This window comes from Pseudanabaena sp. lw0831, from assembly GCF_016584665.1.
Taxonomy (GTDB): Bacteria; Cyanobacteriota; Cyanobacteriia; order Pseudanabaenales; family Pseudanabaenaceae; genus Pseudanabaena.
The window spans coordinates 1-57,671 of sequence record NZ_BBJB01000072.1 but is presented as its reverse complement, the minus strand read 5'-3'; the positions used below and the strand labels follow the sequence as shown (position 1 = coordinate 57,671).

At 42.9% G+C, this 57,671-nt stretch carries 54 protein-coding genes and 2 pseudogenes (1 of these 56 running past the window's edge); 30 read left to right on the top strand and 26 right to left on the bottom strand.

Features of this window, described 5'->3' with window-relative positions; all coding sequences use genetic code 11:
- The 9 genes from tuf to APA_RS15130 form a co-directional block, all read right to left on the bottom strand.
- Positions 1 to 189, bottom strand: partial view of an elongation factor Tu gene (gene tuf, locus APA_RS15170; protein ID WP_201323103.1) — the 5' portion only. Its footprint begins 1,077 nt before the window's first position; the window shows 189 of its 1,266 coding nt (coding positions 1-189); the start codon lies at positions 187 to 189; the stop codon falls past the left edge of the window.
- A 106-nt stretch (positions 190 to 295) separates the two neighbouring features.
- Entirely contained in the window at positions 296 to 2,377 is a 2,082-nt protein-coding gene (gene fusA, locus APA_RS15165) for an elongation factor G (protein WP_201323102.1), read from the bottom strand.
- Between the two features lie 84 nt (positions 2,378 to 2,461).
- Positions 2,462 to 2,932: a 30S ribosomal protein S7 gene (gene rpsG / locus APA_RS15160; RefSeq protein ID WP_094536346.1), complete on the bottom strand. Its 471-nt coding sequence runs from the start codon at positions 2,930 to 2,932 to the stop codon at positions 2,462 to 2,464.
- A 76-nt stretch (positions 2,933 to 3,008) separates the two neighbouring features.
- On the bottom strand, positions 3,009 to 3,422 hold the full coding sequence (rpsL, locus tag APA_RS15155; RefSeq protein ID WP_103668804.1) for a 30S ribosomal protein S12: 414 nt from the start codon (positions 3,420 to 3,422) through the stop codon (positions 3,009 to 3,011).
- Between the two features lie 192 nt (positions 3,423 to 3,614).
- Positions 3,615 to 4,364, bottom strand: a complete 750-nt coding sequence (tpiA, locus tag APA_RS15150) for a triose-phosphate isomerase (RefSeq protein ID WP_201323101.1) — start codon at positions 4,362 to 4,364, stop codon at positions 3,615 to 3,617.
- Between the two features lie 647 nt (positions 4,365 to 5,011).
- A complete protein-coding gene (locus APA_RS15145; RefSeq protein ID WP_201323100.1) occupies positions 5,012 to 6,247 on the bottom strand; it encodes an energy transducer TonB in 1,236 nt (411 codons plus the stop codon).
- A gap of 47 nt (positions 6,248 to 6,294) precedes the next feature.
- Entirely contained in the window at positions 6,295 to 6,723 is a 429-nt protein-coding gene (locus APA_RS15140; RefSeq protein ID WP_201323099.1) for a biopolymer transporter ExbD, read from the bottom strand.
- The gene (locus tag APA_RS15135) at positions 6,716 to 7,372 is read right to left on the bottom strand and encodes a MotA/TolQ/ExbB proton channel family protein (protein WP_201323098.1); all 657 of its coding nucleotides are present in this window, start codon (positions 7,370 to 7,372) and stop codon (positions 6,716 to 6,718) included. The genes APA_RS15140 and APA_RS15135 overlap by 8 nt, the downstream gene beginning before the upstream one ends.
- A gap of 297 nt (positions 7,373 to 7,669) precedes the next feature.
- Positions 7,670 to 9,733: a TonB-dependent siderophore receptor gene (locus tag APA_RS15130; RefSeq protein ID WP_201323097.1), complete on the bottom strand. Its 2,064-nt coding sequence runs from the start codon at positions 9,731 to 9,733 to the stop codon at positions 7,670 to 7,672.
- Positions 9,734 to 10,431: 698 nt separating this feature from the next.
- Between APA_RS15130 and APA_RS15125 the strand changes: the two genes are divergently transcribed.
- Positions 10,432 to 10,992: a hypothetical protein gene (locus tag APA_RS15125; protein WP_201323096.1), complete on the top strand. Its 561-nt coding sequence runs from the start codon at positions 10,432 to 10,434 to the stop codon at positions 10,990 to 10,992.
- Between the two features lie 140 nt (positions 10,993 to 11,132).
- Positions 11,133 to 13,718 (top strand): TonB-dependent siderophore receptor, encoded by a 2,586-nt coding sequence (locus tag APA_RS15120; RefSeq protein WP_201323095.1) that lies wholly within the window; start codon positions 11,133 to 11,135, stop codon positions 13,716 to 13,718.
- Positions 13,719 to 13,736: 18 nt separating this feature from the next.
- Here APA_RS15120 and APA_RS15115 read toward each other — a convergent pair whose 3' ends face one another.
- The 3 genes from APA_RS15115 to APA_RS15105 form a co-directional block, all read right to left on the bottom strand.
- Positions 13,737 to 13,937 (bottom strand): hypothetical protein, encoded by a 201-nt coding sequence (locus APA_RS15115; RefSeq protein ID WP_236579599.1) that lies wholly within the window; start codon positions 13,935 to 13,937, stop codon positions 13,737 to 13,739.
- Between the two features lie 8 nt (positions 13,938 to 13,945).
- The gene (locus tag APA_RS15110; RefSeq protein ID WP_201323094.1) at positions 13,946 to 14,272 is read right to left on the bottom strand and encodes a hypothetical protein; all 327 of its coding nucleotides are present in this window, start codon (positions 14,270 to 14,272) and stop codon (positions 13,946 to 13,948) included.
- A gap of 78 nt (positions 14,273 to 14,350) precedes the next feature.
- Positions 14,351 to 14,575 carry a type II toxin-antitoxin system Phd/YefM family antitoxin gene (locus APA_RS15105; protein WP_201323093.1) on the bottom strand — a complete coding sequence of 75 codons (225 nt, stop codon included), beginning with the start codon at positions 14,573 to 14,575 and terminating at the stop codon, positions 14,351 to 14,353.
- Positions 14,576 to 14,613: 38 nt separating this feature from the next.
- On the opposite strand from APA_RS15105, the gene APA_RS15100 reads away from it, so the two are divergent.
- Both APA_RS15100 and APA_RS15095 read left to right on the top strand, forming a co-directional pair.
- A complete protein-coding gene (locus APA_RS15100) occupies positions 14,614 to 15,174 on the top strand; it encodes a hypothetical protein (RefSeq protein WP_201323092.1) in 561 nt (186 codons plus the stop codon).
- Positions 15,174 to 16,298, top strand: a complete 1,125-nt coding sequence (locus tag APA_RS15095) for a PepSY domain-containing protein (RefSeq protein ID WP_201323091.1) — start codon at positions 15,174 to 15,176, stop codon at positions 16,296 to 16,298. Before APA_RS15100 ends, APA_RS15095 begins: the two co-directional genes overlap by 1 nt.
- A gap of 23 nt (positions 16,299 to 16,321) precedes the next feature.
- Here the strand turns inward: APA_RS15095 and APA_RS15090 are convergent, their stop codons facing one another.
- The gene (locus tag APA_RS15090) at positions 16,322 to 17,053 is read right to left on the bottom strand and encodes a Uma2 family endonuclease (RefSeq protein ID WP_201323090.1); all 732 of its coding nucleotides are present in this window, start codon (positions 17,051 to 17,053) and stop codon (positions 16,322 to 16,324) included.
- A gap of 233 nt (positions 17,054 to 17,286) precedes the next feature.
- Here APA_RS15090 and APA_RS15085 point away from each other — a divergent pair, with 233 nt between their 5' ends.
- From APA_RS15085 to APA_RS15075, 3 genes and pseudogenes are all read left to right on the top strand, one after another.
- On the top strand, positions 17,287 to 18,486 hold the full coding sequence (locus tag APA_RS15085) for a GNAT family N-acetyltransferase (protein ID WP_201323089.1): 1,200 nt from the start codon (positions 17,287 to 17,289) through the stop codon (positions 18,484 to 18,486).
- Positions 18,487 to 18,695: 209 nt separating this feature from the next.
- Positions 18,696 to 19,034 carry an IS630 transposase-related protein gene (locus tag APA_RS15080; protein WP_201320605.1) on the top strand — a complete coding sequence of 113 codons (339 nt, stop codon included), beginning with the start codon at positions 18,696 to 18,698 and terminating at the stop codon, positions 19,032 to 19,034.
- An 11-nt stretch (positions 19,035 to 19,045) separates the two neighbouring features.
- A pseudogene (locus APA_RS15075) lies at positions 19,046 to 19,642 on the top strand (IS630 family transposase); the annotation flags it as partial.
- Positions 19,643 to 19,666: 24 nt separating this feature from the next.
- Here APA_RS15075 and APA_RS15070 read toward each other — a convergent pair.
- A complete protein-coding gene (locus APA_RS15070) occupies positions 19,667 to 21,241 on the bottom strand; it encodes an efflux RND transporter periplasmic adaptor subunit (RefSeq protein ID WP_201323088.1) in 1,575 nt (524 codons plus the stop codon).
- Between the two features lie 296 nt (positions 21,242 to 21,537).
- On the opposite strand from APA_RS15070, the pseudogene APA_RS15065 reads away from it, so the two are divergent.
- Together APA_RS15065 and APA_RS15060 are read left to right on the top strand one after the other, a co-directional pair.
- Positions 21,538 to 22,746, top strand: a pseudogene (locus APA_RS15065) (heavy metal translocating P-type ATPase); the annotation flags it as partial.
- A gap of 68 nt (positions 22,747 to 22,814) precedes the next feature.
- Positions 22,815 to 23,516, top strand: a complete 702-nt coding sequence (locus APA_RS15060) for a DUF305 domain-containing protein (RefSeq protein ID WP_201323087.1) — start codon at positions 22,815 to 22,817, stop codon at positions 23,514 to 23,516.
- A 140-nt stretch (positions 23,517 to 23,656) separates the two neighbouring features.
- On the opposite strand, the gene APA_RS15055 is transcribed toward APA_RS15060, so the two are convergent.
- Entirely contained in the window at positions 23,657 to 24,130 is a 474-nt protein-coding gene (locus tag APA_RS15055) for a hypothetical protein (RefSeq protein ID WP_201323086.1), read from the bottom strand.
- Between the two features lie 218 nt (positions 24,131 to 24,348).
- On the opposite strand from APA_RS15055, the gene APA_RS15050 reads away from it, so the two are divergent.
- From APA_RS15050 to APA_RS15030, 5 genes are all read left to right on the top strand, one after another.
- Positions 24,349 to 25,122 carry a DUF305 domain-containing protein gene (locus tag APA_RS15050; RefSeq protein WP_201323085.1) on the top strand — a complete coding sequence of 258 codons (774 nt, stop codon included), beginning with the start codon at positions 24,349 to 24,351 and terminating at the stop codon, positions 25,120 to 25,122.
- Positions 25,123 to 25,256: 134 nt separating this feature from the next.
- The gene (locus tag APA_RS15045; RefSeq protein WP_201323084.1) at positions 25,257 to 25,451 is read left to right on the top strand and encodes a heavy-metal-associated domain-containing protein; all 195 of its coding nucleotides are present in this window, start codon (positions 25,257 to 25,259) and stop codon (positions 25,449 to 25,451) included.
- 17 nt (positions 25,452 to 25,468) lie between these two features.
- Positions 25,469 to 25,696 carry a hypothetical protein gene (locus tag APA_RS15040; protein WP_201323083.1) on the top strand — a complete coding sequence of 76 codons (228 nt, stop codon included), beginning with the start codon at positions 25,469 to 25,471 and terminating at the stop codon, positions 25,694 to 25,696.
- Positions 25,697 to 25,768: 72 nt separating this feature from the next.
- Positions 25,769 to 28,003: a heavy metal translocating P-type ATPase gene (locus APA_RS15035; protein ID WP_201323082.1), complete on the top strand. Its 2,235-nt coding sequence runs from the start codon at positions 25,769 to 25,771 to the stop codon at positions 28,001 to 28,003.
- A 74-nt stretch (positions 28,004 to 28,077) separates the two neighbouring features.
- The gene (locus APA_RS15030) at positions 28,078 to 28,584 is read left to right on the top strand and encodes a cupredoxin domain-containing protein (protein WP_201323081.1); all 507 of its coding nucleotides are present in this window, start codon (positions 28,078 to 28,080) and stop codon (positions 28,582 to 28,584) included.
- 27 nt (positions 28,585 to 28,611) lie between these two features.
- On the opposite strand, the gene radA is transcribed toward APA_RS15030, so the two are convergent.
- From radA to APA_RS15010, 4 genes are read right to left on the bottom strand one after another with little or no spacing between them, the layout of a single operon-like run.
- A complete protein-coding gene (gene radA / locus APA_RS15025) occupies positions 28,612 to 30,045 on the bottom strand; it encodes a DNA repair protein RadA (protein WP_201323080.1) in 1,434 nt (477 codons plus the stop codon).
- Positions 30,045 to 30,371 carry a type II toxin-antitoxin system RelE/ParE family toxin gene (locus APA_RS15020; protein ID WP_201323079.1) on the bottom strand — a complete coding sequence of 109 codons (327 nt, stop codon included), beginning with the start codon at positions 30,369 to 30,371 and terminating at the stop codon, positions 30,045 to 30,047. The genes radA and APA_RS15020 overlap by 1 nt, the downstream gene beginning before the upstream one ends.
- A complete protein-coding gene (locus APA_RS15015) occupies positions 30,355 to 30,645 on the bottom strand; it encodes a type II toxin-antitoxin system Phd/YefM family antitoxin (protein ID WP_201323078.1) in 291 nt (96 codons plus the stop codon). The genes APA_RS15020 and APA_RS15015 overlap by 17 nt, the downstream gene beginning before the upstream one ends.
- 35 nt (positions 30,646 to 30,680) lie before the next feature.
- The gene (locus tag APA_RS15010; protein WP_236579598.1) at positions 30,681 to 30,836 is read right to left on the bottom strand and encodes a hypothetical protein; all 156 of its coding nucleotides are present in this window, start codon (positions 30,834 to 30,836) and stop codon (positions 30,681 to 30,683) included.
- 472 nt (positions 30,837 to 31,308) lie between these two features.
- Between APA_RS15010 and APA_RS15005 the strand changes: the two genes are divergently transcribed.
- Positions 31,309 to 31,923 (top strand): hypothetical protein, encoded by a 615-nt coding sequence (locus tag APA_RS15005; RefSeq protein WP_201323077.1) that lies wholly within the window; start codon positions 31,309 to 31,311, stop codon positions 31,921 to 31,923.
- A 444-nt stretch (positions 31,924 to 32,367) separates the two neighbouring features.
- On the opposite strand, the gene APA_RS15000 is transcribed toward APA_RS15005, so the two are convergent.
- Complete coding sequence (locus tag APA_RS15000; protein WP_201323076.1) at positions 32,368 to 34,179, bottom strand: ShlB/FhaC/HecB family hemolysin secretion/activation protein; 1,812 nt, start codon at positions 34,177 to 34,179, stop codon at positions 32,368 to 32,370.
- Between the two features lie 226 nt (positions 34,180 to 34,405).
- Between APA_RS15000 and APA_RS14995 the strand changes: the two genes are divergently transcribed.
- The 7 genes from APA_RS14995 to recJ all read left to right on the top strand — a co-directional run bounded on the left by APA_RS14995 (position 34,406) and on the right by recJ (position 43,764).
- Entirely contained in the window at positions 34,406 to 37,606 is a 3,201-nt protein-coding gene (locus APA_RS14995) for a DUF4347 domain-containing protein (RefSeq protein WP_201323075.1), read from the top strand.
- A 71-nt stretch (positions 37,607 to 37,677) separates the two neighbouring features.
- Positions 37,678 to 38,895 (top strand): M20 family metallopeptidase, encoded by a 1,218-nt coding sequence (locus tag APA_RS14990; RefSeq protein WP_201323074.1) that lies wholly within the window; start codon positions 37,678 to 37,680, stop codon positions 38,893 to 38,895.
- A 115-nt stretch (positions 38,896 to 39,010) separates the two neighbouring features.
- Entirely contained in the window at positions 39,011 to 39,697 is a 687-nt protein-coding gene (locus tag APA_RS14985; protein ID WP_201323073.1) for a Uma2 family endonuclease, read from the top strand.
- Positions 39,698 to 39,709: 12 nt separating this feature from the next.
- A complete protein-coding gene (locus tag APA_RS14980; RefSeq protein ID WP_201323072.1) occupies positions 39,710 to 40,330 on the top strand; it encodes a Uma2 family endonuclease in 621 nt (206 codons plus the stop codon).
- Between the two features lie 11 nt (positions 40,331 to 40,341).
- Positions 40,342 to 40,794, top strand: a complete 453-nt coding sequence (locus APA_RS14975; RefSeq protein WP_201323071.1) for an NADAR family protein — start codon at positions 40,342 to 40,344, stop codon at positions 40,792 to 40,794.
- 187 nt (positions 40,795 to 40,981) lie between these two features.
- Positions 40,982 to 41,482, top strand: coding sequence for a GNAT family N-acetyltransferase (locus APA_RS14970; RefSeq protein WP_201323070.1), 501 nt, complete (start codon positions 40,982 to 40,984; stop codon positions 41,480 to 41,482).
- A complete protein-coding gene (recJ, locus tag APA_RS14965) occupies positions 41,473 to 43,764 on the top strand; it encodes a single-stranded-DNA-specific exonuclease RecJ (protein WP_201323069.1) in 2,292 nt (763 codons plus the stop codon). Before APA_RS14970 ends, recJ begins: the two co-directional genes overlap by 10 nt.
- An 81-nt stretch (positions 43,765 to 43,845) precedes the next feature.
- On the opposite strand, the gene dprA is transcribed toward recJ, so the two are convergent.
- The 4 genes from dprA to APA_RS14945 all read right to left on the bottom strand — a co-directional run bounded on the left by dprA (position 43,846) and on the right by APA_RS14945 (position 49,002).
- On the bottom strand, positions 43,846 to 44,955 hold the full coding sequence (gene dprA / locus APA_RS14960) for a DNA-processing protein DprA (RefSeq protein ID WP_201323068.1): 1,110 nt from the start codon (positions 44,953 to 44,955) through the stop codon (positions 43,846 to 43,848).
- A gap of 72 nt (positions 44,956 to 45,027) precedes the next feature.
- Complete coding sequence (locus tag APA_RS14955) at positions 45,028 to 45,588, bottom strand: nucleoside monophosphate kinase (RefSeq protein ID WP_201323067.1); 561 nt, start codon at positions 45,586 to 45,588, stop codon at positions 45,028 to 45,030.
- Positions 45,589 to 45,592: 4 nt separating this feature from the next.
- Complete coding sequence (locus tag APA_RS14950) at positions 45,593 to 46,843, bottom strand: SufS family cysteine desulfurase (protein ID WP_201323066.1); 1,251 nt, start codon at positions 46,841 to 46,843, stop codon at positions 45,593 to 45,595.
- A gap of 95 nt (positions 46,844 to 46,938) precedes the next feature.
- A complete protein-coding gene (locus tag APA_RS14945; protein WP_201323065.1) occupies positions 46,939 to 49,002 on the bottom strand; it encodes a serine/threonine-protein kinase in 2,064 nt (687 codons plus the stop codon).
- Positions 49,003 to 49,164: 162 nt separating this feature from the next.
- Here APA_RS14945 and APA_RS14940 point away from each other — a divergent pair, with 162 nt between their 5' ends.
- The 5 genes from APA_RS14940 (at position 49,165) to APA_RS14920 (ending at position 54,372) form a co-directional block, all read left to right on the top strand.
- Entirely contained in the window at positions 49,165 to 49,593 is a 429-nt protein-coding gene (locus tag APA_RS14940; protein ID WP_201323064.1) for a BlaI/MecI/CopY family transcriptional regulator, read from the top strand.
- Between the two features lie 4 nt (positions 49,594 to 49,597).
- Positions 49,598 to 50,482 carry a M56 family metallopeptidase gene (locus APA_RS14935; protein WP_236579597.1) on the top strand — a complete coding sequence of 295 codons (885 nt, stop codon included), beginning with the start codon at positions 49,598 to 49,600 and terminating at the stop codon, positions 50,480 to 50,482.
- Between the two features lie 382 nt (positions 50,483 to 50,864).
- A complete protein-coding gene (gene pyk, locus APA_RS14930) occupies positions 50,865 to 52,637 on the top strand; it encodes a pyruvate kinase (protein WP_201323063.1) in 1,773 nt (590 codons plus the stop codon).
- A gap of 51 nt (positions 52,638 to 52,688) precedes the next feature.
- Positions 52,689 to 53,843 carry an iron-containing alcohol dehydrogenase gene (locus APA_RS14925; protein ID WP_201323062.1) on the top strand — a complete coding sequence of 385 codons (1,155 nt, stop codon included), beginning with the start codon at positions 52,689 to 52,691 and terminating at the stop codon, positions 53,841 to 53,843.
- Between the two features lie 58 nt (positions 53,844 to 53,901).
- A complete protein-coding gene (locus APA_RS14920; protein WP_201323061.1) occupies positions 53,902 to 54,372 on the top strand; it encodes a low molecular weight protein-tyrosine-phosphatase in 471 nt (156 codons plus the stop codon).
- Positions 54,373 to 54,402: 30 nt separating this feature from the next.
- Here the strand turns inward: APA_RS14920 and APA_RS14915 are convergent, their stop codons facing one another.
- Both APA_RS14915 and rpmB read right to left on the bottom strand, forming a co-directional pair.
- Positions 54,403 to 55,272, bottom strand: coding sequence for a prephenate/arogenate dehydrogenase (locus APA_RS14915; RefSeq protein WP_201323060.1), 870 nt, complete (start codon positions 55,270 to 55,272; stop codon positions 54,403 to 54,405).
- Positions 55,273 to 55,319: 47 nt separating this feature from the next.
- Positions 55,320 to 55,556 carry a 50S ribosomal protein L28 gene (gene rpmB / locus APA_RS14910; RefSeq protein ID WP_201323059.1) on the bottom strand — a complete coding sequence of 79 codons (237 nt, stop codon included), beginning with the start codon at positions 55,554 to 55,556 and terminating at the stop codon, positions 55,320 to 55,322.
- Between the two features lie 375 nt (positions 55,557 to 55,931).
- Here rpmB and APA_RS14905 point away from each other — a divergent pair, with 375 nt between their 5' ends.
- The 3 genes from APA_RS14905 to dapB all read left to right on the top strand — a co-directional run bounded on the left by APA_RS14905 (position 55,932) and on the right by dapB (position 57,638).
- Positions 55,932 to 56,303, top strand: coding sequence for a cupin domain-containing protein (locus APA_RS14905; RefSeq protein ID WP_201323058.1), 372 nt, complete (start codon positions 55,932 to 55,934; stop codon positions 56,301 to 56,303).
- Positions 56,300 to 56,725 carry a hypothetical protein gene (locus APA_RS14900; RefSeq protein WP_201323057.1) on the top strand — a complete coding sequence of 142 codons (426 nt, stop codon included), beginning with the start codon at positions 56,300 to 56,302 and terminating at the stop codon, positions 56,723 to 56,725. Before APA_RS14905 ends, APA_RS14900 begins: the two co-directional genes overlap by 4 nt.
- A 91-nt stretch (positions 56,726 to 56,816) precedes the next feature.
- Positions 56,817 to 57,638, top strand: coding sequence for a 4-hydroxy-tetrahydrodipicolinate reductase (gene dapB / locus APA_RS14895; protein ID WP_201323056.1), 822 nt, complete (start codon positions 56,817 to 56,819; stop codon positions 57,636 to 57,638).
- The last annotated feature ends 33 nt before the right edge of the window (positions 57,639 to 57,671 follow it).

Genomic DNA, 57,671 nt, shown 5'->3' with positions numbered 1-57,671 from the left:
GATCGTAATACCGCGAGCCTTTTCTTCAGGAGCAGCATCAATTTGATCGTATGCCTTGGCTGTTGCTTGACCCGCAGCTGCCAAAGACATCGTAATTGCAGCAGTTAGGGTAGTCTTACCATGGTCAACGTGACCGATGGTACCGATATTGACGTGGGGTTTGTTTCTCTCGAATTTAGCGCGTGCCATTTTTTCGTAATTATCCTTAAATTTAGTAATTGTTACTCTAGTTAATAGAGTATTTTCGGTAATTATTACTCTAGTTTATAGAGTATTTGTAGAGTACTTTAAAGCACTACTCTTTTTTGCCCTTGTTTTTAGCAATGATGGCTTCAGCCACATTCCTAGGCACTTCTTCATAATGGCTAAATTCCATTGAGAAGCTTGCCCTACCTTGAGTTGACGAGCGAAGGTCAGTAGAGTAACCAAACATCTCAGACAAAGGAACTCTTGACTCAACACTTTTACCAGACGCGGTATCTTCCATACCTATAATATTGCCGCGACGACGACTAAGGTCACCAATTACGTCACCCATGTAGTCTTCAGGGGTTTCGACTTCAACCTTCATCATCGGTTCCAGCAACACTGGCTGAGCCTTCATAACTGCTTCCTTGATTGCCATTGAACCAGCAATTTTAAAAGCCATTTCTGAAGAGTCAACGTCATGGAATGAGCCATGTACGAGGGTAGCTCTAAGGTCGATCACAGGATAACCCGCAAGAATTCCCGATTCACAGGCTTCTTTCATACCTTGCTCAGAAGGTTTAATGAATTCCTTAGGAATCACACCACCTACGATTTTCGATACGAATTCAAATCCTGTACCTGGTTCGGTCGGCTCCAAATTGATCACAACGTGACCATATTGACCTTTACCACCGCTTTGACGGGCAAATTTGCCTTCTATATCGGTGACGGTTTTGCGGATAGTCTCGCGATAAGCAACTTGAGGTGCGCCTACGTTAGCTTCAACGCCAAACTCACGCTTCATGCGATCAACAAGAATTTCGAGGTGAAGCTCACCCATGCCAGAGATAATTGTTTGATTGGTCTCTGGATCGGTCATGACGCGGAAAGTAGGATCTTCTTCAGAGAGAGACTGCAAAGCCTTGGATAGTTTTTCCATATCCTGCTTCGTTTTTGGCTCAACCGCAACAGAGATAACTGGTTCTGGAATAAACAGAGTCTCAAGCACAATCGGCGAACTCTCATCACAAAGCGTGTCACCAGTAAAGGTGTCTTTGAGTCCCAATACTGCACCAAGATCTCCTGCCCTGAGTTCATCAACCTCTTGACGATCATCAGCTTTGAGGATGATCAGGCGAGAAATACGTTCTCTCTTGTTTTTGCTAGAGTTTAAAGCGTAGGAACCTTTTCTCAAGACACCAGAGTAGACGCGAACAAAGGTAAGACGACCGTAGGGATCAGCCATGATTTTGAAGGCAAGTGCTGACATGGGTGCATCATCCTTGGCTTCGCGGATGGCTTCTTCACCGCTAGATAGCAAGCCTGTAACTGGTTTGACATCACTAGGAGCAGGAAGGTAATCGATAACGGCATCTAGTAATAGCTGTACGCCTTTATTCTTGAAAGCCGAACCACAAACCATCGGTACGATCTTGCCTCTCAAAGTTCCTTTACGCAGCCCTGATTTGACCTCGTCTTCGGTGAGTTCTTCGCCGTCAAGATATTTTTCCATCAGAGCATCATCGGAATCGGCTACTGATTCAAGTAGATTTCCGCGCCACTCATTGGCTAGTTCGATTAAGTCAGCAGGAATATCTATTTCCTCGATATCCTTGCCTATTTCATCTTTATAGATATAAGCTTTCATTTTGACAAGATCGACAATACCTACCAGTTCTGCCTCACTACCGATGGGCAGTTGAATTGGGACGGCATTGGAGCCAAAACGAGTGCGTATTTGCGCCATTACTCGCAAAAAGTTCGCGCCCATGCGATCCATTTTGTTAACGAATACGAGGCGAGGTACCTTGTAGCGATCAGCTTGTCTCCATACAGTTTCTGACTGAGGTTGCACGCCACCCACAGCACAAAAAACAGCAACCACACCATCAAGTACACGCATAGAACGTTCTACTTCAATTGTGAAGTCTACGTGTCCAGGCGTATCAATGATATTAATGCGGTGATCTTGCCAGTTGGTGCTGATCGCAGCAGCCGTAATTGTGATGCCGCGTTCGCGTTCTTGCGCCATCCAATCTGTGGTTGCGTTGCCATCATGGACTTCACCTATTTTGTGAACAACGCCAGAGTAAAATAGAATGCGCTCTGTAGTTGTGGTTTTACCAGCATCAATATGCGCCGCAATACCTATATTGCGTACCTTATCTAAGGCAATAGAGCGTTCCACAATAGTTTCCTCGTGTTTGTCAGGAATTGAGAATTTATATTAAGAATAGTATAGCGAGGCAAGCTAAGGTTTAATAGCTTTAGATTAGTAACGATAGTGAGCGAACGCTTTGTTTGCTTCTGCCATTTTGTGGGTTTCTTCACGTTTACGGATGGTTTGACCAGTTTCATTGGCAGCATCCATCAACTCGTTAGCTAGTTTAGTAACCATACTACGTCCAGCACGACCACGAGAATATTGGACTAACCAGCGAAGTGCTAGGGCGACACCACGATCAGTACGGACTTCCATCGGCACTTGGTAGGTAGCACCACCAACACGACGAGCCTTGACTTCGACCAATGGCGTAGCATTGCGAATGGCTCGGTCAAACACTTCTAATGGTGGATTACCTGTACGTTCGCCAATGGTGTCAAGGGCTTTGTAAACAATGTGAGAAGCAACAGAATGCTTGCCGCGTGACATTACACGACGGATAAGCATACTAATAAGACGGCTGTTATAAACCGAATCGGGGGGAGTTATGCGCTTTGAAGCTTTCGTTCTACGGGACATTACGGTACTAAATTCACCTTATAAAATGAATTGCTAATTTTACTAAATGGTTACTAAAACCTTTTGCGAATGATTCTTACTTCTTCTTCTTGCCAGTACTTGCGGCAGCAGCTTGACCTGGCTTGGGTCGCTTCGCACCATACTTAGAGCGTCCTTGCTTACGATCCTTTACGCCTGAAGTATCGAGTGTGCCACGGATGATGTGATAACGCACACCTGGCAAATCTTTTACACGACCGCCTCTAATCATCACAACGGAGTGTTCTTGGAGGTTATGCCCAATACCAGGGATGTATGCGGTGACTTCAAATCCAGAAGTCAAGCGTACCCGTGCCACTTTTCTAAGTGCAGAGTTGGGCTTTTTGGGTGTTGTAGTGTAGACGCGCGTACATACTCCCCTGCGTTGCGGACAACTTTTTAGGGCAGGAGACTTTGTTTTGGTGTTTATAGTTTGGCGCTCACTGCGGATGAGCTGTTGGATCGTGGGCATAAGTGATGATTTGGTATATCTGCGGCTGTGTATTCTAATCAACAGCACATAATTATAACAAAGTACGTCTCACAAAGTCAATTGCAAAAACAATTGTAATGATTCTGATGAGCTTTGTTATGGTTATGTCGGCTGTGGCGATCGCTGACTTTAAGAGGGACAACTTGTAAACAAAAGGCAATACAGGCAAAACTAACGATAATTTACAATTCGGGCAAAGCCTGCTGGGTCAAGACTTGCTCCGCCAACCAGCACACCATCAATTTCAGGTTGCGCCATGATCTCGTCAATATTATCAGCTTTGACGGAACCACCATACTGAATTGTGACGTTAGGGTTTGTAAGCTTACCACGAATCAGTCCGATCACGCGATTAGCTTCGCTAGAGGCACAAGTGTCTCCAGTGCCGATCGCCCAAATTGGTTCATAGGCAACAATCAAATTATTCTGGTCAACATCAATAAGATCAGCGGCGAGCTGCGAAAAAATCCATGATTCAGTTTCATTAGCATCCCGTTGCTGCTTGCTTTCGCCAACACAAAGAATGGGTGTAATGCCATGAGCTTGGGCAGCTTTAAGCCGTTTATTCACGGTTTCATCGGTTTCACCGAAAAACTGACGACGTTCGCTATGTCCGATGATGACGTACTTTATGCCCATCTCTAGCAACATTGGCGCAGATATTTCACCTGTAAATGCGCCATTTTCTGCCCAATGGACATTTTGAGCGCCAATACTCAGGTTTGCTTGACCGATCGCTGGCACGACTGTTTGTAAGATCGCCAAATTTGTATAGGGGACGCAAATGAGGATTTGCTGATCGGCGATCGCCGCTTGGGAAGCGGTGGCTTTGAGGTGGGCAGGAAATTCCGAGAAAAATGTTTTGGCTTCAGACTGGGTTTTATACATTTTCCAGTTGCCAGCGATAACGATTTTACGCAATGCTCGTTTACCCCTGAGTTAAGATCATGAAAATAAAGAATTGTTGTCTATTTTACCGAAGAATGGATCATTAAAAGCAAAGGTAGTTGCGAAGCGATTGTCTTTGCTTTTGTCCCCAAAACTGAATGAGTCTAGCAGAAGGCTGCTAGACTCATGTTTTAAAGTAATTCAATTAAAGTTTCTACTAGAGGTTTACTGGAACGTGTTGGCATTGATTAACTGTACGCTGTAGCCCTTATCTTTTCAACTACATAAGTTTGTCTCATCTTGTCTTCATGCTAGGTCTAAACCCAAAGAATCATTGGACAAAAAGTTAAGAGACCCCAATAACAATACAGGCTATCGAAGTTATCAAAACTACACCGATCTTTAGAATAAGCACTGCCCCGTAAAGATCGAAAGAATCGTGGGGAGCAACTAAGCGTCAATCCGATTTGACTTTTAACTCTTTCTTTTTGCTTCTCCTTTTTGCTTTCAAAATTTAAGCTAGGTTTGCGTTTGGATTGAGTTGCTTTGTCTCTTGTGCCATGTATATACATTAACTCAGGGAGTGTTACACAATACTATTTGTTTACATAAATTCACAAGTTTCTTGCGATTTAAACCTTCAACTCAAGATTGCAGCAATTGCTAAAGTAAGTGGCTGATTATTTGCCACTTAACGGTGGAGGTGGTGGTAGTGCAGGTGTGGACTCTACTGGCGCTGGTGCAGCAGCAGGAGTATCGACAATTGGCGCGGGCGGTTGTATTACAGCGGCAGGAGTATCAACAATTGGCGCGGGCGGTTGTATTGCAGCGGCAGGAGTATCAACAATTGGCGCGGGCGGCTGTATTACAGCGGTCGGCGTATCAACTATTGGCGCTAATGTTGGTAAAGGCGATCGCGCTGGAGTCGGATTATTAACTGATGTTGTAGCTTTGGGGGCTGGTTGCGATCGCATTGCGTCGCGCTGAGTCCGTTCTTGTTCGGCGAGCTGTTCATTTTCTCTGCGGCGACGTTCTTCATTTTCGCGCTGAAATTGTGAACCTGACTCTTCAAAAGTGACCCGCACCTTGACATTAGTACGTCCTCCTTCAGGTATAGTTTGCGGATTAAATTGCCATTTACTCATCGCTTCGATGGTTTCGAGATCGGTTTGCTCATCACCGCTAGATTGGCGCAAGCGCACATTTGTGACTCTGCCATCGGAACCAATATCATAGGTGACTCTGGGCGTTCCTTCTTTACCTTGATATTGGGGCTTTGGACAACTGAGACATTCAAGTTTTAGGGGCTTAGCTTCATTAGGTGTAGTTATGGCAGGAGGTGATGTGCTGGTTTGAGTTCCTTTTCCATTTGGGTTGCCATTGACGACGCCACCAATTACTCCATCTTTTTTGCCATTAGGATTACCATTGATTTTGCCGCCAAGCACAAAGCCTGTCGGGATTTTAGAATTGCCAAAACCTGAACCAATTCCATTTTTGGCTATGATCGGGCCACCACCCTGCTGAATTTTTGTGTCGCTAAAACCTGTAGTAAGCAGAGGTTTAAAACTATCTGGAGCCGCCGCGTCTTTGCCTTCTTGTAGAGGTGTTGTAGTTTCAGGAGCAAGGGCGATCGCAGGCGGTGCAGCATCAACAGGTTGATTTGTTCCGATTTTGTCAATTGGCTCTGCTTCTTTAGCGACTTCTGTAACTTTCTCTTCGGGTGTTTTTGTCGTATCGACCACAACTTCCATTGTGTCATCTTCTTTGCTGACAGGTTTCCACAAAGTTGGCATTGGAGTGATCATGGCGGCTGCATGAATACAAGTTGAGCCAACAAAACCTATGAATAGTAGCGATGCTAAGGTGCGATTTTCTTTTTTAGATCGGATTTCATCAAGTTCAGATACATTCATAGGTCTATTTCCTAATTAGTGTTTTAATTTTTTAGATTGGGATCTCATTAGCTGCCTTTGGTGGCGATCGCCATCTTTACACGGGGGATCTGACGCAGTTGATCCATAATTTGAATGACATCGCCATGCTGGACGCTACGATCGACATTGAGAACTACTACAAGATCTTGATTTGGTTCTAATAACTGTTTAACGCGATCGCTAACTTCGGCGATTCCAATATTTTGTTTGTTTAGAAATACTTCTGTCTTATCATTGACGCTGATTGTGGCGCGAGCAGGTGTTTTTTGCATCGCTCCCGATTGAGCCTTTGGTAAGTCAACTGGTAGACCTTCAGTACGATTGAGAAATAATGAAGACATGACAAAGAAGGTAAGCAATGCGAATAGAACATCTAAAAGCGGCACAACATTTTTGATTTCCATAGCCTGATCTGACATGTCTTCGTCATGGCGACGGCGATTTCTTCTAGACATTGGCTATTACCTGTTGATGTGCTTGTTGTCGATGCGATCGCAAATGTTGTAACTCTAATTGAGCGCAGCATTCATCAAAATAGGCTACTTGCTGAGCATAAAGCGATCGAAAAATACTGGCTGTAATTAAAGCCATAACCGCTACAATCAATCCCACCGCAGTAGAAATCAAAGCTTCACTGATCCCACCTGTAACATTAAGCGCTTTCGAGCCGCCGACATCACCTAGGGTGAGCGAGCCAAAAGAAGCAATCAATCCTGTCACAGTTCCTAGTAAGCCGAGTAAAGGGGCAAGTCCTACAATAATTTCAAAGATATTGTTAAAACGCTTGAGCTTAGGAATTTCCGATTGTGTCCGCGCATCAAGAGCAAGGACAAACTCAGTGGGTGTCGAGTTGGGGATCGATATAGCTTCTAGATAAATGCGGGCGATCGGTAAATCGGCATGTTTTTGTAGAAAATCTTCAGCTTGAGCGGGATCTTCTTGGTAAATTTGCAGGGCTGTCCTGACGACTCGCTTTTGTTGTTTCCTAACCTGCGACCAAAAAATAGAACGCTCGATCGCTAAAGAAACAACTAAAAATGAGCAGAACAGGAGTGGAATAATCGTATATCCACCTGCGACTAGGGTATCAAACAGTTTAGACATATTGTGAAATTATGCTAGGCATTTTTTATAATACACTAATGCAAATATTTAGCAGTAATAATAACGTATATTTGTATTAATGTATTATGGTCATATTTCGTGTATGAGCTATACAGAGTTGGTTTCAGGTGCTTTTGCTAGGATGCTATAGTTCTCCAGATACTACTAAGAAATGAAAATTTATTAAAACCCAAAATTGGTGAGGCGGGTTTTGCCCGCTTCACCAATTTTGGGTTTTATTCCTAAACTTGTGAAAACTCTCAGTAGTTTCAATGCAAATCCTTAATTAAATTAAGTTTAAAAACTAGCTTGTAAGCCAATCCGATAGGTGAGCCCAGGTTGAAAAATGCGGTTAGTTTTTTCGTAGCTTTGATCAGTTAGATTTTCTAGACTTAGGGTCAAAGATAAATCTTTGTATAATGGAACCTTAGCATTAAAATCTAGGCTGAGATAAGCTGGTGAAAACTCAGTAGGGTTAACTCCTGTGGCGGCAAATACCGATCGGCGAGAGCCACTGTAATAGTTAAAGAATAGATTGGCTTGATAACCATTGGAGTTATAGTTAATACCCAACTTAGCGACAGAATAGGGAACTGTAGCTAACTGTAAGCCAACTTCAGAAGCATTTCTACTACTAGTAACTATGGCATCGGTGTAGGTATAGTTGAAGAATGATGAAAACTCAGGGGTGATTTGCAACTTTAAAGCCGCTTCGATACCATTGGTACTCACCTGTCCTACATTTTCCCAACGTCCTGCAATAATTCCGAGGCGATCGCTTAAACTGCTGCCAAAATAGGTTAATTGAGCAACGAAAGAATTGGAAAGATTAAAGTCAAATCCCGCCGTATACGCCACACCTTTTTCAGGGATCAAGTTAGGATTAGGAAGCCAGCTATGAACGCTATCAGGGACAAATAGCTGATCGAGTCCAGGATTGCGCTGGAGAACTGCAAAGCTGTTGCGGAAGATGATCTCAGGTGTGATATTCCATCTAGTCCCAACAGTGGGATTGAGATAACTACCAAAATCATTGGTAAAGTTTTGGCGCAAGCCTAGCTCTAGCTGAAAATTGTTATCAAGTTGCAAAGTGTTCAGGGCAAACAAAGCCACAAGTGTACGATCGCGACTGACCACACCAGTGTTCACGCTGAAAGCAGGATTGTTACTAAACACGTCTCCACGGATAGAACTACTACTGATATCCAATCCTGATGTGAGCTTATAAGTCGGTGAGATTTGCCATTGGCTTTCAACACGACCGCTTAGGGCTTTAGAGTCTAAGGAACCTGTCCGAAAGAACGCTCCTGACGGCCCGTAAGTATTGAAAAAGTCTTGATTGTACGAGATTGTGGTTTTGAGAATAGAGTCATTACCGTCGCCCAGTTTGGTAGTTAGAGTTGTGCCGATATTTAGCAAATCATGATCGAGTCGATCGCGTTGTAATGGAAATCCAAAATAGAGCAGTCCGCGCCGACTAGCGGTCTTGTAAGCATCAAGGCTAAAAGAATTGCGAGGATCAAGGGGAGCTTCGACACTGCCATAGAAGTTGTCAATGCGGGTGTCGCCATTAAACAACCTGCCATCAGCAGGATTGCGGTTAGCAGCACCCACTGGTACAGGATAGTTATTGTCAGTGCTAAAACGTTCATAACCTAAACGGAAGTTGACATCATTTAAAGTGCCGCCATAGCCAACTCGATAGCGCTGATAGCCATAGGAACCAATCTCTACCCCTGCGGTTGCCTTGAGGGGTTGCGGAGATTTTTTGGTAATTAGATTGATCACTCCACCAAAGGCTTCTGAACCATAAAGAGTTGCGCTAGTACCACCTGTAAGTTCTACCTGATCGATCGCATCGGCGGGAATACCGTTGAGATCAGTACCGCCGTGATAGGTATTAACGTTGCTACCAAAGGAGCGCCCATTGATTTGAAATATGGATTGATTGATCGAAAAGCCACGAAGAAATGTCCCTGTATGAATATCAGCACCAAAGCCATAATCATTAATCGCAAATCCTGGCAAGCTGCGTAATAGCTCGGCGGCAGTACTAGGGTTTTGTTGCTCGATTTCGGATTTTGGAATGATATAGGTGGGGGAAGAACTAGGTGCAAATGGCGATCGCGTGCCTGTAACTCGGATCTCGGTTTCATCGCTGTCATCTTCAACCGTGGTTTGAGTGATCGGTTGAGATGTTGCTGGCTGAGTAGAAGATACCGACCTTAAATCTGAACTGCGGTGCGAAACCTGCGATCGCATTTCCTCAACAGTTAATGGCTCTGCATTAGCCACATTAGTCAAACTCCAAAATGCCGATAAAAAACTAGATGCCAATAATAGCAACTTTAAAAGACTCATATTTACCACTCCTCACAAGTTAAATCAATTGACTTAACCTATATAGTGAATTCAGAAACAATTAGGACAATTCAAAAACCTCAACAAAGATATCTCTGAATACGTTCAGCCACTTCTTCTATAGGCTATATTTCTAAATACCATATAGGTTGATATCTCAATTGATTAACTGTCTAGTATTGGTTGCCTAATGAAAAATGTCAAAAGACACATTATCAAATAGAACGCTTCTTGTATGGATATGCAATGCATTGTTTAAGAGCGTGTTTGGGAAGTTAATACGCACAAAATTTTCAGTTAAAGTAAATATTTTTTCATTCAGAATTGGCTACTGGCTACATACAAGTCAACAAGAACTTAAATCATTAACGATATTAACTTGCAATAATATTACATATTATGCTAAATTTCTTCAAGTAGTTGATAGTATATCTCATTAAGTTATTCGATATTATCAAGGTTTTTTTGCTTAACCGTACATCCTAAGATCTTAACTAACTATGTACAATTTCGTTTAAATGAGCCTAGTATAAGGATTTCCGTGTTTGCTGTAACGATCATTTAGTGTTGGCAAAATCAAAGAAATTAGAATAAAGAGATTTTAAGTCTTATTCCAGTTTCTTTAGCTAATGTCATTGTTGGCTCAAATCCTTTTATCTTTATTGAGAATGATTTAATTTAAGTTTATGGCTATAAAAATGAAAAAAATCCGCTATTTGGCGATCGCAATATTTGTACTAGCCCTTGTCTGGACAGGCGCTTTGGCAGCTCAAACCAGTTCTTACAATACCCAAGTAAATAATGGAGTAGCTTATTTTCGCAACCGCGCTAACGATCAGCTCCCTTTGGTAGAAAATCTTGTGTCAGCCCTGAATAGTGGCGACTTAGAGCGAGCAAAGACGGCTTATGTCAATTCTCGACCTCCATATGAAGAGATAGAAGTTTATGCTGGCAGCTTTGAGAAAGAAGATACAGATATAGATGCCCGTCCTTATGCGATCGATGGTGGTGAGACTTCCCCTGAATACAAAGGATTTCATAAGTCAGTTCTTAGTAAAGATATTGTGGCTGAAGAAGAATCTGCTTATCGGGATTGTTTGAAAACAGTTGCCCCATTTTTCCGTTCGGGAGAAATAGCTGCTATGCCGAATAGCCAAGTCTTGATGACCGATCGCGGTGCGATCGTGCGTGCAAGTTACCGTTATCGCGATGTATTGCTCAAGTCTAAAGCTGCGCTAAAAATTCCCGATCCTGCATAGTTTTGCTAGGAGATAACCGCTTTATCTCGGATTTAAAACCTAACTTTGTGCAAGGTTCCGAGGCTTAGGTTCGCAAAAAAATGGGGCAAGCGCCAACTTGCCCCGAAATTATCAATATCAAATCGATACACAACATCATAATGAAATACGATCGCATTTTGTTCGCTGGGGCTACCTTTGCCATTGCTAGCATTGCTATTCCCGAATTTTTAAGCTCCGAGATTGGTTATGCCTCAGCCGAAAATCTAATTCAGGCTAGTAATCAAATAGACTCTGAATCTGTGGAGAAAGTTCAAACTGTTGAGAATTTGCAACAAGTCTCAACCAAAGCATCAGGATTACTTGCCCAAAATGCTACTAACTCGGTGAAAGTGACGGGTATAAAGGTAAGCCCCACGACTAATGGCATCGAAGTAATTCTCGAAACAGCCATTGGCAGCATCACACCACCCGCACCACAAACTTCAGGGAAATTAGTTTATTTTGATATTCCCAATGCCACGTTATCGCTGCCAGATGGCGATCGCTTTCTAGTTGAGAATCCAGCGAAAGGTATTGCCAATGTTTCTGTGAGTCAGGCAAATGCTAGTTATGTGCGCGTGATTGTTACAGGCGTTGATGCTGTACCTCAAGCAAGTGTAATTTCTCGTAATGCTAATCCCAATCCTGTCGCGCAAACACCTGACGATGGCGAAGAAGACATTGTAGTGACAGGTGATCGCGCTCCTAGTTATCGTGTTCCCAATGCCTCGGTCACTGGTACAAATACCCCCATTCTAGAAACACCATTTTCAGTGCAAGTGATTCCACGCGATATTATTCGCGATCAACAGATTACTCAAGTCAAAGATGCCCTTAATAATGTCAGTGGTGTTACCTTTGGCGGTGATGTCCAAGGCAGAAGTGGTAATACCTTCAGTATTCGTGGATTTACAGGCTCTCCAGTGATCCTAGACGGATTTAGAAGATTTGGCTCCTCTGGAGAAGCAGGTACTCAGCCAAATTTTGAAGTCGCTAATCTGGAACGCATCGAAGTTCTCAAGGGACCTGCTTCGATTTTGTATGGTGCGATCGAGCCAGGTGGACTGATAAATTTAGTGTCCAAGAAACCTTTAGCAACACCATTTTATGAAGTAGAACTACAAGCAGGTAGTAGAAACTTCATTCGTCCTCGATTCGATTTTTCTGGTCCTTTATCTGATGATGGCAAGGTGCTTTATCGAGTTAATGGGTTGTTCCAAAATCAGAATGTTTTCCAGAACTATACACAACCCGACCAGAAGTACTACATTGCCCCCACGATCGCTTGGAAAATCAACGACCAGACCGATCTAAATATTGCCTTTGAATATGCAAATAGCACCCGTCCTGCCACCTTTGGCATTCCTGCTGTTGGTAAAGGAGTTGCTGATATACCACGCGATCGCATCATTACTGAACCCAGCGACACGGTTACAAATACAACTGTAAATCTTGGCTATACCCTCGAACATCGCTTCGATCCCAATTGGAAACTGCGGAATGCTTTTCGCTATACATCCTATAACTATGACTTTGGCGTAGTAGCTTTGCCATTGGCTTTCATTGAAGCAACTGGGAATGTATTTCGTGTCCTTGCTTCTCAAGAATCCCAAAACAAAGATTACACTTTTCAAACCAATGTAACTGGTGAATTTGCTACGGGTGATGTCAAACATACGCTGCTTGCAGGTATAGACTATGTTTACAGAGACAGCCGCATTATATCAGCCGTAGACTTTACCCCTAGATTTCTTAATCTATTTAACCCTACCTACGGATTGGTAAAACCCAGTGAAAATACTTTGCCGAATTTTGGCGGCAGTACCACAACGGGTAATAGTTGGGGCTTCTATCTGCAAGATCAAATTTCCATCCTCAAGAATTTGAAACTACTGGCAGGTATCCGTTATGACGTACTCTCGCAAAGGACTGTAAATATTCCAGGATCATCAACAGATTCAGGTGAAAGTACGCTAAATGCCAGTGCTTTTACGCCTCGAATTGGATTATTGTATCAATTGACTGATACGCTCTCTCTCTATGGTAGTTACTCTCAATCGTTCACACCAAATACAGCAACCACAGCGTCAGGACAAGCATTAGAACCACAACGCGGTTGGGGCTACGAATTTGGCATTAAATCAGAGTTTTTAGATGGCAAGCTTTTTGCTACTCTTGCCTACTTTGATATTACCAAACAAAATATCGCTGTTACCGATCCTAACTTCCCTCTCTTTTCGATCGCTTCTGGTGAACAACGCAGTCGTGGTATCGAGTTTGATGTTTCAGGAGAGATTCTGCCTGGATGGAAGATCATTGCTTCCTATGCCAATATTAACGGCGAAGTCACGGCTGATAGCGATCCCACAATCATTGGCAATAAGTTGTTTGGACTACCTCAAAATAGTGCCAGTCTCTGGACTACATACGAAATCCAGCAAGGTGATTTGCAAGGACTTGGGTTTGGACTGGGCTTTAAATATGTTGGCGATCGCCAAGGTGATCTATCGAATAGCTTTGCTCTCGGTAGCTACTTCACCACCGATGCGGCAATTTTCTATAAGCGCGACAAATGGCGTTTTGCTCTTAATTTCAAAAACATTGGTGATGTCAAATATATCGAAAGTGCTTTTGGAACGAGGGGAGCCAGCAATAACTTTGGCGATCCATTCACCGTAGTTGGTTCTGTTTCTTTGCAGTTTTAAGCATTAATCCCATAGATTTCAATAAACCTTGGCAATAGGCGTATCCAAGGTTTGTTGAAATTCCTGCAACAACGATTCTAAAAACAGCAGATCGTTCGTCAAATCTGAAATCTCATCATCAGAGATCGCTTCGGTATCTAATTGGTTTTGATACGCAGCAATCCTAAATTCTAAAGCTTCCACCATAAATCGTATTGTCTTTGGAGATAAATTTATCATGATGTTTCTCAACTTACTTTATAAAACTGCTCACCAACCAATCTTAAAGCCTCTTGATAATCATCTAACGGCATGGAATAGATTGGCTCCCACAACCAGTGATTACCATAATCATTCACAACTCGAAGCTCATTTGGGATCTCAGAACCTTGATCGAGTTTCCACCAGTTTTTACCACTTCCACGCACAGAGAAAGTTGATATGCCACCTGAATTTGCTGCCACCCAAGTCTTACCTCTATCCTCATACATTTCAATATCTTTAACTCGGATATTCTCTAACCTAGCGGTAACAGCATTTCCCATACGGTATAAATCAACTGGCGTTTTCCTCACAGCATTTTTCCTAGCTCAAAATCAACTGCTCACTACTCTGAACATACCAAATAAAAACATGAGTATCAATAAAAATTCTTATTCCATATATTCCTTGAATTCTTCTAAAGGCTCATCAAAGTCATCCGACATCCAGATTAATCCTTTAGCACTACCAGGCTTACGGTTTGGTTTTACTGATTGTATTGGTGTGAGCCTGATGGCAGGGCGATCGCCGTTGAGCAAAATTACTTCTTCACCATTGATCGCCGCTTGAACCAAATCGCTAAGGTTAGCAGAAGCTTCGACTAAAGAAACTTGCATGGTTTTAACTCCAAACAATTAACACTATCTACATTATCATGAAAAATTATTCAATCACTTTCATCGCAGTTAGTATAGCGATCGCACCTCTAGCCCTTCAAGCCGAGCCACAGATCGTTTCTCCTAATACCCACAAAGTTCCGTTTTTAGGACTTGATGGTACATTTCTCATCAATCAAGATCATCAAGCATCTATAAACGATCCGCGCAATCCCAAGCGTTTAGTTGTCAACAAAATGGAGAAATTTAGTTTCTATGCTGATAACGAAGGAACTCAAGCGATCGCTAAAGACTGCACTTACATCTATATGGGTGCTGCCAAAGATCCTAAGTTTTATGACCTATTCAAATCAGCAATTTGGGATCAATTTGAACTTGCAAAAGATGAGAAAGCCGATCCCGCTTGCGATCGCTTCAAATACATCACTGTTGTCGTCCCCCATGGCGACCCTGCTCATATGCACTTCCGTTATGGCGACACCAAATCTGACCTCACCACACTATTGAACATGAGCAAAGATGAGGATGACAAAAAGTCTTTCTCTCCTTGGTTTGCGACCTACTGCAACAATGGTAGAAATCGTTGTGGTGAGGGATGATGAAAATTCGTAATTTAGTGCGATCGCTACATGGATCCATTGGTCTGTTGATGGGACTATTATTCCTCATTGTCAGTTTGACTGGTGCTGGCATTGTTTTTCATGAAGAGCTAGATCATGCCATTAACCAGTCATGGCATAAAGTTGATGTCCAAACAGCGATGGTTCCCTTAGACGACATTATTTCCCCCGCGCAAAAAGCTCATCCCGAATTACCCGTTCAATCTGTAAGCTTCCCTAAACAATCTGATGGAACCTTTACTGTCACCATGACCGACAAGAATGGACATCGACTCGAAACCTTTGTCAATCCTTATACAGGAGCGATTTTAGGAGAAAGAGTTTGGGAATATTCCCTAACAGGATTCCTGTATACGCTGCATCATGAGCTTTTTTTAGGTAATATCGGCATGATCATTTTGATTGTCGTGGGAATTGCCCTACTTCTCATGTCAATCACAGGCGTAATTCTTTGGACTGGTTGGCGGAAATTGCGATCGGGTTTCAAGATTCGTTGGGATGCACCTTTATCAATCCTCAGCTTCGATCTTCATCAAGTATCAGGAATAATTTCTCAATTGTTTCTAGCAATTCTTGCCATTACAGGAGTGATTATTGTGGGGCTGCATCTTTTCCCATCTTTGATTTTAGGTGCTAAGGAAATGCAACCGCAACCTATCGTTAGCAGTAATCAGCCTCCCATTCCCCTACATCAATTATTACAAAAAGCAGAAGCAACATTCCCTGATGGAAAAATCACAACTGTAGCCTTTAATCCTCAACAGCCTCACAAGTTTATAGTTACTAAACACTTTCCTGAACAAGACACAGGGCGCTTTGATCTAAGTACAATAGAGCTAGATCGCTATAGCGGTGAAGTCTTAGTAGCGAATAAAGTTCTTAAACCTAATGCTCTTTTTCGCGTCCTCATCATAATTGCAAATTTACATTTCGGCACGATCTCTGGGCTACCTTCTCGCATTCTCTATGTATTTGTAGGCATTGTGCCTCTATTGCTATTTGTGACAGGTGCGAAAATGCTGGCAGCGCGAAAATGGAATAAAGCCGCTAAGAAAGAATCGCAAGATTTGATGGCAGGACAAACCCCACAAGAAAACAAGTAGGTGGACTATTTGCGATCGCCTTTCTATTCGGCTAGTTGATTCGGGTCAAGCCCATGCGATCGCAATAATGTTTCTAGCTGTTCTACTCTATGCCTAGCTTGATCTTTAGCCAGACGCTCCTGTTCTTTAGCCAGACGCTCCTGCTCTTCGGCACTAAGATAGCGATCACCCTGTTCATCAAACCAACTTAAAACTTCACGTCTTAGCCGATCCGATGGCAATACACAGCGTCCAATTCCTAAACCGATTTCTGGCATCCAAAGTGGTTCTCTGAACTGTAACTGATAATCTCCCTCTACTAACTTATAGACTTCTAAAGGTGGATGTCCATCGCGCCGCCAGAATTTAGGATTGTATATCGCATAGTACTTCACTCCTAGCTGGCGATTTATAGCAAGCTTTTCATCGTACTCTCCACCAGGTGTTTGCGATACCACCTCTAGCGCAAATATGGGTGCGATATTCTGTTCTTCCCAAACTACATAGCTCTTGCGCGATCCTCCACCTTTGCGTCGCTCCACTCCCAAACTCAAAAAACCATCTGGTACTACGGGTACTTTGGGATTTAATCCTGTAGTGTGATAGACACCCATATCCACGGCAAAAAACCAATCATCGCGATTTCCCCAGATATATTCCAGCAAAAACAGCAGAACGTTTGGCACAAAATTCTGATCTTCATTATCCACAGGTGTATCATCCGAACCGATTAATTCATCGCTGGTGGGCAGATGTTTAATATCTATTTCTAGCATCAGCTAACCCCAAAAGTGTCTTATCTATTTGAGAAATATTATAAGCGATCGCTATTTATCTAGAAATATCTAAGCTAATCAATAACCTAGTCATAGATTTAATTCCACCAACTTACTTAATCGAGATCGCAAAAAACTATCTAAAAGAGACAATGTGAAAATTATTGTAAATAACTTAATTTGTTAAGCTATGTATACTAAATACTTTACTTAACATTGCCAAGACTTTCACTATGCTGCAAAAAGCTTCCCGTTATACGACGACTTGGGTGGATACGGTGAATAAGGTCAAGGCTGAGGCATGGAATATTCTTGCAAAACCTTTGGCAACGCCTTTTTTTGAATGGGAATGGCTATCAAATCTGGAGACTTCGGGCTGTGCGATCGCTCAGCAGGGATGGCTACCTAGTCATTTATTGGTATGGCAAGGAGATGTATTAGTAGCGGCTGCGCCCTTATATTTGAAGGGGCATAGCCAAGGCGAATTTGTGTTTGACCATCAATGGGCGGATTTGTCCTATCGGTTGGGCATTGAGTATTATCCGAAGCTATTGGGGATGGCTCCGTTTACGCCTGCGGTGGGCTATCGCTTTTTGGTGCATCCTGAACTTAGCGATCGCCCCGATGAATTATCAAAAATCTATGACTTGATGTTGGCGGAGATCGATCGCCTCTGCGACAAACACCAAATGTCTGGCTGCAACTTTTTATATGTCGATCCTAGTTGGAAGCATGAGCTAGAGTTACGGGGCTTCACGACTTGGATGCATCATAGCTATGTTTGGGAAAATCAAGAATTTACGGATTTTGATGATTATTTAAAAAATTTCAACGCCAATCAGCGCCGCAATATTAAGCGTGAGCGTAAATCGGTGGAAAGTACGGGAATTAACATGCGGGTTTATACGGGTGAGGAGATTCCGCATTATTTTTATGGCTATATGTATGAGCTATATAACGATCATTGCAATAAGTTTTGGGGTGGTAGTAAGTATTTAAACCGCAAGTTTTTTGAGAATCTCGCCCATAGTTTTCGTGATCGCCTTGTATTTGTAGCGGGTGAGATCGAGGCTCATCCGCAACCATTGGGAATGTCATTTTGTATCCGCAAGGAAGATCAATTATTTGGACGTTATTGGGGAGCATTACAAGAAATTGATTGTTTGCATTTCAATGCTTGCTATTACAAGCCGATCGAATGGGCGATCGCACAGGGCATTAAACGCTTTGATCCAGGGGCAGGGGGACAGCATAAGAAGCGGCGTGGGTTTCCTGCGACTCCAAATTACAGTTTGCATCGTTTTTATCGCGATCGGCTTAAGCATATTTTAATTCCCCATATTAATGAAGTAAATGCTTACGAGGCACAGCAAATTCAAGCGATTAATAATGAATTGCCTTTTGATTTTGCTGAACCAAATTTAAAGCTTTAGGCTGTTTTTAATAATCTTGTTAACATCGTGATTTGTATCCATATAAACCTATCGCAATATCTATGAGTAGACGACCAGCTTTATCAATAATTTCTTGCGGCAAATTTTCAACAAAAACAAAGATAGTCCCATCTTCGTCAAGTATAGCCTATTGAGTGAAAGAGTAGTACAAGATAAAATAGGATAGATGATAAAAAAAGAGGGTAAAAATGCCACCTTACTCACTAGATCTCAGACAAAAGATCGTAGCAACCTATGAAGCAGGAAATACATCCATTAGGAAAGTAGCTAAACAATTTCAAGTGGCTACGAAAACAGTGCAAACACTGCTGAATCAATACCGAGAGACAGGAGAGCTAAACCACAAACCATTAGGGAGTCAAATCGAAAGTCCCCTCGAAGCCCATCGGGAGAAAATCCTCGAAATTGTTTCAGAACATCCAGATTGGACACTATGGCAGTACTGTGAGGAAGTAGCTGAACAAACAGGAGTATCAGTGACCACGGGCAGTATGTGCCGATTTTTCCAGAGGCATAACAGCACGTAAAAAAAAAGACATATCGCAGTGAAAAGGTAAAAAGTGACGCAGTACAGCAGCAAAGATGTGAATTTTGGGAAGCATTGCAGGATGTGAAAGCTGAAGATCTTATTTGTATTGATGAAACGGGAGTATGGCAAGGGATGGAACGCTCTGTGGCAAGAAGTGAGCGTGGCAAAAGAGTATTCAGCCATCGCCCCTTTTACAAAGGTCAGAAATACACAGTCATTGGGGCTATTTCGGTCGATGGTATTGTCTGGCTGAAAACGATTCAGGGTTCAATGAAAGGAGAAGATTTTCTCACCTTTATCAAAGATGACCTAGTACCTAAATTACGTCCTGAGAATAGAGTAATCATGGATAACCTTAACTGCCATAAAGTTGAGGGTGTAGCACAAGCAATTACAGATACAGGAGCTAAGATTTTGTATTTACCCACCTATTCTCCTGATTTTAATCCAATTGAGATGATGTGGTCGGTTCTCAAATATTTTATTAGATTGCTCAGACCTCAGTCTCAAAAACTACTCCAGCATTTAATCAACATTTTCCCTTTTTTGTTAGAAAAGGATTTCTTCAAAAATTGGTTTACTAAGTATTGTTACTGTGCTACTTAATCGCTCAATGGGCTGTATAATACCTTATCTATCAATACGATCGCCTATCTTAGATAACTCATCAGATGGCTCCCGCAAAATCACCATTTTTGTACCCGATCGCCTGCCAAGCCAAAAAGCCAAAGCAACAATCGCACCACCACCAATCGCCCCTAAAGCGATCGCAATTACCAGCCAACCTTGACTAGTATTAGAAACATCCTTCTCAGTTCTGTAATTGTCGTCATTGGGATTGCTTTTATTTTCTTGAGCATCGCCACGCAAAGACTGAGCATAAATTTGGTTCGCTCTTTGCGTAACTACTAGATCCCCTTCAAACAAGCCATCTTGGATTTCCACTAAATCACCAGAAGTCCTCCCAAGCTTAACTTCGACAGGCTGATACTTAGTTCCGTTCTGCACAAACACTAATTGCTTACCGTTACTTTCCACTACAGATGCAATGGGAACTGCGATTACTGGTTGCGAAGCGCGATCGCTAATAATCTCTATATCTGCAAACATCCCTACCTTCAATTTGCCCTGAGCATTATTGATTTCCACCTTCACAGGTACAACGCGAGTCGTACTATCCACAGTTGCCCCGATCGCTGTAACCTTACCCGCAAAACTGGTATTATCTCCCGCCACTTTCACCTGTACAGCTTGACCAATCCGTATTTGACTCAAATCTTTCTCATAGATATTTGCCGAAGCCATTACTTGCCGATCATTCACAATCGTCATAATTGGCTTACCTGACTCCTCCACCGACTCGCCCAAAGTTGCCTCGCGATCGCTAACTATGCCAGCGATCGGGCTAACCACCGTCACCGTGCCATCAGGATTAGCGATCGCCCCTAACTGATTGCGCCGCGCTTCGTAGGCAGCACCACTCAGAGAAATCCGCGATCGCGCTACCTGCACATCCGCCGCCGCCCGACTCATTTGCGCCTCTGCTTCTAGCAAAGGTAAACGGCTGGAAGCTTTAGCTAAAGCTGACTTTGCGGCAACATATTTAGATTCCGATTCCTGAACCTGTCGCTTGGTAATTGCGCCTTGAGTAAATAATTCGCGATCGCGATCGTAACGTTCTTTATCTAAATTCAGTTCTGTTTGAGCTTGCTGAATATCAGCTTCGACTAAAGATTTTTGCCGCGCAAGATTTTGTTCGGCTAGTTGCAGATTCGCGATCGCGGACATCGCATTTCCATCAGCTTCTGATTGTTTTGCGATCGCATCCACCTGTAATCCCGCTAAATCAGGACTAGATAGCACCGCCACAGGTTGTCCTGCTTCTACTTTTTGATTAGGTTCCACTAATAAAGCTAAAATCGTTCCCTTAACCGGAGTTGTTACCTTTGCCTTTTGACTGGGCAAAGTCTCAATTTGTCCAGTTGTCTTAATTGCCAACTTGAGAACCTGACGTTTGACTGGTTCCGCTTTAACACCTAAGCGTTTAGCCACTTCCTGATCCACAGAAATCCCTGAGGTTTGAGTTGTACTACTCTCTTTAAACTCATTACCATGTCCTGCGTGGGCAAGAACTAAAGCAGGATTGGCAACTAAAGAAATGCATAGGGGTAAACACATCACTCCTGAAACAGAAAATCTCAACATGGGCAATGTTTTTTATAGATTTTAGTGGACTTAACGAATTGTTTCAGAGAATTGTGAAATGAGAATGAAATAGCAAGATTAATCAATTGGGCATATATTGGTAAGTAACTCATCATAATTAACCTTAAAACCTAGAAGTGTGAGTCGCCCGCTACACGGGCGACTCACACTCTGGTTTTGGGTTTTAATTATGATGAGTTACTTAGTATGAATGTGAAACTTGTACTAACCGAAATCCGAGTGAGGGATTAGCGACTGATTTTGCAACTCTATAAATTGGGAGAAAAGAGAAAATAATGGAAAAGATGACAATGAAGCTGCGAGGAATGCACTGTGCCTCTTGCGCCAGTAGCATCGAAACCACAACCCGATCGCTAGTAGGTGTGGCTAGTAGTAATGTCAACTTTGCGATCGCGCAAATAGCAATTGAGTACAATCCCCAAAAAATTAGTCCAGAGGCAATTCAAAAGGCGATCGCTAATCTTGGTTATGAAGCATTTGTGCCAGATTTATCGGCAAATGGCGAGGATGCAGATAAAAAAGCACGGTTAACTGAATTACAAGACTTAACTCGCAAAGTCGGATCAGGTGGTGTGATTGGCACAATCTTAGTGATCGGTTCGCTACCGATGATGACAGGGTTGAATCTTCCCTTTATTCCTGATTGGCTGCATAACTCTTTGTTCCAGCTTTATCTAGCATTACCTGTACAGATATGGTGCGGAAGTTCTTTTTATATCGGTGCTTGGAAAGCATTTAAGAACCACACCGCCACGATGGATACATTGATTGCATTAGGCACAATGGCAGCGTTCTGCTATTCCCTCACCGTCACCTTAAACCCTAGCTTCTTCATTGCTCAAGGTTTACAGCCTGAGGTTTACTACGAGGTTTCAGTGGTAGTAATTACGCTGATTCTACTGGGTAAACTGTTTGAAAATCGCGCCAAGGGAGAAACATCCGATGCAATTCGTAAGTTAATGGGATTGCAACCAAAAACGGCGCGAGTCCTCCGTGATGGTCACGAATTTGATATTCCCATTGAAGATGTGCTGATTGGTGATGTCGTGCTTGTGCGCCCAGGCGAGAAAATCCCTGTCGATGGTGAAGCGATCGCAGGCAATTCCACTGTCGATGAATCAATGATTACAGGCGAAAGTATTCCCATTGAGAAGAAGAGTGGCGATCGCGTGATTGGTGCGACCATGAATAGAACTGGGAGCTTACAGGTTAGAGCTAGTCATGTGGGCAAAGATACAGTACTAGCGCAAATTGTCCAACTTTTGCAGCAGGCGCAAGGCTCGAAAGCACCGATTCAGAGATTGGCAGATCAAGTGACAGGTTGGTTTGTACCTGTGGTTATTTCCATTTCGATCGCTACATTTTTGATCTGGTTCAGCGTCATGGGCAACTTGACACTGGCGACTATTTCTGCGGTTGGGGTGCTGATTATTGCCTGTCCTTGTGCGTTGGGCTTGGCGGCTCCTACTTCGATTATGGTGGGAGTATGATTTCATCTCCATTTCATTTTTTAGTTCTAAACTTTAGTCAATAACTAAAAAATTTAAATCCTATGAATTTTCCTAAATTAAATATTCTTTCTCACAGCTTCGGTTTAGTGGCGATCGCCTCGATCTCAACATTAGCCTTAGCTTCTTGTACAACAACCAATTCAGAAACATCAGCTTCCAATAGTCCGATCGCGGTGACACCTAGCGCTACACCTGCGGCGAAGACAACAATGCATAGCACCACTAATATGCACATGGCAATGGATTTAGGAGCAGCCGATGCGAACTTTGACCTGCGCTTTATTGATGCGATGATTCCCCATCATCAAGGAGCCTTAGATATGGCAAAAGATGCTAAGGGAAAATCTCAACGTCCTGAGATGCAAAAGCTGGCTGATGAAATTATTAAGGCGCAAACTAAAGAGATTTCCGATTTGCAAGCTTGGCGCAAACAATGGTATCCCTCTGCTAGTAATATGCCGATGGCGCATAATGCTCAAATGGGACATATGATGGAAATGACTCCCGACCAAATGAAAGGGATGATGATGAGCCAAGATTTAGGGGCAAAGGATGCCGAATTCGATCTCAGGTTTATCAATGCCATGATTCCGCATCATGAAGGGGCTGTGTTAATGGCGCAAGATGCTTCAACTAAGTCTACCCATCCAGAAATCAAGAAACTTTCCCAAGATATTATTTCTTCACAAAAAGCAGAGATCAAACAAATGCAGGAATGGAGAAAGGCTTGGTATAAAAAATAGGTGATTATCAAGCTAGCTGTTGCTCCTAATAATTCCCAAATTCTTTATGCTGTTAACGAAAAGAATCAAGTTTTTCAATCTCAAGATGCTGGCAAAACTTGGAAAACACTGAACTAAAAAGGAGTAAAGTTACACTGGATTTACCCAGAATGCGCTGTACTCAACATATAACGTTTAGCCATATATAGAACTAGCGGTGGCAAGATTATCCATTGCAATAGTGGCAGCCAGCTAATGTCAATAACTGGCACGAGGAATACTGAAACGCCGTAAAGTTTGGCAATGTGGATGCGATAAATTTCTGAAATGAGGGTGTATATCCAACCTAGAGCCGTAAATAGTAATGTTGATTTCCAAGTATTTCTGAGCATCCATTTGCGCGATCGATATAACCCAGCTACTATCCATCCACTAATCACAGTAATTACTCCATCTCCTACAGTGCAGTGGGTAATGTAGTTCACCTTGTCTGATAAAGAAGGCATCGCGTAGAAGTCAAAGTAGGGTGATTCCCAAACTTCATAAACGAAGTGCAGTAAAAAGGCGCATAAAAACAAGTTCGTTTCTGGTGCAGCCAAAATTTGAGCTATCCATTGGTTTATCAGCTTTTTCATCACAATGCTATTTTATCTACAGAACTTTTGCTCAACATTACAGAAAGATTAAAAGTAACTCTCTATTGTACTAAAGAGTAGATTAAATATTGGGTGACGATCATTTTGTTTTGTAATGTAATCAATCGATTCAGTTAACTCAATCTGCAAATCAATCACAGGGCTGAAATAATAAAATGGAATCAGCCTAATGTCATTCCTTAACTGAAAATAGAATTATGAAAAACAAGTTTTTGATCTACAGCCTAGCAGGGCTTCTTAGTAGTGTTGCTGTGACTAGGCTTGCCGATAGCATACAGGCTCAATCGTCGACTGCATCAGAAAGTTCTCAACAATCCAGATCAATTCAAGTCGATCAGCATTTTATCGAAATGATGATTCCTCATCACCAAGATGCGATAGCTATGGCTGACCTTGCTTTAATTCTTTCTCAACGCCCAGAAGTTAAGAAAATCGCTGAAGCGATTAAAAAAGATCAAACTCGTGAAATTCAAGAAATGCGTACTTGGTATAAACAATGGTACGGCAAAGAAGTTCCTTTAACCTCAATGACTGACATGAAGATGATGGGAAACCCTCCTAAGCAAGGTTCTGGCTCTCCCATGATGAATATGGATAAAAACATGATGAGCATGATGCATAACATGATGAGCGAAGGCTCTCCTATGATGAACATGGGAAAAGACAGTATGAGTATGGGGTATAACATGATCGCCATGGGACATCGCATGATGAGCATGGGACAGAACATGATGAATATGGGGCATAGCATGATGAGTATGGATATGGATGCGCTCAAGACAGCTTCGGATTTTGACAAGGAATTTGTGCGCCAAATGGTTCCGCATCATCAAATGGCGGTGATGATGGCTCAGATGGCATCTACTCGTTCTACTCGTCCAGAAATCCGTACTTTGGCTCAGTCAATTATCAAATCTCAGAATACTGAAATCATGCAAATGAAAGGATGGCAACAAGCTTGGAATCAATAATCTAGCTTGTTTAGTAGAGTGGACGATTCCTGCGGCGTACCGCCGTTAGTTTGGGTAACAGCTTAATAATTCCCATAAGCAGACTTCTTGAAGTCTGCTTATGGCGATCGGTATAAAAAATAAGGTTTAATATTATGAAACTCCAATTAAATGTTCCTGACATGACCTGTGGCGGCTGTGTGAATGCCATTACTAATGCGGTTAAAACAGTCGATGCGAACGCTTCTATTCATGGCGATCCAAAAACCAAGATTGTATTAGTGGAAACTGAATCCCCTGAAGTTGCTATTAAGAATGCAATTACGGCGGCTGGCTATCAAGTAAACTAATTTAGAGGATGAATTCCATGAATCTTAAAGAACCAAACAATCAAGAAAGTAGCGAATCGAAAGATTCTAATAAGTCTGGCATGAAAATGATGATGGTGATGATGATCGCCTGTTGCGCTATTCCGATCTCTATCATCTTTTTTAAAGGAGGAGGTTTAGGCTGGTGGCTAGGAAGCTCTAACCAACAACCATCTAACCCGCAACCAACAATCCAGCCACCCAATTTCCAAAAACCCCTGAATTAGTAATGTTATGCTAGATTTCGCTCAAAATTGCTAAGTCGATAAAACAAAACATTGATTTAAAAAGGATTCAAAATGAGTAAAGTTACACTTAACTTACGCGGAATGCACTGCGCTTCTTGTGCTAGTAGTATTCAGTCTGCAACGCGCTCTATATCTGGTGTTGCTAATAGTAATGTTAATTTTGCCACAGAAGAGGTGATGGTTGAATTTGACGAGAAAAAAACCTCTGCTGCTGCCATTCAAAAAGTAATTAAGGATATTGGATATGAAGCGATTCTACCAGAGCAAGTAGATGGCGATCGCGAAAAGAAATCTCGCTTAGCTGAAACTGAAGACTTAACCCGCAAAGTCTGGAGCGGGGGAGCGATCGGCATAATATTAGTAATCGGTTCGCTGCCAATGATGACAGGATTACAGATCCCGATTATTCCTGAATGGCTACACAATCGTTGGTTTCAGCTGGCGCTTGCGCTTCCCGTCCAATTATGGTGCGGAAGTTCGTTTTATATTGGTGCTTGGAAAGCATTCAAGAATCACACTGCCACGATGGATACGTTAATCGCATTGGGAACTCTGGCGGCTTTCTCATACTCGATCACTGTCACCTTAAACCCGACTTTCTTTATATCTCAAGGTTTACAGCCTGAAGTGTATTATGAAGTATCAGTAATCGTGATTACGCTAATTCTATTAGGAAAGTTATTTGAAAATAGAGCTAAAGGAGAAACATCGGATGCAATCCGTAAGTTAATCGGATTGCAAGCGAAGACAGCGCGAGTCTTGCGCGATGGCAAAGAATCAGATATTCTTATTGAAGATGTGCAAATCAACGATATTGTGCTGGTGCGCCCAGGAGAGAAAATCCCTGTCGATGGTGAAGCGATCGCTGGTAACTCCACAGTTGATGAGTCAATGGTTACAGGCGAAAGTATTCCTGTTGAAAAGAAAGTTGGCGATCGCGTGATTGGCGCGACTATGAATAAAACTGGTAGTCTGCAAATCAGAGCTAGTCACATCGGTAAAGATTCTGTTCTCTCACAAATTGTCCAGCTTGTAAAAGATGCACAGGGTTCTAAAGCGCCAATTCAAAGACTTGCTGATCAAGTGACAGGTTGGTTTGTGCCAGTCGTAATTTCTATTGCGATCGCTACATTTATTATCTGGTTTGAAGTAATGGGCAACATTACCCTAGCGACAATTTCGGCTGTGGGCGTGTTGATTATTGCCTGTCCTTGCGCTTTGGGTTTGGCGGCTCCGACTTCGATTATGGTCGGAACTGGCAAAGGTGCAGAAAATGGAATTTTAATTAAAGATGCAGGTAGTTTGGAACTTGCTCATAAAATTCAAACTATTGTTTTAGATAAAACGGGAACTTTGACCGAAGGGAAGCCAGTTGTTACGGATGTCTTTGCTCTCAACAAGAATGATGATGAATTATTGAAATTAGTAGCAGCGATCGAGCGTAATTCTGAACATCCTTTAGCAGAAGCAGTTGTAAACCATGCTAAGCAAAAGGATGTTACTATTCCTGAAGTGACAGATTTTATGGCAATCGCAGGTAGTGGTGTGCAAGGAAAAGTAGATAGTTCTCTAGTCCAAGTCGGAACTAGACGATGGATGGAGGAGTTAAAGATTAATACTAGTGAGCTTCATCAATACCAAGACTCATGGGAAATAGGCGGCAAAACGGTTGTCTTAATTGCAGTTGATAATACTGCTATCGGCTTAATTGGTATTGCTGACAAGCTTAAACCTTCATCTCAAACAGCAGTCGCAGCTTTACAAAGAATGAAAATCGAAGTAGTAATGCTGACTGGAGACAATCAATCAACTGCTGAGGCGATCGCTCGTGAAGTTGGCATCAAGCGCGTATTTGCTGGAGTTCGTCCCGATCAAAAAGTAGCAAAAATCAGAGAATTGCAAGCTGAAAGTAAAGTTGTGGCGATGGTCGGTGATGGCATTAATGACGCACCTGCCTTAGCTCAAGCTGATGTTGGGTTAGCGATCGGTACGGGAACAGATGTGGCGATCGCGGCTAGCGATATCACTCTAATCTCAGGCGATCTGCAAGGAATTGTTACCGCGATTCAACTTAGTCGAGCTACGATCAGTAATATTCAACAAAATCTGTTCTTTGCTTTTATTTACAATGTGGCAGGGATTCCGATCGCCGCAGGGATTCTTTACCCGTTATTTGGCTGGTTGCTCAATCCGATTATTGCGGGTGGTGCGATGGCTCTTAGCTCTCTCTCTGTCGTCACCAACGCTTTAAGACTGAGAAACTTTCGTCCTTCGTCAACTAAATAACTTGAGCAGGCAAGGGGCTTAAGCCCCTTGTTAAAGCTACTGAAAATCTTCCAAGATGCTTAAGAGGAACAACTATGAAAAAACATCAAGCGATCGCTATTCTAGTCAGCATTGGTTTATCTTTTGGCATAGTTTCTACTATGTCGGCAGAAGAGATGAGCAACCGAAATTCAACTTCTGAAAGATTTCAACCGATTGAACAGCCGATCACCCTTAAAATAGCGATCGCTGTAGGTGGTTTATCACTAATGGTTACGCAATTATGGTGGTTCCTTTTGAGTAAACCCAAATCGCAACAAGCAGAAATTAGTGATGGCATTCAGGAAGTCACAATCACAGTCGATGGTGGCTATGTACCTTCTTTGGTAACAGTTAAACGCGGTCAGCCCGTTCGATTGCAGTTCGATCGCCGAGATCCAAGTAGTTGTCTAGAGAAAGTTCTCTTCCCTGACTTCCATGTTGCTCAAGACCTAGTTCTCAATCAAACTACACCTGTAGAATTTACGCCGCAAACTGTGGGAATGTTTCAGTTTAGCTGTGGCATGGGGATGTTTCACGGCGCGATCTCTGTGGAAGAGTAAAAAGTGATGAATAAATCGAGCAATCGTTTATTCATCAATAGGCTTAGCAACTTCAAACTTAGTACGTGGTAAAGCCGCCACGATCGCATCGAGAACTTTACTCACAGGAACGATCTCCATTCCATAGTCCTGCATCACTTGCATACTAGGGATAATGGCGCGTTTAAATCCTAACTTTGCTGCTTCCTTTAGTCGTAAATCTAGCTGCGATACAGGACGCACCTGTCCACCAAGACCTACTTCTCCAATCATCACTGTGCGTGGATCGACCGTGCGATCGCGAAAACTTGCCGCCACTGCGATCGCTACACCAAGATCCACCGCAGGTTCCGCGACACTTAATCCACCTGCTGCCGCGACATAGGCATCAAGTTTTGATAAAGGAATCCCAATTCGCTTTTCGAGAACTGCGAGAATTTGCAGAAATCGATTTGTCTCAATCCCTGTTGTCGTGCGGCGCGGCGAAGAATAACTAGTAGGACTTACCAGAGCTTGTAATTCCACCACAATCGGGCGCGTTCCTTCACAGGCGACAATTGTGGCTGTCCCAGGGACAGATTCATCGCGATTGCCAAGAAATAGCTCGGACGGATTGGAAACTTCGCGCAACCCGCGATCAATCATTTCAAATACGCCGATTTCCTGTGTTGCGCCAAATCTATTTTTGACCGATCGCAATAGTCGATGCGTAGCAAAGCGATCACCTTCAAAATATAAAACCGTATCGACCATATGTTCTAAAACTTTTGGCCCCGCGATCGAGCCTTCTTTAGTCACATGTCCAACGATAAATAGCGATATATTCTCCCGCTTAGCCACACGCATCAGCGCTGCCGTACATTCCCGCACTTGGGAAACAGAACCAGGGGCGGCATTTAAGTTTGAGAAGTAGAGCGCTTGAATACTATCGATTACGGCGACTTTGGGACGCAATGATTGCAGTTCTCTGAGAACTGTTTCTAAATCAGTTTCGGCTAATAAATAGAGATCATCAGAATTTTCTTCTAAGATTCCTAACCGTTGCGATCGTAGTTTTACTTGTTGCGCTGACTCCTCGGCACAGACATAGAGCGTAGGATAGCGACTCATCAATTTTTGCGCCATGCCTAATAACAGCGTACTTTTGCCAATCCCTGGTTCGCCGCCAATCAGCACCAAGGAACCCGCGACAATACCGCCTCCTAAGACGCGATCAAGTTCTTCGTAGCCTGAAGGCGATCGCGCTTGGTCGTTGTCGGTAATTTGTGAAAGGGTTAAGGATTCTCTTGGTTTGGCTTTGCCAGCAGATTTTGCTGTACCGAGATGCGAGAATGTGGCGATCGCATTGGTATTTGTGGAGATGACAGGTATTAGTTCCTCTTGCAAGGTTCCCCAGCTAGAGCAAGCGGGACATTTCCCATACATCTGCGGGAAGTCTTCACCGCAGTTATTACATACATATCGACTTTTTACTTTTGCCATTATTCAAAGTCTAAGGGATTAAAAGTGATTGAAGATTGGGCGCTATGACGTACATAAAGAATGTGTACAGTGGCTTCTCTAATAGTAAAAATAACTCGATATTGATTTCTTGATTTGCCGTAAAGGATTTGCCTAATTTCTTCAGTAGTAGGATGATTTTCCTTGATTAAGCGACAGCGTCTAGGCTTATCTTGTAACGTGGCGATCAAATTCATTAAACCTCTGAACCATTGATCTGCATATTCTGGATTACGCTCCTTTAGCCATAGATAAATTGACTCTATTTGTTGCTCTGAAGAACGAGTTACTCTAACTTGAAATTCCATGTTTTTTCTGCATTTCTTCGACAAATTGGTTCAAAGGTCTAGTATGCCCCTGCGCCAAGTCTTCTAATCCTTTTTTAATTCCAATGATAGTTTCTAGCTCTTCAATTGTATTGAGCAATTGTTGATAAGAGGTTGCATCTTGTACGACTAATTCTGCTTTACCATTGATGGTTAATACTATGGGATGTCCAGTATTTCTCATCTGGGTGATGAGTTCGTTGGTATTACGTTTGAAAGTGGATAGTGTTTGAATGTCTTGGCTGAGGTTAATCATAGGGCTATTGCACTAAATTTGCATTCAATTTAATGTTAGCACGAAATAATAAAATTGGTATTTGTGGAGATGGCAGGAATTAGTTCTTCTTGCAAGGTTCCCCAACTAGAGCAAGCGGGACATTTCCCATGCATCTGCGGGAAGTCTTCACCGCAGTTATTACAAACATATCGACTTTTTGCTTTTGCCATTTTTTAATATATAACCCAAGTTGCTACCTATTCGCTCAAAACATAATTTAAAATTAAAAACACTAGATTTTTATATAAAAATAGTGCTATTTAGGACTTAGCAAGGCTATTTTTAAATTGTTTTGAGGCAGTTTTTGATAGGTAGCAACTTGGGTTATATAACAGATTAAAAGATGGTAAAAGCATTCGCCTATTCACTACCCAATTGTTTCAAGTATTATTTGTTGTCAATACCTTCGCCAATTTTTTAGAACGCCCGCACAATGCAGGTTTCATGATACAGGTGTAAAGCCAAATTAAAAAGCGTGAAACCATTACAATCAGAGGAATTGAGATTTCTTTAGCCCCAATCCTCTAATTTTGGTGAAGGTATTGGTTGTAGAACATAGTAAATCTTCTGATATGATGAATTTACTTCTAATTTTCACCAGCAATTCCTTTTTTATAATCTTTCACAGAGTTAGGTAATTCAATGTCTAAGCAGATTCAGCGCAATGAAGATATTTATCTTGCGATAGAAATGTTAGGCAAATATCAAGATGAAAATCCTGTAGTTTTTGATGAAAGATCTGGCGAGACTTTAGATCCGAAGAATTTAGATAACAAAATCAAAATATACGAAAGAGAAGTCAAGGAATGGTTTTTGGATATAGCATCCAGATTAGCCGAGTACGATGAATTTAAAAATGGCTTCGTTATACTAATGATCTGTATGTCTTATTTTGAGGGTGTAGAACAATATAAAACTGGTGTAGCAAGTTCTTCGCGTAGCAAAGAGTGCTTCAAAGATTCAATCAAAAGATTATATCCTGAAAAATTTAAAGATAAAGAATTAGAAAATCTTTATTCTAAATCTAGGTGTGGCTTATTTCACAATGGGATGGTCAAAGGTGGAGTTGTTTTTAGCTATTCCTTTGACGAGCCAATAGAGTTTTTAAATGCCAGAGATATTATCAAAATAAATCCAAAACGATTGATAGATGATATAAAAGATGATTTTGACCGATATCTTAACGACCTTAAAGATGTTACAAACAGAACGAGTAGAGAGAACTTCGATAGACTTTTTAATGTTCTTGACAACTAACAGATAGTAAGATCTCTAATCGTATAGGGTACGGCAATACAATGTAACGCACATTTTTAATGCGAACTATTTGTGCGTTTTATCGCGCTAACAAATGCTATTTCTGGGGGATCGCTTAAGCCAAATTAGTTTTGTACGATCACAAACAAATAATCTAATGCGATTCTCCACATCAGGAAAAGCTTGCATAGTGCGATCGCTGATCAAGTAGAAGGTGCTCATGAAATGTAACGCACATTTTTGATGTTTTTATTAATGCGTTACGCTGCGCTAACACATGCTACTACTGTTAGGCGATCGCTGCGTAAATGTCTAGACTCTAAGAAAACTTGCTTTTTGCTAAAATAATCTCCTAGCGCCAAAAGCTCTAAGAGTTCTCCCTCAATCCCCCTTTACAAGGCTACCGTAGCCATCTCAGGCATTCTATCTAAGTATTATGAATTCCTAAAATTGGTAGCCGACGCTGAAATAAAGTGATGATTCTTGCAAATTAGAGCCACGATCGCTAAGGTTAACAAATGGAAGCGCATAATCAAGCCGTAGGTTTAGACGTTTAATTGGCTCGAAAAGAATCCCCAATCCACCACCAGCTAAAAAGTTTTGACTAGGCTGCAAATTTAGATTTCTGGAGTTATTCCAAACCGTACCGAGATCGACAAAAGGCGCTAACTGGAGAACTGTGCGACCTTCCTCATTTCGAGCCACCACAAATCGACTCTCCACAGAAAAGCGAATCCCATTATCACCTGAACGCGCATTTTGGCGGAAGCCCCGCAACGATTGCCCACCACCAATCACAAATTGCTGCGAAGGTAAAAGCGGATCAGCCGAAAGTTGAGTATCTAAAGAACCAATCAAAATCGTATCAGAGCCAAGAACCTGAACACGTTGAATTTGTCCCAACCAACTGAAGAAAGCGGCACTTGGACTGGTAACATAAGTCGCACCAAATAGCCCTGTACCGAGACTAAACTGCGATCGCAAAGACCAAGCTCCTTCATTATCACGACTGGTATAGTCTTGCCCAAATTTAAATACACTGGTGCGGCTAGTCCCATCCGATTCTGGTCCAATCCCAAATGGCACGGCAAGATCGTTAAATAGGAATGTCTGGCCTCTTTGATATTCATAGCCTAAAGATAGTGCAAATTCTTCGCGAGGATTACGAATTAGGGGCTGACGATATGTGGCAGCATAAACTTCATTATTGCCACGAATATTGAAGGCATCGAATGGTGCCTGGGTAATGCGGTAATTGCTAGGAGCAAACCGAAGTGAGACAGTTCCATTCATGGGATTGACGGGAATGCTAAAGCCAAAATCATATTGGTTAGAGCCACCAGTTGTCGTTCTGTAATAATTGACCGAAAATAGATCCCCTAATCCCAAAAGATTGCGATAACTTAGTCCTGCTCCCATGCGTTCAGAACCAACCGCAGGAGGAGAGAAGTTGTCAAAACTGACAGAACCCGCAAGTTGATTCACCTCCACAACTGTAATCGTGAGAACACTCAAACCATCTTTACTACCAGCTTTGAGGCTAGCATCTACGCTTGTGAAATTGGGGTCGGCTCGCAGAAGACGCAGTTGATCTTCGAGAAGATTGGTGTTGAGGGGAGTACCAATGCCTATCTCGGTTCGAGATCGCACGTAGTCAGGATTAAGTGCATTAACGCCAACAACTTCGATTTTTTCAACTTTTCCTTCTAAGACTTGAATCTTGACAACACCATCAACGACACTTTGAGGATTATACAGAGCTTGAGAAGTGATATAGCCATTACTGATGTAGAGTTGGGTAATGGCATTGGCGACGGCTGTTAGTTGCGCTTCGGTGACTGCTTTGCCTTCGAGTGGTTTGATGATGGGATCAAGCTTGTCTGCTGCGAAAACTGTGCTGCCAGCAACTTCGATTTTTTTAATGGGGATGGTTTTAGCAATTTGGGATGGAGAAGTTTGATCTTGGGAAATTTGAGATGGTTGGGAATTATGAGCAGTCTGAGGAGTCAAATTAGAATTTTCTGTCTCTATCTCTGTTGAAGACGAAATCACTTGAGATGGAGAAGTCAGAGAAGAAGAAACCAATTCAATTGATGAAATAGAACTTGATAGCGAAGGTGTTAACGTTGAGGAAATTGGATTAGCATTAACTGATAATCTACAATCATTTGCTACTAAGACAAGGGTAGAAATTCCTAATACTAATGTATGAACTCTCTTCGCTTCAAATTTTGATTTCGCTTTTTTTGTGCTCATAATTCTTGTTTTCATCTTATTTCCTCGCTGACAGGAGAAATAGTAGCATATGCAGTATAGATCTTGCACGGATTATACAGATTTAAAAGCAGTCTAGCTATATAGTCAAATTATTAATTATTGAGCTATGTAACATCACCAAGTCAATTTGAAATAAATGTCTTAGTGATAATGTAAATTAGATTTTAAGGCGCAGTAAAACTTGATGTAGTTGTTGGAGGTTATGATGAATTCAGCTTGGAGAAAGTATTGGGCAACAACTGCGATCGCGATCGCCATATCACCAGTATTATTATCAGCGCCCGTCACAGCGCAATCAATCACTGCCGCGCAAGATGGTACGAATACCTTCGTATTGCCAAATGGACAGAGATTTGACATTACAGGTGGAACCCAAGCAGGAGCAAATTTATTTCATAGCTTCCAGCAATTTGGCTTAAGTCAGGGACAAATAGCTAACTTCCTAAGCCAACCAAACATTCAGAATATTCTTGGGCGCGTCGTTGGCGGCAACCCTTCCGTTATCAATGGCTTAATCCAACTTACAGGCGGCAATTCTAATCTCTACATCATGAATCCCGCAGGTATTATCTTTGGAACTAATGCCAGTTTAAATGTACCTGCCTCATTTACAGCAACGACAGCCAATGGTATCCAAGTTGGGAATAGTTGGTTTGGCATGAATACCAGTACGAGCGATCTTAAAAATCTGACTGGAACTCCTAATGCTTTCGCTTTTACTAGTCCTACATCACCGCTTACTGAAGGACAAACATCAGGTGTAATTGTCAATCAAGGAAATCTCAATGTTTCACAAGGAAAGAGTATCTCTCTAGTTGGTGGCATCGTCATTAATACAGGAGCGATCGCTACCGAAAATGGCAAAATTAATATCGTGGCTGTTCCCAATGGAAAGTACGTGCGGATTACCCCTGAAGGCAGCCCACTCAGTCTCGATCTGCCGATCGCAACCCAGCAAGAATTGGACAATACGAAACCCCTGACAGGGATCGATTTACCAAAATTGCTAGCAGGAACCCCGATCGCAGTGCCAACGCAAGCAGGAACGGCGATCGCGGCGGGTAATCTCACGGCGGCGAATATCAATATCCTTGCTAATCGTTATGATACGACTCAAGCTTCTCTCAATGCTGCCAACATCCAACAGGGTTGGAATTTTGTTTTCATCGACAGCACGGTTAAGGACTATCAAACGTTGCTTGATGGTACTAATGGTGGTAGTAGTGTGACGGTGATTAATCCAGAGCAATATGGCATTAGTCAAGTGACTGCAACTTTGGCTAGTGTCACTAGTGCAAATAGTTTACATATTGTGTCTGAAGGTGATGTTGAGAATTTCTGGATCGGTAAAGATTTTGTTAGTACTGAGAATATTGCTAGATATGCTAACGATCTCCAAGCTTGGAAAACAGCTCTATCTCCTGCGGCGAATATATTGCTCTATGCCTGTAATTTGGCTAGTGGTGAGAATGGTGCAGCACTAGTTCAAGCCGTGAGAATGTATACGGGACGTGAGGTGGCGGCTTCGATTAATCGTACGGGTAGTGCCTCATTAGGTGGCGATTGGAATCTGGAATATCAGACTGGAAAAAATCAAGCGACCGTGATCTTTAATGATTTGGCTACGCAGACTTACAAAAACACATTGGCAACGCTGACGGTTTTAAATACAGCCAATACTGGCGCGAATTCCCTTAGGGAGCGCATTGGCGCAGCGATCGCAGGCGATACGATTAAGTTTGATCCTAGTTTAAACGGGACTGCGATCATGCTGACAACTGGAGAGATTGCCTTTAACCAAAGTCTCACGATTAGCGGCAATGGTAGCACAAATACGATTATTGATGGAAACGCCAACGGTAGAATTTTTAACATCACAGCAAATGTTCCTGTCACCATTGATGGAGTAACAATTAGAAATGGGAAAGTAACAGGAAATGGTGGCGGCATCAGCACAAATGGAGCAGTGACTATTACTAACAGTATTGTTTCGGGTAATGCAGCAACTTTGAGGGGGGGAGGTATATATAACAATGGTAGTGAAGCTACAATCCTTACTAACAGTATCGTGTCAGGTAATAAGGCTAACTCTTGGGGTGGTGGTATTGAAGCCAATTTGGGAGCCGTAATCCTCACCAACAGTACTGTGTCCAATAATACGTCTGTCGATTTTGGTGGGGGAATAGATACCAGTAGTTCCACTGGAGGAAGCGTAACGATTACCAATAGCACAGTGTCGAATAATACAACAACAGGTCAAGGCGGTGGCATTTGGGCTTTTACCACTGCAATTATCACCAATAGCACTGTGTCGGGTAATACGTCTGTCACTATTGGTGGTGGCATTTATGGCGCTGGGACAGTGACTCTCACCAACACTACGGTATCAGGAAATCAATCAAATATTGATGGTGGTGGGGTTTGGGGCAATAGTGGAGGTGTAATTACCAACAGCACAATTACCAACAATACTGCGGATGCCGATAATAACGGCACAGGTGATGGCGGCGGTATATTTAGTAATGGCGGCATATTTACGATCGCAAATTCGATTATTGCAGGTAACTTTGACCGAGGGTTGCAAGCTCCTGACTTAGGTAGTACTGTCGCAGGAGTAGGTTTTACTAATGGTGGCAATAATTTAATCGGAGCGAATGATGGCTTTGCCGCCATATTTGCCAATAGCTCATTAATCGGCACGATCGCCACTCCAGTCAATCCCCAACTTGCTCCCCTTGCTAACTATGGCGGCACAATACTAACCCATGCTCTCTTGCCCAATAGCCCAGCCTTAGATGCAGGGAATAACGCCAACGCCCCAGTGGGTAACGATCAACGCGGCGCAACCCGCATAATTGGAAGTGCCGTGGATATCGGAGCCGTTGAATCTCAAGGATTTAGTCTCACCCCATTAGCAAATACCACCCCCCAGAGTACAAATATCAACACCAGTTTTGCTCAGATTCTGGGCGTGCAAGTTACCGAAAACTTTGTCAATAGCCCAATTCCCGCCCCCAATATTCTCGTCACCTTTACCCCATCATCAAGCAGCGCCAATGGAACATTCGCAGGAAATACCAGCATCCTCACCAATAATCTCGGTATTGCCTTAGCCTCAACATTTACTGCCAATGGAATTTCAGGCAGTTACACAGTTGCAGCAACAGCAACAGGATTTAAACCTGCAACTTTCTCGCTTACCAATAAAGTTACAGGTGGATTTGGTGGTGTATTTCCTAGCCGTGAGGATTTGGAAGAACGTTCTTTAAGATTAGATGAGCAAGATCTAGAAGTGAGTTTCACAGAGGTTCTCTGTCTTGACGAATCTCTCGCAAATGAGCGAATTACTTCCATTCCTACTTGCAAAAAAGACTTGAGCCAAATCAAACCCGAAAGAAAGAGATAGCAATGGACATCGCCCCTTTCTTTTGGGTTGATTGTTATATTGAGGTTAGTAGTCTCTGCAATTAAAACCTCATGTCTTTTGCTACCACAGCCTCACCCACCCATACTAATTTCAAGATTCGCGCCGATATCCTCGAACTGAAATCTAGCCTCGTTCAATGGCGTAGAGACTTTCATCGATTTCCTGAGCTTGGGTTTAAAGAAAAGCGAACTTCTAGTGCGATCGCAGAAAAATTAATCGCATGGGGCATTCCACACCAAACAGGTATAGCCCAAACTGGTATCGTCGCCACGATCGCAGGGACAAAAAAGAGCCATAATAAAGTTTTAGCGATCCGTGCTGATATGGATGCGCTCCCGATTCAAGAAGAAAATATCGTTAGTTATAAATCGCAAATTGACGGACTGATGCACGCTTGCGGTCATGACGGGCATACAGCGATCGCGATCGGTACAGCGAAATATCTCTGGAAAAATCGCGATCGGTTTAGTGGCACGGTGAAAATAATTTTCCAGCCAGCCGAAGAGGGGCCAGGTGGCGCAAAACCAATGATCGAGGCGGGGATACTCGAAAACCCTAAGGTTGACGCAGTGATTGGGTTACATCTTTGGAATAGCTTACCTCTTGGCACGGTCGGTGTACGAGCGGGTGCATTGATGGCGGCTACAGAATATTTTCATTGCAAGATTATTGGGCGTGGTGGACATGGTGCGCTTCCCCATCAAACGATTGATTCAATTTTGGTAGCGGCTCAAGTCGTAAATACGCTCCATACAATTGTCTCACGCAATATCAGCCCCCTTGATTCCGCTGTAATTAGCATTGGAGAATTTCACGCAGGTTCTGCTACAAATATTATTGCTGATTCCGCGCGAATCAGTGGCACAGTGAGATTTTTTGATCCTGAAGTTGGCGTAAAGTTAGCATTACGTATAGAAGAAGCGATCGCAGGTGTATGTGCAGCGCATGGCGCTACCTACGAGTTGAAATACACCAAGCTCTATCCACCTGTGATTAATGATTATGCGATCGCGGAATTAGTTCGCTCTGTTGCCGAAACCGTGATCGAGACTCCCGCAGGTATCGTTCCCGAATGCCAGACAATGGGAGGTGAAGATGTATCTTTCTTTTTGGAAGCAGTCCCTGGGTGCTACTTCTTTCTCGGTTCCGCAAATCCAGATAAAGGCTTAGCCTATCCTCACCATCATCCTCGCTTCAATTTTGATGAGACAGCTCTGGCAACTGGTGTGGAGATCTTCGTTCGTTGTGTTGAGAAGTTTTTGGGATAGTCAAAACCAAAAGATCGTGAGGTGGCGCTTCGCGCCACCTCACGATCTTTTGGTTTTGGTTTTCGAGATAACAGCGGTATAATCAAATCAACCTGAGTTTGGACAATGCAAAGCTATGGTTAGTCAATTAAGCAAAAGTCAAAGCACGTCTGAAAGCATAGGAGATATCTTCTATCCTGAAAGTGATGGAAAACCAATGGCAGATAATACGAAACAGTTTCGTTGGATTTTGACGATTCAGCAAAATATTGATTGGCTATATGCCAATGATGCTCAGGTATTTGTGGCAGGCGATCTGTTTTGGTATCCCGTCAAGGGACAAAACAAAATTGTGGCAGCTCCCGATACGATGGTGGTGTTTGGTAGACCAAAGGGCGATCGCGGTTCTTATCAGCAATGGCTAGAGGATGATATTGCGCCGCAAGTGGTATTTGAGATTCTCTCGCCTTGTAATTCTCGCATTGAGCTGTCAAAGAAGTTACTGTTTTATTCACTCTATGATGTGGAAGAATATTATGTTTACGATCCTGACACCAATGATTTAGAAGTATGGATTAGAGGCGATCGCACTCTGGACAGTGTTAGCGAGGTACATAATTGGGTCAGTCCTAGACTTGGTATTCGCTTTGATATCAGTGAGGAGTTACAGATTTATCGTCCTGACGGTACGAAGTTTCATTCTTATATCGAGATTAATCAAAAGCTAGAGCAAGAACGCGATCGGGCTGACATAGCTACCCAACAGCTTGCGGAAATGGCAGAACAACTCAAACAATATCGCGATCGCTTTGGAGATTTATAGGAGAGTTATGTGATGATTGCTCAACCAAAATACATAAGCCCACAAGATGATCAACTAATCATGTCGCCTACAGAATATCTCGCTTGGGAAAGTGTGCAAGATAGCAGACATGAATACGAAAACGGTAGAATTTTTGCGATGACTGGCGGCACAGTTCCCCATAGCCAGATTCCTGCAAATTTATCGGCATTATTAATTCCGCATCTGCGGGGTAAAGGTTGCAAGGTATCTGTCAATGATGCCAAGGTCACCATCAGATCTGGGAAGTATTATTATCCTGATGTGGTGGTTTCCTGTGATGAGCGCGATCGCTTCTCTCGTGATTTCTTGCAATATCCTACTCTCATTGCCGAAGTCTTATCGCCCACAACAGAAGCTCGCGATCGCGGTATCAAGCAGCAAAACTATATGTTGATCGATACGCTGCAAACCTATATTCTCATCAACTCTGAACGTCCCAGAATTGAAATTTACCAGAGGCTTGATCTGGGTTGGGAATATCTATCGATTGCGATCGAGCAGACAAATTTCGACCATGATGATCCGCTTATTCACATTACCAGTATCGATCTCCAATTTCCTCTATCAGCACTTTACGAAAACATCGATTTTTTTGATAGCGAACAAATTTAAGAGAAAGATTTATGACTATCTATTTCTATACGACAACCCAAGCATATTCTGAGTTTTCTAACTTTGCTCCCTTTGGCATTGAGCTAGATAATCAGTGGTGGCGTACTACAGAACATTATTTTCAAGCTCAAAAGTTTTTAGACAAAGCCTATCAAGATAAAATTCGCCATGCTCCCGATCCCAAAACAGCCGCGAATCTTGGCAGGAGTAGAGCTGTCACAATTAGAGAAGATTGGGAAGAAATAAAAGACGATGTGATGCGTAAAGCGGTTCTCCAGAAATTTCAAACACATCCTAAACTTAGAGAGCTTTTAATTTCCACAGGTAATGAAGATATTGTGGAAAATGCTCCAGGGGATTACTATTGGGGCTGTGGAGCCGATGGCTCTGGGAAAAACATGTTAGGTAAAATCTTGCAAGAAGTTCGTACTCAAATCCAAACTGCACGTATTGAACGAGATTAAGATACTACTCCTTTCCCACGGAAAGAATAGGTGTTGTAAAGTGAATAATTAGGTGGTGCGCGACTTCGTCGCGCACCACCTAATTATTCACTGGGAAGGGAGTAAGATCGAAAAGTTGATTTATTGAAATCAAAAAGTTATGATGGCTTAAGAATAGAGACTTTAGCTTGTTCATATTACGAAGATAATGACAATTGAAATAATTAAGGCAGATCTGAGTAAGCAGGATCATACAGAAGCGTTAATCCAATTGATGAGTGAATATGCTCTTGATGCAATGGGAGGAGGTCAAGATCTGTCGGAATTTGCTAAAAACAATCTAGTTGCCGAATTATCCAAGCGGAGTTCTGCGCATGTCATTATCGCATTCGTCGATCGCATTCCTGCGGGGCTAGCTATCTGTTTGGAAGGTTTCTCTACTTTCGCTTGTAAGCCTCTACTGAATATTCATGATCTGATTGTTTCTGCCCCTTACCGAGGTCAAGGTTTGTCGAAATTAATACTACAGATGGTAGAGGCGATCGCTTGTGATTTAGGCTGCTGTAAAATAACGCTAGAAGTCTTAGATGGCAATCATGCAGCTAAAGCTGCATATAAATCTTGTGGTTTTAGTGGCTATGAACTAAACCCAGAAATGGGTCATGCGTTATTTTGGGAGAAGAAGTTATCGATAGCAACATGTCCCTAACCAATTGGCGCATTTTGGAAATAGTTGAACCACCGACTTGGTTAAGTGAAAAAGTTGGTAAATTTGCAGCGCAGTTACTTTGTCAGAGGGGAATCATTGAGCCTGAACAAGTAGAATCATTCTTAGACATTACCGCTTATCAACCCACTAGTGCCTTTGCTTTTGGTGTAGAAATGGAACAGGCGATTGCCCGAATTCAGAAAGCCCATGAACAGGGAGAAACGATCGCAATTTGGGGGGATTTTGATGCAGATGGGATTACCGCAACATCGGTTTTGTGGGAGGGATTAGGACAATTTTTCGCGCAAGGCGATCGCTTAGTCTTTTATATCCCCGATCGTCTTAAAGAGTCTCATGGGATCTCGATTAGAAGCTTAGATGAGCTACGATCGCAATGCCAGACAGAAGGGAAATCACTAAGTTTAATCATTACTTGTGATACGGGTAGCACTTGTTTTGATGCGTTAACCCATGCGCAGGATTTAGGAATTGATGTGATTGTCACCGATCACCATACTTTGCCAGATCAGCGTCCACCAGTAGTCGCAATTATCAATCCGCGTTACTTATCAACTCAGCATCCATTATTTAACTTGTCGGGTGTGGCTGTTGCCTATAAATTAATGGAAGCGCTCTATGAATCTCTACCTGAAGTTCCCCAACAGCCTTTAGAGGATTTATTGGATTTAGTCGCGATCGGCTTAGTTGCCGACCTAGTAAAACTTACAGGAGATTGTCGATACCTTGCTCAAAAGGGAATAGAAGTATTGCGGCGAAAAAAACGTCTTGGGGTGCGAATGCTCTTGGAGCAATGTAAACGAGTTGGCGATCGCCCAATTGATATTAGCTTTGGGATTGCGCCGCGCATTAATGCCGTGAGTAGAATTTGGGGCGATGTACGGAAATGCGTAGAATTGCTGACTACCCGCGATGAGAAGGTCTGCAAAGCGCTAATTGAACAGACTGAACTGGCTAACACACAGCGCAAATCTTTACAAAAAAAGGTCTTTAAACAGGTTCAAGCTAAAATTGAACAACTCGATCTTTCGACGACAGGGCTGATTGTGTTAGCCGATCCACAATGGTCGGTGGGTGTTTTGGGCTTAGTGGCTGGACAAGTGGTTGCCGAGTATGGTCGTCCGACGATTCTCTGTACAGTTGAAAATGGAATTGCTAAAGGTAGTGCGCGATCGCTAGAGGGTATAAATCTTTACGATCTCCTCAAAGGACAAGAACATCTATTGCTCAGCTTCGGCGGACACCCGCTTGCAGGAGGTTTGAGTTTTGAGCTTGAGAATTTGCAGTTACTCACTGAGTCTATCGATCAGAAATTTTGGAGTCAATATGGTCAATTGCAAAGTAAAGCGATCAACATTGATTTAGAAGTAAATATCGCCGATCTTAGCAAAGAATTATTTAATGAATTTAAGCAGCTAGAACCTTTTGGTATGGGTAATCCCTACCCCAAGTTGTTAGTTCGTGATTGCCAATTTTCAGAGATATCCAATGCAAATATTCGGACTCAAAAAGGACAGAAAGTTGAATATATTAAGACAGAATTTACTCTAAGCGATCGCAATGGCAATCAGATTTATGGCGATTGGTGGGGACATTATAGCTATGAGTTACCCGATACCAGTTGCGATGTGGTGATTGAACTAGTCGATAATGCTTTTCGCCGCCGTTATGATGTGCGATTGCTTGATTTCCATGCTCAGAGTGCGCCTCTGAGCAATGAGTTGCCGTCCCTCGCAACATCAATCAAAAATCCTGATCTAAACCTCAAGATCATTGATTGGCGAGGGCGTGATCCGCTCGATCTTGATAACCACTTGTCAGCAACTATCTGCGATCGCTGTCCTCAAAGTTGGCAAGATTTAAACTCCATTATCGATCGCGCCCATCAAGCAAATCAAGCTCTCGCTTTAGTTTATCCTCGCCCTGAACAGATAAATGGAGCGATCGCATGGCAAACTTTAGTGGGAATTGCCAAATATCTGAGTCGGACAGGTAAGGAAATTAAGCGATCGCAACTAATCGCAAAATTAGGAATTGATGATCAAGATGTGTTGCAGATTGGATTTGAGGAGCTTCAACAATATGGTTATGCGGTGAATGCGATCGAATCTCCATCAGGTGATGGAGATTCGATGATCCGTATAAGTTCTATTACATCAACATATGATGGATTTACGCCAGCAAAGCAGTTTATCCAAGCTGCGAACGAGTTAGCCTTCCAGCAACAATTTTTTGATCGTCAGTTAAAGAATTTGATAATATAGCTATCGCCGCTTGTGTTTGGACAAAATTAAAACCCAAGAGGAGAATGGCGGCGCGAAGCGCCGCCATTCTCCTCTTGGGTTTTATACCAAACGTTGATATCGCATTCCGGGGCAAGGCGCGATCGCACCCACGATTTCCAAATGCGTTAAAGCCCCTAAAACCTCACCCGAAGGCACTTTTGTTTGTTCCACAATCCAATCTAACCCAACAGGATCGCCAAATCCGATCGCTTGGAGAATATTCTGTTGTAAGAGTGGTAATTCAGAAATAGCGATCGCAGGTGCAGGTTTATCTAAATTCGGCAACATGCCCAAAGATTCCAATAGCTCATCCACGCCTAAAATCGCCTGCGCCCCTTTACCCAATAGCTTCAAGCAACCCTTTGCTTCATTTACATCAAGGGAATTTGGCAAAGCAAAGACATCGCGCCCATATTCATTGGCTTGATAGGCGGTGATTAAGGCTCCCGATCGCTCTGGCGCTTCCATCACTAATGTCACACGGCTAAGTCCCGCAATAATCCGATTACGGGCTGGGAAATGGGTTTTGTTGGGAGTAGTACCATGCGGATATTCGCTCACGACTAGACCTGAATGTAGAATTTGTGTATATAAATCTTTATGCCTATGCGGATAGATTTGATCGACTCCCGTGCCAACCACAGCCACAGTTTGACCACCAATTTCCAAACAAGCTTTGTGTGCTTCGCCATCTATACCTTCTGCCATACCAGAAATAATCGTAAACCCACGCTCTGCCAAAGCCCTCACAATTTTTTTAGTCCACCTACGTCCATAGGGAGTAGCGTTGCGCGTACCCACGATCGCAATTGTGTTGCGTTCATTCCAATTAGTTAGGTGACCGTGATAATACAAAATTGATGGTGGATCGGGAATCTCCCAAAGTAACTGCGGATATTCGCGATCGCTAGGAGTCCAGAAGTTAAGATTGTGATGTTCATGTACTGCCAATAGAGCCACAGGTTCTACTTCGCATTGAGCTTGGCGAATTGCTTCGAGGGTCTGACCACCAATACCTTCGATTGCATGTAAATCACTTGGTAAAGCATTCCATGCCTCAGACATATAGCCAAATGCTTGATACAGTCGTTTAATCAATACAGGCCCAATACCGCGTATTTGCGACCATGCTAACCAATAGGCTCTTTCTGAATTTGGGCTAAGGCTCATGAATTCTGTATTATTAAGTACTCAAAATAAATTACCAAAATCCGTAGGGTTGCTCCCCACAGCGGCGCAACCCTACAAATTTAAGTTTATGCCATGCTCTAAACGAGCGCTGACAGTAGCTAAATCGTACTCACCATTGATAGTCAGTAACTTCTGTTTATAGCCGTAATATTCCAATAAAGGTATAGTCAAATCCAAAAACTGCTCGATCCGTTTCTGAATTATCTCAATCGTGTCATCGGATCCACCACGCGATCGAGATCGCTGCATCAATGTCTCTTCAGAAGCTTGTAAATAGATTGCATGGTCAAGAGGACATCCCAACTCATCCAACAAAAAATCTAACTCCTCTGCTTGAAAAGACGTGCGGGGATAACCTTCTAAAATCCATCCTTGCTGAGCATCTTCCATCTTAAGACGCAATCGCATCAACTCAATCATCAGCATGTCGGGCACAAATTCACCAGCATCGATGAAGCTTTTTACTTCCATACCTAAATCTGTTGCTGTTGCCATCTCTAATCGCAAAATTTCGCTAGTTGAGATCACAGGAATATTTAGCAAAGATCGAAGATGTAAAGCTTGGGTGGTTCGTCCTGAACCCGATGCACCTAATAGAATAATTCTTGCCATCGGTCTATGCCATCACATTCTTAAAAAAGGCGATCGCATCTTTTAAGGAAGCGACAAAGGTATCAATTTCGGCTTTGGTATTATAGAAATAGACACTGGCTCTTGCCGTGCCGCTAATTCCTAAAAAGCGATGTAATGGCTGAGTGCAATGGTGTCCTGAACGAATAGCGATACCATCTTGATCGAGCATTGCCGAGAGGTCATTGGCATGAATCCCATGTGCGATCGTGAAGGATGCCAAACCTGCGCGGTGATGTCTTGGCCCATAAACTTTGATGTCAGGAATATCGTCGAGATAATCCATCAAATATTCAATTAATTCCTGTTCATAATCATGGATTTTATCCATGCCGATCGCAGTCAAGTAATCCACCGCTGCACCGAGAGCGATCGCTTCGCCAATTGCAGGAGTCCCTGCTTCAAATTTGTGGGGTAAGCCAGCATAAGTAGAATGATCGAGAAAGACATCAGCAATCATTTCGCCACCACCCATAAACGGAGGCATTTCTAGTAATAGATCCCGCTTACCATAGAGGAACCCAATTCCTGTCGGCGCACACATCTTATGTCCCGAAGCCACTAGCCAATCGCAATCAAGCGCCTGCACATCAATGGGCATATGTGGCACACTCTGACAAGCATCTAGCAATACCTTTGCGCCTTGAGCATGAGCCAATGGAATCATCTCCTCCACTGGATTCACACAACCAAGAGTATTGGAAACATGGACAATTGATACCAGTTTAGTTTTAGGGTTGAGTAAAGACTTAAACTGCTCTAAGCTTAATTCCCCTAAGATTGTGGGTTCTAGGAATTTAAGAACTGCGCCTGTACGTTGAGCAATCAACTGCCAAGGCACAATGTTACTGTGATGCTCCATTACTGAGAGAATTACTTCATCTCCTGCTTTCAGGTTTGCCCATCCCCAAGTATAGGCTACGAGATTAATCGCTTCACTGGCATTACGGGTATAAATGATTTCCTGTGATGACTTAGCATTGACAAATTTAGCGATTTTGTCCCGCGCTCCCTCATAGGCATCGGTGGCTCTAGCACTGAGTGTATGAGCGCCACGATGCACGTTGGCATTGTCATGCTCGTAATAATATTTCCAAGCTGCAAGTACCGATTTTGGCTTCTGGGAACTAGCAGCATTATCAAAGTAAATTAGTGGCTTGCCATTGACCGCTTGATTCAAAATCTCAAAATCTGCTCTGACCCGATCTGCTAGAGTCTTTTCATAGGTTAATGTCATGAGTCTTACATAGTTGCTGTCGTAACTGCTATCTGCATTTTAACAGTTCAAAACCCAAAAAGCATGAGATGACGAGGTGCGCTGCCCTATGCCTCTCAGTCTGCTAATTTCCAGACTTTCACCTTGCCGTCGAGACTGCCACTAATCAACAGCTTTTGATCAGTACTAAATACAACCGATGACACGCCACGCTCATGCTCTGATAAAACTTGAGGCGATCGCTTGATCTTTAAAGACCAAATCCGAATTGTCTTATCAGCACTACCGCTAGCCAATAAACTCCCGTCATTACTAAAAGTGATCGTATGTACCTCACCAGTATGACCTGTAAGAACATCCTTTAACTGCCCCATCTTGGCATCCCATAGCCGCACAGTATTATCTTCCATCGCACTAGCGATCGCCTTGCCGTCATTGCTATAAACGAGCGATCGCACGGGGCTACCACTCTCTACTAAGGTCTTAAGAACTTTTCCTGTCTCCACATTCCATAATCGAATTGCGCCATCTTCACTACCACTTGCTAAGAATTTACTATCGGGTGTAAATGAGACATCGTAGACCCAAGATTTTTCAGTTAACGTGCTGATTAATTTGCCAGTTTCTGCATTCCATAGGCGAATTGTGCGATCAGCTCCAGAACTAGCGATCAACTTGCCATCAGGACTGAAGATAGCAGTATATATGCGATCTTGATGTCCCACTAACGTATTTAAGATTTTACCAGTGGAAACTTCCCAAATGATTACTTTGCGATCATCGCTGGCACTAACTAAACGCTTGCCATCGGGACTAAAGTACACATCATAGACTCTTCCTGTATGACCTTTGAGTGTCTGTAATTTTTTGCTTTTGGTTAAGTCCCATAGCTCAATAATGCGCTCTGAGCTTGCCACTGCCAAAATTTTACTGTCGGGACTAATTGTAACTCCATAGATTAAATCCTTTGCCTCATTGATTGTCAATTCCTTCATTACTGATGGAACTGAAGTTGATGGATTTATTGGCTTAGGTGAAGATTCTGGCAATCCAGCTTTTTCTTGAGATTCCTCAAGATTAGTTGGATTTATCGGCTTAGGGGAAGATCCAAACATGAGAATTATTGTCGTGATTGCGATCGCGCCCAGAGTGATGATTCCTAAGCCCAAATGCCAAGGCTGAAAATATTTCCAAATTCTTGATTTTGGTAACTCCTGCTTCTGGGCAGAATGAAGATCGCGTATAGGAGTATTTTGCTGACTAAGGTTTTGATTACTTCTTTGGGTCGTCTCACCACAAATCAGTACAGTTGGTAAACTGTGATTTACATGGGAGATTGGATAGCGGTCGACAAATTCTCGAATCACCGCATAAACTGCTTCAGCACTAGAATAACGCTGCCGAAAATCAAACCGCACCATACGCGAAAGAATATCAGCAAATTCAGGATAGACCTTAGGCGCAGATGCTCGCCATAAAATTTCTAAGTTGTCGTCTTTGGCTAAATGGCTAGGAGGAATACCTGTCAGAGCTTGAATGCCAATCATGCCGATCGCATAGATGTCGCTGGCAAATTTTGGCTCGCCATGAGCCTGTTCGCTAGGCATGTATCCTGGCGTACCAATTCCCACCGTGTAGCCATCGTCTGGCTGTCCAGCCAAGAGAGCCGTGGGCGTGACAATTTGCTTCACAACACCAAAATCAATTAAAAAAAGCTGTCCATCCCGACGACGAATAATATTTTCGGGCTTAATATCGCGATGAATCACATTGTTTTGATGGACAAAGCTGAGGACGACTAGGAGATTTTGCAATAAATCAGCAACTACGAACTGTTCCCAAATCTTGCCACGCGGCAGTTCATGACTAAGGTCTTTGCCATCAATATATTCTTGAACTAGATAAAATTCTGATAATTCTTCAAAGTGGGCAAACAGTTGCGGAATTTGGGTATGGGTTCCGAGGCGATAGAGAACTTGAGCTTCTGTTTCAAAAAGTCGCCGCGATAGCTGCAATACACTCGCTTCTTGAATATGTGGACTTAGTCTTTTAATTACTCTGGTGGGGTGATCGGGCAAGTGTAAGTCTCGTGAGAGATAGGTCTCCCCAAATCCACCGCCACCCAAACGTGCTGAAACTTCGTAATGCCCACCGACTATTTGCCCAGTTGTCAGACTCATAAACTATTTCTGTGGATGCCTTAGACTTGATTACAATCTTGCCATACAAGTATGGCAAGATTGTAATCAAGTCTAAGGAGCTTTATTGCGATCAAAGCTTTACTAAGCAAAGCTTTGATCGCAATAAAGCGCTATAGTGATATCAAATAATGCGGCTTGAGTATGACCCCGTTACCGAAATATCGACCGAAACAATTATCGCTAGGCCCGTTAGAGTCGGAAATCCTGAATATTATATGGGACAGTACGCGGCTAGGTGCGACGGATATTCACGATCGCATCTTGTCTGATCCCGATCGCGAGTTAGCCTATGGCTCAGTGATGACTGTATTGCGCCGACTGGAGCAAAAGGGCTGGATTCATTGCGAAAAGGAGGGGCGTGCGCTCTATTGGCAAGCAAAAATTTCTCGCGATGAGGCACAAGCATTAGAGGCGTATCAACAACTAAATCGATTTTTAGAAATAGGTGATGCGGATATTGTCGCCGCTTTTGCTAATGATCTCGATCATGCCAGTATGGACAAGCTTGAAGCGATCGCTGTCCGTCTCCAAAATATACGTCAATCGCGAGAACAATCACAGGAAGGTTAAGTCTATGCCCTTTTTCTCCATACATTTTGTGATGATATTTGGTTCGCTTTGCCTTGCTTGGGGCTTGCGCTACGGTTGGCAAAATAGCGGCGATGTGACTCAGCCTGTGAGTTGGCAGATGCGTTGGCAGAAGGCGCTCGTATCCTTTGTTTTGCCGCCACTATTAGTAATGATGACCGCGATCGCTGTGCTATGTATGGGATCAGAAGGACAAATGATTGGCTTGCAAGCAGGGCGGCTTAGCTATGCGATCGCCTTGATGTTTTTGATTTACAGCATTTTTCGGAGTGGTCAACTTGCATGGATTGGCTGGCAATCTTTACAAAAATTACAAAATCTCGTTGTCGATTGCAAGGCTCTCAATCCGATTAATGAACCTTTAAAATTGCTAAATATGCCGATGCTATTTGCTGCCCAAATTGGGTTTTGGCGATCGCATCTTTTTGTCAGCCAAGGTTTGCTCGATACCCTTGATGCAGATCATCTGGAAGCAGTGCTATTACATGAACGCGCCCATGCTCATTACCGCGATACATTTTGGTTTTTCTGGCTCGGTTGTCTACGCCAAGTGATGCCTTGGTTGCCAAATACCCAAGCTTTATGGGAGGAGTTGCTGTTATTGCGAGAACTTCGTGCTGATCGCTGGGCTGCTCAATATGCAGATGGTTTGTTACTAGCTGAGTCATTATTAGCGATGGTTAGCAACAATATGCAACTAACCCCAACCTTTGCGGCGGCTTTTGGCGCGACGAATCCTAGCGATCGGCTAGAAGTGCGGGTTAACTTTTTATTAGCCGACCCCGAACCTTTGCCCCAATTTTCTTGGCGATCGCTATTTTGGATTGGTTTTTCCCTATTACCACTCGCTGTATTACCTTTGCATTATTAACAAAAAGAGAGAGTTGCTGAGCAACTCTCTCTTTTTGTTAATAATGCCATCGCTCATATGGGGAATCTGGTGAAACTCGATTTTATCCAAAAGTTTGATCTGTCAACTATAGCAATGCAAGAGATAGGACAAATCAAAACCCAAAAGATGAGTGGCGGTGCGAAGCACCGCCACTCATCTTTTGGGTTTTAAGTCCTAAGCAAAACTTACATTGCTATAAAACTAGGGTTTTTGCGATCGCTTGATTTTAGATGACCTTGGTATACGAGTTTTTGAAGCTGACTGAAGTATTAGTGTAACTCTTGCCCCAGATAGTCATGACAGTTTGGAGAATTGTCATGACTATCTGGTATGTTTGAGGTTCGCCGTTAGCTGACAATCCATGACCGTTAGAGAAACTTTTCGTCGCACAAAAATTGTTGCTACTATTGGACCCGCGACCAGTAGCCCCGATATGATTCGCCAGCTTATTGAAGCAGGTGCAAGTACTTTTCGCCTTAACTTTTCCCACGGCACTCATGCTGACCACCATCGCAGCATTTGCAATATTCGCCAAGTATCTAGTGAACTCAATCAACCTGTGGGCATTTTGCAGGATTTGCAAGGTCCAAAAATTCGCCTTGGAGTATTTAAAGAAGGCCCAATTACTCTTAATAAAGGTGACAAATTTACCCTCACAAGCCGCCAAGTTGATGGTAATTCTGAAATTAGTTGCATTACCTATGACACGCTTGCCGAAGAAGTGCCAATCGGCGCAGTAATCATGCTCGATGACGGCAAAGTTGAGATGGTCGTCGAAGCTGTAAATGTGGAATTAGGCGATCTCTATTGTCGCGTGGTCATTGGTGGCACGCTTTCTAATAATAAAGGGGTAAATTTCCCGAACGTTCACTTATTAGTCAGTGCGATGACTGATAAAGATCGCGAAGACTTACGTTTTGGTTTGGCTGAAGGCGTAGATTGGGTAGCACTTAGCTTTGTCTGCAATCCTGAAGATGTGCTAGAGGTTAAAGACTTGATTGCCGCTTCAGGGCGGAAGGCTAGTGTTATTGCCAAAATCGAGAAGCACGAAGCGATCTCTAACATGGAAGCTATTCTCTCGGTCTGCGATGGGGTAATGGTGGCGCGGGGCGATCTTGGCGTGGAAATTCCTGCGGAAGATGTACCGATCGCTCAAAAGCAATTGATTAAAACTGCCAATCGCCTTGGCATTCCTGTAATTACAGCGACACAAATGCTGGATAGCATGGTCAGCAGTCCTCGGGCCACCCGCGCCGAAATTTCCGACGTGGCAAATGCGATCATCGATGGTACTGATGCCGTAATGCTCTCTAACGAAACTGCGGTGGGAAAATATCCGATCTTGGCTGTAGAAACGATGGCAAGAATTGCCGTTCGCATTGAAAGAGAGCAAGATCTAAAAATGCAACCTATTGAAAGCATGGGACGCGCTGTCCCCAATGCGATTAGTCAGGCTGTAGGGAGGATTGCGATCCAACTAAATGCCGCTGCGATCGTTACTCTCACTAAGACAGGCTCAACGGCTCGTAATGTCAGCAAATTCCGTCCACCGATTCCGATTTTGGCAGTTACACCCAATGTCCAAGTAGCGCGTCGCTTGCAAATGGTCTGGGGTGTGCAGCCAATGGTATTAATATCCTTACCATCCGCAAGACAAAATTTTGAAGCCGCCCTCAACCTTGCTCAAGAGATGAAATTGCTCTCCGCAGGTGATTTGGTGGTTATGTCGGCAGGCACACTGCAAGACGTGGCAGGCTCTACGGATTTAATCAAAGTGGAATTTGTTTCATCGGTAGTTGGCAAAGGCTTAAGCATCGGCTCTGGTATTGTTCATGGACGCGCTAGAGTTGCTTTCCATCACCTTGATGTCCGCGACTTTAACGAAGGTGAAATTCTTGTCATCGATCGCACTGATGCCGACTATATCGAAGTAATTCGCAAAGCATCTGCCGTAATTACTGAAGAATCAAGTCTTGATTCTCATGCAGTGGTGATCGGTCGAAGGCTGGGTATACCAGTTTTGATCGGGGTTCACAATGCCACAGGCTTCATTCGCGATGGTGAACCACTGAGTGTTAACTTCAGCAAAGGCATGATCTATTCAGGTTCGAGATCGGACGATCTAACGTTTTAGTTATATTTAAAGTTGATGCAAAGCATCAACTTTAATGTTTTTGAGTTAGTCATGGAAAATTTTGCTTTTTACAATCCAGTCAAGATTTTATTTGGCAAAGGTCAAATTGCGAATATCAGTACTGAAATCCCTACTGATGCCAAAATCTTAATCATCTATGGTGGCGGTAGCATCAAAACCAATGGAGTTTACGAACAGGTAAAGACCGCCCTTGCTGGTCGTAGCTTTCTCGAATTTGGTGGGATTGAAGCAAATCCACATCTGGAAACATTGCTCAAAGCAGTTGAACTGATTCGAGATGAAGGAATAGATTTTTTGCTGGCAGTGGGCGGTGGCTCCGTCCTTGATGGTACAAAATTTATTGCTGCTGCTGTTCCCTTTGAAGGCGATCCTTGGGATATTTGTGCCAAGCAAGCCCTTGTAAAATTAGCGATTCCCTTTGGTGCAGTGTTGACTTTGCCAGCTACTGGTTCCGAGATGAACACTAACTCTGTAGTTACTAAATGGGCAACCCAAGACAAGTTGTTTTTCTCTAGCCCATTTGTATTTCCCAAATTCTCAGTACTAGACCCTGAAACGACTTACTCGTTGCCTATTCGTCAGGTTAGTAATGGAATAGTTGATGCCTATGTTCATGTTATGGAACAGTATTTGACATATCCTGCCAATGCCCCATTGCAGGATCGGATGGCTGAGTCTATTCTCAAAACCTTGATCGAAGAAGCTCCCAAGGTCTTAGCGGATCTTCATAACTACGAAGCAAGAGCCAACGTGATGTGGTGCGCCACGATGGCGCTCAATGGATTGATCGGTGTCGGTGTACCTCAAGATTGGGCAACGCACATGATCGGTCATGAGCTAACGGCGCTACATGGCATCGATCATGCTCAAACTTTGGCGATTGTTCTGCCTAACACGCTGACGATTAGACGCGATCGCAAAAGGCAAAAGCTCTTGCAATATGCCGATCGCGTTTGGGGTCTTGTCGATGGCACGGAGGAGGTACGCATTGATCGGGCGATCGCGAAAACTCGCGACTTTTTTGAGACTGTCGGCGTTTGTACCCATCTGTCAGACTACGGCGTGGGACTAGATGTGATTCCCAAAATTATCGATCGCTTCGAGAAACGTGGTTTTGTCGCTTTAGGCGAAAATCAAGATGTTACACCCAAGATTGTCGAACAAATTTTAGCGCTCTGTGCTTAACTTCTTTTTGTAAAGGTGCTGCAAAGCAGCACCTTTACATGGTTTATGGAATATAAATATGACCCAAAAACTTCTATTTGTTTGCCTCGGAAATATTTGCCGATCGCCTGCGGCAGAAAATATTATGAATCATTTAGTTGCGAAGCAAGGACTAGGCGATTTCTTTATCTGTGACTCGGCTGGTACTGGTGGCTGGCATGTGGGTGCACCACCTGATCGCCGTATGCGTGCGGCTGCCAAAGAACGCGGCTTAGATTTTGTTGGCTCGGCTAGACAGTTTGAGGCGATGGATTTGCGAGAATTTGACTTAATTCTGGCGATGGACAAAGATAACTATCGCAATATTCTCGCTCTCGATCCGCAAGGGAAATTTACGGACAAGGTGAAGATGATGTGTGACTTCTGCGAAACTTACACCGATAAAGAAGTTCCTGATCCCTATTACGGTGGTGCAGATGGATTTAACTATGTCATCGATTTGCTATTTGATGCCTGTGGTGGTCTTCTCAAATCTTTTCCCAAAAATTGAAGAGAGGGCGCTTTGCGCCCTCTCTTCAATTTAATCAACGTAAAATGCGCGATCGCTTTGAGTATTAGCCAAAAAAGATTCTAAGTCTTCCCATTGTTTGTTCTCAATTAAACCAATCACTGCTTGCAATGATTGCTGATAGTTTTGTAGCGATCGCAATACAGCCGATTGATTATATTCCGCCATTAGTCTCCCTAGTTCAGGATTACCACCGCCAACGCGACTAGTATCACGGAAGCCTGAACTCGCTAAATTTTGCGCTAATTTTAAAACCGTCCGATCGCTTTCTGCTTGACAAGCAGCGATCAAACTAGCACTAATCATCACAGGGGCATGACTAATCATGGCGACGGCGCGATCGTGTTCTTCGGCGCTACATTCATAGACATTCATACCCACTGACTGCCATAGCGATCGCACTTTCTCAACAGCCTCAAGATCATCACTAGGCGTAACCACACAGGGACGATTTTGAAATAGATTGCGTTCGGCAGCTAAAATTCCTTGAAATGCAGTTCCCGCCATCGGATGACTGCCCACAAATCGCTGATTAAATTGCTGGCAAATCTTCAATGCTGGCTCGACGATCGCTGATTTGACTGAGCCAACATCCGTAAAAATGACGTTAGAAGCTAATTTTGGCGCGATCTCGGAAATCGTCGGCAAAATTGCTGCGATCGGCGTACAGATGACGACGATATCAGTTTGGGCAAGAATGCGATCAGGTATATCTGCAATATTTGTGCTAGCGATACTTACGGCAGCGATCTCTTCTGCTTGTTTGCAGGTTTCAGGATTGCGACTGATGCCCCAAACGTAGTTATGATCTTGCGATGAAGCGAGCAGATCTAACCCTAGCGAGCCACCAATTAACCCTAAACCGACGACACCAATATTCATAAAACTCTTCCACACAACAAAGGGGTGTCTTGCACCCCTTTTATTATTTAGAACTTGCTAAGGTTAAGCCCTGCTTCTTTCGCAAATGCAGCTAGCCCTTTCTTTTGCAAAGTTTTGATAGCTTTGGTGGAAATTTGTAATTTTACAAAACGCTTTCCTTCTTCCCACCAGATTCTTTTGTCTTGTAAGTTTACGTGTTGTAAGTGCTTATGACGCTTGTGTGAGAAAGAAATCGATACGGAATTATTGGCTTTTTTGCCTGTTAGTTGGCATACACGACTCATAGTACTAGTCTCCTATTTTTTCAGTCCAGCTAACCATACTACAACCTTAAAGCATACTTTTGCAATCCAGAAATAATTTTTGCAGAAATTCTCATTATGAGACGAATTTCGAGTTTTCCCGCGCTTGTGGCGCGGGAAAACTCGAAGAACCAATTCTTAAAATGAGAACCAGTATTATTGCAAAAATAATACTGGTTCTCAAAATCTTACTGGGTTTGATTTCCCATTATCGAAAGTGTAGGAGCACTTTTGATAATGGGTATGAAAATTGTTTGGTTAGCTATCCTTGAAAGGTGCGAGATCAGACAATCCAAAGTTGTAAATGTTGCTAGACTCCAACTTGCTAATAAAGCAAAGCAAAAAAACAAGATAATCATGAGTAAAGCTCGGATATTCGATAGCTCTCAATTTTTTCAAACAACCGATGGAGAGCCAATTCGTTCAGTAGTTACTGAATCCCCAGATGCAGTTGTTGTCGCTTGGTATATCAACCCAAACCAAAAAATTCCGCCTCACCTGCATCCCAACGGACAAGACACTTGGACGATCATAAGTGGCAAGGGAGAATATTATTTGGATAAAACTGGCAATACGCAACCAATCGCCGCAGGAGATGTTGTGATTGCTCATACTGGCTCAGTGCATGGAGTATTCAATAATGGGAACGAGCCTCTAGTTTTTATTTCAGTGGTTAGTCCTGCTACTGCGGGATATCAACTTGTCGATATCGAAGGTACAAATTCATGAAGTGGTTAATTCAATATTTACGCGACATTAAGATCGGGAAAGTGGTGCTTTGGTGCTATTTGATTTGGTATGTCGTTATCGTTTATTTCTATTTTGATCCATCGCCCAAGACTTGGATTAATGCTCTGGGGATAAGTGCTGTGATTGGTACAGGGCTTGTATTAAGCATCTCTTCTAACAAGAGCGATAGTGTAGATTACTGGCAAACATTCCGACTTTATCTCATGCCATTTTGCGTTTCTAGTTTTTCAGCACTGATCAAAGATCGAGATTTTATTGTATTTGTTTCTCCGAAAATCAAAGAAACATTAGTAGCAATCTCTTGTTGCATTCTATTCTTAGCGATCGTCTTTGCCATCAAATTAATTAACAAAAAATTAGCTTGGCAATCAACTAATTTAGAAGATTTGGAAGCAAGCTAAAGGCTTTTTTCTATAGGGCTTTCAATAAAATTGTGGTTTCTCTATCTTGTGAGCTAAGCTCGTAAGACAATATGCTTTCCAGTTTTAATCCATGACAAATACTGCCAAAATCCCTGTTGTTGTCTCTGGGGCGACAGGTAAAATGGGGCGCGAAATTATCAAAGCGATCGCCCAATCACCAGACATGATGCTCGTTGGTGCGATCGGCAGATCCCACATTGGTGAGGATATCGGCGAAGTTATTGGTATTGGCGAATTAGAAATACCCGTGACCGATAATCTCGAAGTTGTCCTTGCCCAAGCTGCGCAAGAATCACAACTACCAGTGATGGTCGATGTCACCCACCCCAGCATCATTTATGACAATATTCGCTCAGCGATCGCCTATGGTGTTCGCCCTGTGGTTGGCACAACGGGCTTAAGTGAGCAGCAAATTGCCGATCTTGCCATTTTTGCGGACAAAGCGAGTACAGGCTGCATTATTGCCCCAAATTTCTCCGTTGGTGTGATTTTGATGCAACAAGCCGCGATCGCTGCCGCCAAATATTTCCAGCATGTGGAAATTATCGAACTGCACCACAATCAAAAAGCTGATGCTCCTAGCGGTACTGCGATCAAAACCGCGCAAATGCTCTCAGAATTAGGTCAATCTTTTAATCCGCCTAGTGTCGATGAAAAAGAGCATCTCACAGGTGCAAGGGGCGCGACATATGGCGAAAACATTCGTATTCATAGTGTGCGTATTCCTGGAATAGTTGCGCGGCAAGAAGTGATTTTTGGCGCAATGGGCGAGACCTTAAAAATTGAGCATAATGCTAGCGATCGCACCTGCTATATGGCAGGTGTATTGCTTTGTGTTCGCAAAGTACTTGCGCTCAAGTCACTTATTTATGGCTTAGAAAAATTACTGTAAAAATGATCCATATAAAACCAAAAAAAGTTGGGG

What these genes read in the sequence shown, in the direction of transcription:
- APA_RS14915 (WP_201323060.1), bottom strand. Translation starts at nt 55,272, where the DNA reads ATGAATATTGGTGTCGTCGGTTTAGGGTTAATTGGTGGCTCGCTAGGG.
- rpsL (WP_103668804.1), bottom strand. Translation starts at nt 3,422, where the DNA reads ATGCCCACGATCCAACAGCTCATCCGCAGTGAGCGCCAAACTATAAAC.
- APA_RS14970 (WP_201323070.1), top strand. Translation starts at nt 40,982, where the DNA reads ATGACAATTGAAATAATTAAGGCAGATCTGAGTAAGCAGGATCATACA.
- APA_RS14905 (WP_201323058.1), top strand. Translation starts at nt 55,932, where the DNA reads ATGAGTAAAGCTCGGATATTCGATAGCTCTCAATTTTTTCAAACAACC.
- APA_RS15145 (WP_201323100.1), bottom strand. Translation starts at nt 6,247, where the DNA reads ATGAATGTATCTGAACTTGATGAAATCCGATCTAAAAAAGAAAATCGC.
- APA_RS15125 (WP_201323096.1), top strand. Translation starts at nt 10,432, where the DNA reads ATGAAAAAAATCCGCTATTTGGCGATCGCAATATTTGTACTAGCCCTT.
- APA_RS15130 (WP_201323097.1), bottom strand. Translation starts at nt 9,733, where the DNA reads ATGAGTCTTTTAAAGTTGCTATTATTGGCATCTAGTTTTTTATCGGCA.
- APA_RS15070 (WP_201323088.1), bottom strand. Translation starts at nt 21,241, where the DNA reads ATGTTGAGATTTTCTGTTTCAGGAGTGATGTGTTTACCCCTATGCATT.
- APA_RS15085 (WP_201323089.1), top strand. Translation starts at nt 17,287, where the DNA reads ATGCTGCAAAAAGCTTCCCGTTATACGACGACTTGGGTGGATACGGTG.
- APA_RS14920 (WP_201323061.1), top strand. Translation starts at nt 53,902, where the DNA reads ATGACCCAAAAACTTCTATTTGTTTGCCTCGGAAATATTTGCCGATCG.
- APA_RS15035 (WP_201323082.1), top strand. Translation starts at nt 25,769, where the DNA reads ATGAGTAAAGTTACACTTAACTTACGCGGAATGCACTGCGCTTCTTGT.
- APA_RS14955 (WP_201323067.1), bottom strand. Translation starts at nt 45,588, where the DNA reads ATGGCAAGAATTATTCTATTAGGTGCATCGGGTTCAGGACGAACCACC.
- APA_RS15095 (WP_201323091.1), top strand. Translation starts at nt 15,174, where the DNA reads ATGAAAATTCGTAATTTAGTGCGATCGCTACATGGATCCATTGGTCTG.
- APA_RS14950 (WP_201323066.1), bottom strand. Translation starts at nt 46,843, where the DNA reads ATGACATTAACCTATGAAAAGACTCTAGCAGATCGGGTCAGAGCAGAT.
- APA_RS14975 (WP_201323071.1), top strand. Translation starts at nt 40,342, where the DNA reads ATGACTATCTATTTCTATACGACAACCCAAGCATATTCTGAGTTTTCT.
- APA_RS15045 (WP_201323084.1), top strand. Translation starts at nt 25,257, where the DNA reads ATGAAACTCCAATTAAATGTTCCTGACATGACCTGTGGCGGCTGTGTG.
- APA_RS14900 (WP_201323057.1), top strand. Translation starts at nt 56,300, where the DNA reads ATGAAGTGGTTAATTCAATATTTACGCGACATTAAGATCGGGAAAGTG.
- APA_RS15050 (WP_201323085.1), top strand. Translation starts at nt 24,349, where the DNA reads ATGAAAAACAAGTTTTTGATCTACAGCCTAGCAGGGCTTCTTAGTAGT.
- rpmB (WP_201323059.1), bottom strand. Translation starts at nt 55,556, where the DNA reads ATGAGTCGTGTATGCCAACTAACAGGCAAAAAAGCCAATAATTCCGTA.
- APA_RS15055 (WP_201323086.1), bottom strand. Translation starts at nt 24,130, where the DNA reads ATGAAAAAGCTGATAAACCAATGGATAGCTCAAATTTTGGCTGCACCA.
- APA_RS15005 (WP_201323077.1), top strand. Translation starts at nt 31,309, where the DNA reads ATGTCTAAGCAGATTCAGCGCAATGAAGATATTTATCTTGCGATAGAA.
- APA_RS15115 (WP_236579599.1), bottom strand. Translation starts at nt 13,937, where the DNA reads ATGATAAATTTATCTCCAAAGACAATACGATTTATGGTGGAAGCTTTA.
- pyk (WP_201323063.1), top strand. Translation starts at nt 50,865, where the DNA reads ATGACCGTTAGAGAAACTTTTCGTCGCACAAAAATTGTTGCTACTATT.
- APA_RS15020 (WP_201323079.1), bottom strand. Translation starts at nt 30,371, where the DNA reads ATGGAATTTCAAGTTAGAGTAACTCGTTCTTCAGAGCAACAAATAGAG.
- APA_RS14985 (WP_201323073.1), top strand. Translation starts at nt 39,011, where the DNA reads ATGGTTAGTCAATTAAGCAAAAGTCAAAGCACGTCTGAAAGCATAGGA.
- APA_RS15040 (WP_201323083.1), top strand. Translation starts at nt 25,469, where the DNA reads ATGAATCTTAAAGAACCAAACAATCAAGAAAGTAGCGAATCGAAAGAT.
- APA_RS14995 (WP_201323075.1), top strand. Translation starts at nt 34,406, where the DNA reads ATGAATTCAGCTTGGAGAAAGTATTGGGCAACAACTGCGATCGCGATC.
- APA_RS14945 (WP_201323065.1), bottom strand. Translation starts at nt 49,002, where the DNA reads ATGAGTCTGACAACTGGGCAAATAGTCGGTGGGCATTACGAAGTTTCA.
- APA_RS15120 (WP_201323095.1), top strand. Translation starts at nt 11,133, where the DNA reads ATGAAATACGATCGCATTTTGTTCGCTGGGGCTACCTTTGCCATTGCT.
- recJ (WP_201323069.1), top strand. Translation starts at nt 41,473, where the DNA reads ATGTCCCTAACCAATTGGCGCATTTTGGAAATAGTTGAACCACCGACT.
- radA (WP_201323080.1), bottom strand. Translation starts at nt 30,045, where the DNA reads ATGGCAAAAGTAAAAAGTCGATATGTATGTAATAACTGCGGTGAAGAC.
- APA_RS15010 (WP_236579598.1), bottom strand. Translation starts at nt 30,836, where the DNA reads ATGGCAAAAGCAAAAAGTCGATATGTTTGTAATAACTGCGGTGAAGAC.
- APA_RS14990 (WP_201323074.1), top strand. Translation starts at nt 37,678, where the DNA reads ATGTCTTTTGCTACCACAGCCTCACCCACCCATACTAATTTCAAGATT.
- APA_RS15090 (WP_201323090.1), bottom strand. Translation starts at nt 17,053, where the DNA reads ATGCTAGAAATAGATATTAAACATCTGCCCACCAGCGATGAATTAATC.
- APA_RS15015 (WP_201323078.1), bottom strand. Translation starts at nt 30,645, where the DNA reads ATGATTAACCTCAGCCAAGACATTCAAACACTATCCACTTTCAAACGT.
- APA_RS14925 (WP_201323062.1), top strand. Translation starts at nt 52,689, where the DNA reads ATGGAAAATTTTGCTTTTTACAATCCAGTCAAGATTTTATTTGGCAAA.
- APA_RS15080 (WP_201320605.1), top strand. Translation starts at nt 18,696, where the DNA reads ATGCCACCTTACTCACTAGATCTCAGACAAAAGATCGTAGCAACCTAT.
- APA_RS14940 (WP_201323064.1), top strand. Translation starts at nt 49,165, where the DNA reads ATGACCCCGTTACCGAAATATCGACCGAAACAATTATCGCTAGGCCCG.
- APA_RS15105 (WP_201323093.1), bottom strand. Translation starts at nt 14,575, where the DNA reads ATGCAAGTTTCTTTAGTCGAAGCTTCTGCTAACCTTAGCGATTTGGTT.
- APA_RS14980 (WP_201323072.1), top strand. Translation starts at nt 39,710, where the DNA reads ATGATTGCTCAACCAAAATACATAAGCCCACAAGATGATCAACTAATC.
- APA_RS15000 (WP_201323076.1), bottom strand. Translation starts at nt 34,179, where the DNA reads ATGAGCACAAAAAAAGCGAAATCAAAATTTGAAGCGAAGAGAGTTCAT.
- APA_RS14935 (WP_236579597.1), top strand. Translation starts at nt 49,598, where the DNA reads ATGCCCTTTTTCTCCATACATTTTGTGATGATATTTGGTTCGCTTTGC.
- APA_RS15060 (WP_201323087.1), top strand. Translation starts at nt 22,815, where the DNA reads ATGAATTTTCCTAAATTAAATATTCTTTCTCACAGCTTCGGTTTAGTG.
- APA_RS15100 (WP_201323092.1), top strand. Translation starts at nt 14,614, where the DNA reads ATGAAAAATTATTCAATCACTTTCATCGCAGTTAGTATAGCGATCGCA.
- APA_RS15140 (WP_201323099.1), bottom strand. Translation starts at nt 6,723, where the DNA reads ATGTCTAGAAGAAATCGCCGTCGCCATGACGAAGACATGTCAGATCAG.
- APA_RS15135 (WP_201323098.1), bottom strand. Translation starts at nt 7,372, where the DNA reads ATGTCTAAACTGTTTGATACCCTAGTCGCAGGTGGATATACGATTATT.
- rpsG (WP_094536346.1), bottom strand. Translation starts at nt 2,932, where the DNA reads ATGTCCCGTAGAACGAAAGCTTCAAAGCGCATAACTCCCCCCGATTCG.
- dapB (WP_201323056.1), top strand. Translation starts at nt 56,817, where the DNA reads ATGACAAATACTGCCAAAATCCCTGTTGTTGTCTCTGGGGCGACAGGT.
- dprA (WP_201323068.1), bottom strand. Translation starts at nt 44,955, where the DNA reads ATGAGCCTTAGCCCAAATTCAGAAAGAGCCTATTGGTTAGCATGGTCG.
- APA_RS15030 (WP_201323081.1), top strand. Translation starts at nt 28,078, where the DNA reads ATGAAAAAACATCAAGCGATCGCTATTCTAGTCAGCATTGGTTTATCT.